A 41,430-nucleotide genomic window follows, 5' to 3' on the forward strand; every position below is an offset into this window, starting at 1 on the left:
GGCCGGTGTCCAGCTTCTGGGGCGAGCTGGGCTGGGAGCAGCTCACCGACGGCGTGATCGTGGCCAGCCAGCCGATCGGGGGCCCCTCGTGGTTCCCGTGCAACGACCGCCCCGACGACAAGGCCTCCTACCGGATCGCGGTGACCACGGCCTCGCCGTACACGGTGGTCGCCAACGGCGACCTGACCGCCAGGCGGCGGGAGGCGGCGGGGACCACGTGGGTGTACGAGCAGAGGGAGCCGATGGCCTCCTACCTGGCGAGCGTGCAGATCGGCCGCTACCAGCAGGCCGAGCTCGGCCCCCGGATGCGGCTGGCCTTTCCCCCCAAGATCGCCGCCAAGGCGCGGTACGACTTCGGGCGGCAGAACCAGATGATGGAGGTCTTCAGCGACCGGTTCGGGGCCTACCCGTTCGGGTCCTACACCGTGGTGGTGACGGACGACGAGCTGGAGATCCCGGTCGAGGCGCAAGGCATGTCCATCTTCGGCGCGAACCACGTGGACGGCCTGCGGGGCGAGGAGCGGCTGGTCGCCCACGAGCTGGCCCACCAGTGGTTCGGCAACAGCCTGACCCTCACCGGCTGGCGCGACATCTGGCTGCACGAGGGATTCGCCTGCTACGCGGAGTGGATCTGGTCGGAGGCCTCCGGCGGGGAGTCCGCGGACGCCCTCGCCGCCCGCTGCCACCAGCGGCTGTCGGCGCTCCCCCAGGACTTCGTGCTCGGCGACCCCGGTGCCCGGCGATTGTTCGACGACCGCGTCTACAAACGCGGCGCTCTCACGCTGCACGCGCTGCGGCGGGTCGTCGGCGACCTGGCGTTCTTCGCGATGCTGCGCGAGTGGACCTCCGCGAACCGCCACGGGAACGTCACCACGGACATGTTCCTCGACCTCGCGCTGCAGTACGCGACGCGCTCCTACGACGGTTTCTTCGCCTCCTGGCTCTACGGCACCCGCCTGCCGCCCCTCCCCTGAAGGGACTCGGCCGACACGCCCGAACTTACGGCTTGGCCTTTGCCGCAGATGAGGTGACCTCGGAGAAGTCGCAGAAAGCCGGGGCTACGACCTTGACTCACCCGCTGAGCCTTACCGATGGATTTAGCGGAACTAGGCAGCTACATTCACCTACACTGTAGCCATGCCGCCGACACCACGGTCCGTTCGGTTCGAGGATGCCGTCCTGGACAAACTCGCGAAGTTCGTCATGGAGCACCCGGGGCTTTCGGTCTCCGCCGCCGTCAACCTCCTCATCACCGAGGCCCTCAGGATGGAGGAACACCCGGGTGTACTGTTTCGAACCGGCCCCTCGGGCCGCAGAGCGGTGATCGTCGGCGGTCCCGACGTCTGGGAGATCGTCCGGGCGATCAAGGTGGCCCGTGCCGCCGAACCCGACGTGAGCGCCGATGAGATCGTCGCCATGACCGCCGAATACTCGGGACTACCCCAGCACCAGGTCAGAACCGCCATCCGGTACTGGTCGAGCTACCCCGATGAGATCGACGCGCAAATCGCCGCAGCCGATGCCGCCGCAGAGGAGGCGGAGGAGCGCTGGAGGCGGGAGCAGGGACTGCTCGCGTCGTGAGCGGCAGACTTCTGCTGGACGAGATGTTCCCGCCCCTGCTCGCCGAGACTCTTCGCGAACGGGGACACGATGTCGTCGCCATCGTCGAACGTCCCGAGGGCCGAGGGCTTCCCGATCCTCAAGTATTGGATCTGGCAGTGGCGGAACAGCGCTGCCTGTTCACCGAGAATGTTCGTGATTTCGAAATCCTCCGAGCGCAGCGACTCCACGGAGGCCACCCGTGCGCGGGTCTCCTCTACAGCGGTCCACACCGCTTTCCAAGGACCAAGATCGCGACCGGCCGGTTGATCACCGCCCTGGACGGGCTCCTCTCCGAAGAGCGGCTGCCCGTTCCCGGCCAGGTGGACTGGCCGGCTTGACGTGTTCAAGTCCCGATGGTCGCGACGACGGCGCCCCGGCCATCCCGGCCGGGGCGCTCGCCGTGCGGTTCACCTATCCGTACGTGGGGTGCTGCGGCCAGCCGGACGGGGAGTCCTCCCAGTCCTCCTGCCGGCCGTACGGGGTCAGGTCGAGGATGCTGTTGACGAAGACGAGCCGGTCCACGCCGCGGGAGGTGGTGCTGTACGTCCGGTAGACGTCCTCACCGTCGCGCAGGAACACGCTGAGCATGAAGCCGCTACCGGCGCCGCAGTCGTCCGCGAACGACGTGCCGTGCGACGACACGAACGGCATCGTCCATCCCATCCGCGCCTTGTACGCCTCGATCTGGGCGAGCGGCATGTTCGACACGGTCACCCAGGCGACCTCGCGCGCGGCCAGCCCGGCCAGCCCGGCCACGGGGACGCTGTTGGTGAAGTTGGTGCAGCCCGGGCAGTAGTCGTCGGGCCCCCTGTCCATGAACTGGTAGGCGACCAGCTGCCTCCGGCCCTCGAACAGGTCGAGCAGGGTCTTGGCGCCGGCCGGTGTGTCGAACTTGTACGCGTTGGCGAACTCGACCATCGGGAGCCGCCGCCGCTGCGCGGCGAGCGTGTCCTGAGCCCGAGTGACTTCCTTCTCGGCCTTGAGCAATTCGTCGCGGGCCTGTTGCCACTCCGCGGCTGAAACAATCTCTGGTTTCTCCATTGACCAATTGTGCCTCCCTAGGCCGACAAAACGCGGAATGACACCCGCGACCTGCCGTAAAGCCAGTGGGCGTGTCGGTGAGATAGCCATCCGTGAAGGTATAAATAACTATCAAATGCAATGAAGTACGGCTTCAGGACTAATCGGTGGTTTGTTAAGGCAGGGCGTAGAGGTGGAGGGATCGTCCCACGGTTATGGCTTTGACCAGGACCTACGCCGCGGGCGGCGAAATTGGATAACCTGCCGTTCAGATTCGCCCGTTATGCGCCATTAATCGTGACCATGGAACGTCCACGCCGCGATGTGTCCCGGCCGAAAGTCTCCGGTCACGCCCACGCTGACGTCGTGATGAGAGGGTCGCGAATCGCGGCAGAATGTGAGGAACGGCCGAACGGGACGTCACACCGATCGATCGTTTTGGAACAGGGCCTGCCGCACTTCCATGAGGGCGAAGCCGAGCAGGTTCAGGCCGTTCCACCGCGCCGGATCTTCGGCTCGCTCGTCGTCGGCCGCCAGGCCGATGCCCCAGATGCGGTCCACCGGGCTGGCCTCGACCAGCACCCGCTGCCCGGTGCCGAGCAGAAAATCGCGCAGGTCGTCGTTCTGGCCGAATTTGGCGAGATTGCCCCGGACCACGAGGTCGAAGCGGGCGGCGGTCCAGACGCCGTCGTCAAAGCCGCGGACCCGGCGCCCCAGATCCTTGGCCTGCTGGGGATGGCCGGCGGCGACGATCTCCGCAGCGGTCTCCTCATCGCCGAACAGCCGGGCCTTCCCGGCCATCATGAAATGCTCCGCCGTACGGTAGACGACCCCGTCCACGGTGAAGTCCGCCGGCCACCACTGCGACAGGCAGCCCGCCCCGACGCCTCCCGAACTCGGCGGCCGATGCCCCCAGAACATCAGATATTTGATCCGTTCGCCCGCCTTGGCCACCCTGACCAGATCGGCCACCGCCCGCACGTTCGCCACTTCCGACATACGCATACGATCCCAGACGGCAACCACGAGCGACCACCGAGATATCCGTGCCGCACGCGCCATTCGTGGTGCACTCGCCGTTCGTACCGCGCTCGCCGCGACACGCCTCGGACCCGCCCTCGCTCACCCGCTGAGCCCTGATCGACGAATCCACACGAGACCTCTGGCCCCATCGAGGGCTCCGGGGTGCGGTGTGAACGGCTGGGTCGGCCCCGGCGGATTTTTGAAGCGCCTGTGCGGCCGATGACGTGTCAGACCAGTTCGAGGCCGCCGTCGACGGTGAGGATCTGGCCGGTGAGCCACGTTGTGGCGGGGTCGGCGAGCCGGAGGATCCAGAGGGCCACCTCCTCGGGTCGGCCGCGCCGGCCGAGGGGGATGCGATCAGCTTCGTCCTGTTTGATCTTGTCGACCAGGGAGTGCGAGAGGCCGGCGGCGGTCAGGGCCTCGCTCTCCGTGGGGCCGGGAGCCAGGCCGTTGACCCTGATGTGGTCGGGAGCGAGTTCCAGCGCCCAGCTGCGGGTGAGCTGTTCCAGTGCGCTTTTGGAGGCGGCGTAGTGGGCCGCGCCGGGCAGCGGCCGGTGACCGTAGGTGCTGGAGATGTTGACGATCGAACCGCGGGTGCGACGCAGGTGGGGCAGGGCCGCGGCGGCGAGCAGGCTGGGGGCGGTGACATTGAGGTCGAACAGGTCGGTGATACGCGCGGCGGTCGCTTCGGCCAGCGGCATCACCGCGGTGGCTCCGGCGTTGTTCACCAGCACGTCCACCCGGCCCCATCGGTCGACGGCCGCGTCGACGACCGCTCGCGGGGCGTGTTCGGCCCGGATGTCGGCGGCGAGCGTGGCGATGCCGGGATGCTCTCGGGCGGTCTCCTCCAGTGCGTCCTGGCGGCGGCCGACGCCCAGGACGTGTGCCCCGGCCTGGGCGAACGCGATCGTGGTGGCGCGCCCGATTCCAGAACCCGCTCCGGTGACGATCACCACCCGGTCTGCGAGGTGGTGGGTGCCCTGTCGCTCGTTCATTGCACATCCCATTCGTTCGATGTTCGCGAAATATCGAACAACTTATCACCGTCGGCGGCGCGGCCGGAGCGTGCGGTCGTTATCGTGTGCGGGTGTCCTCCGCTCTCCGCACCCGCCTGCTCGCCGTACTCGCGGCGGTCGCGACCGTCGTGGCCGGATTGTCCGTCCGCGCGCTGACGGACGGCTGGTTCGGCAAGTACGCCGGTGACGCCCTCTACACCGTGCTCGTGTACGCGCTGATCGTGCTGGTATGGCCCCGCGTCTCGCCGGTCCGGGCCGCGGCCGGCGCGCTGGCGTTCAGCTGGGTGATCGAGTTCGCCCAGCTGACCTCCATACCGGCCGCCCTCTCAGAGGTCAGCGTGGCGGCCAGACTGGTGCTGGGCAGCACCTTCGGCGCCGCCGACCTCGTGGCGTACGCCGTCGGGGCCGTCCTCACGGCGGCGGCGCACACCCTCCTCCGACGTATCCGCTCCGCAGAGGAAGGCCGCGGTCAGCGAGGTTCGGCCGCTTGAAGGAGACGGGGTGGCAGGTAGGGGGAGACGACCCGGATGTTCCAGCCCCGGCGGCGAGCGTGGCAGGTCAGGGCCAGGATGTCGAGGTTGATCGCGGCGTCGGGATCGTCCGCGCGGTCGGCGACCGCGTAGTGGTCGCGGTGCGCTTCGAGGGCGTCGAGGAGAGCCAGATTGAAGCTCTCCTCATCGCCCTCGACCAGTTGGGAGAACAGAACGGCCGGCGGGGGGAAGAAGCCCCAGGTCCTGGCCTTTTCGCAGTCGCGGACGGCTCGGTCCGTGACGGATTCGGGGGCCGCGCCTCGCAGGTAATCGTGGAGGGCCTCGCGGTATGAGGCGAAGGCGGAGCCGTCTTTTTCGAGGGCGGTGGAGCCTGCGAGGACAAGCGGGGCCAGGTCCTCACGGGTGCCGGTGATCAGGGCGAGGTTCGTGGCGGTGTGCCAGTTGCCGGGCCCGGCGTCATCCCCCTGGTAGGCGGGGTAGGTGAGTGCGCGGCCGTCGATCGTCACGTCGGCGTCGGTGCCGGGCTCGGCGAGGACGGTACGGAAGAGCGCGGCACCCAGCTGGGAGGCGAGGCGCAGGTTCCCCACCTGCGGGTCCGTGACATCGGCGGACAGCGAGGCACGGGATTTGAAGAGGTTCTCCTGGTAGTTCACGGCGCTCGACAGTTTCCAGACCTTCAGCGGCTCTCCGGCCACCGGCGTGAAGGCCTCCCTGGTGTGCTGCTCGACCAGGGCCACGCCCTCCGGGTTCAGGGACCGGGGATTGCCGGGCCGCTCGAACACCACGGGCCCGGCGGCCAGTTCGGCGACCGCTTCCGGACGCCTGTTGCGTCCGTACTCCTGGACCCGCGGCCCCGCGGACTCGAATCCGGTCACCAACGCACGGGGGAGATAACCGGTGTCGACCGGCGTCCGCCAGCCCTCACGGCGGTAGGCGAGAGCGGCCAGGGCGAGCGCGGCGTCGAGCGCGGCGAGCTTCTGCTCCCCGGACGGCGGGTAGTCCGCGTCGTCCCCCGTGTCCCCGAGGACGTACGCCATCAGGCCGTTGATGAGCTCGACGGCGGGACGCCCGGCCCCGCCCTCCTGGGGCGTCTTGCGGGCGAAGTGGAAGGCCTCCCCGTGCCATTGGGCCTTGCCGGACAGAACCGCCAGGCAGAAGGCGTCGAGCCACTGGTCCGCGGTGACGGACTCCCGCCCGCCCTCGGCCCCGGACTCGTAGCCCATCCCGAAGTTCACGTAGTTGAGAAAGACGTTGAAGTCGTTGTGCGGGTAGTACGCGGCGTACGCCACGGCACCCGCGGCGGCCTCCGTGGCGTCCTCGAGGACCGCCTTGGCCTCGGGGATGTCGAGGTCGGGCGTCTCGACGGAGAGCGCACACAGATGGTCCAGGAACTCCTCCGAGAGCAGCCACCACTCGTAGGTGGTTATCGGGCCGGCCTTCGACATGGAGCGGACCTGCGAACCTATCCTGTTGGTGAAATCCTCGCGGGCCGCCGCGACCACTGCCTCGCCTACCCGATGACGCTCTATCCGCACTGTCCCGCTCCCCGTATCCGCGTTGTGGCCCCAGCCTAGGAGGATCATTCCGAATGCTGATGGTGTGCCGGGAAATGCGAATTATTCATGATCGATCTGTGACAAGTGACCCGGGCGCCCCTCTCGCCAGAAGGAGAGAAGATCAAGCCGTATGATTTTCAGACATGCCTGAAGGACACACGATTCACCGCCTGGCCGGGGAGCACCGAAAGGCGTTCGTCGGCACCGTGGTGCACGCCGAGAGCCCTCAGGGGAGGTTCGCCGCCGGGGCCCTGCAGATCGACGGGCGGGTGCTCACCGAGGCGGACGCCCATGGCAAGCACCTGCTGCTGGGCTTCGACGACGAGCGGTGGCTCCACGTACACCTGGGCATCTACGGCAAATACGCCTTCGGTTCGGTGCCGGCGCCCCCGCCGATAGGCATGGTGCGGCTGCGCCTCCGCAACACGCAGAAGTACGCCGACCTGCGCGGGCCCAACACCTGCGAGCTGCTGGACCCGTCCGAGAAGAAGACGCTGCACGCCAGGCTCGGGCCCGACCCGCTGCGCGCGGACGCCGACCCGGAGGTCGCCTGGCGGCGGATCAGCCGCAGCCGCACCTCCATCGGGGTCCTGCTGATGGACCAGACGGTCGTCGCGGGCGTGGGAAACATCTACCGGGCCGAGGCGCTGTTCCGGCAGGGTGTCGACCCGTCGCGTCCCGGCCGTGAGCTCACCCATGAGCGGTGGACGGCGATCTGGGCGGACCTGGTGTTCCTGATGGCCGAGGGCGTGCGGGTGGGCCACATCGACACGGTCAGGCCCGAGCACACACCGGAGGCGATGGGCCGCCCGCCCCGCGTCGACGGCCACGGCGGCGAGGTCTACGTCTACCGGCGCTCGAACCTGCCCTGTTTCCTCTGCGGCACCGAGGTCCGCACCGAGGTGCTCTCCGGCCGCAACCTCTTCTGGTGCCCCACCTGCCAGGGCACCTGATCACCACGACCGTACGGCACCGCCCTGACCGGCCGGGTCCGGCACCACTGTGACCGCCGCGACCGTACGGCCATCCGGCGCCGCCCTGGCCGGGTCCGGCACCGTCGTGACCGCCGCGACCGGCCCCTCCTCGTCGTGCGATCAGTCCTGGTCGCGGGACCGGACCCCGATCACAGCAGCCGCAGGACGGCCTCGATCGAGGCGCTGCCCGCGGGGACGAGCGGAAGTCTGACCGAGGCCGTGGGAATGCGGCCCTGGGAGTGCAGCACCCCCTTGAGCACGGTGGGATTGGGCTCGGCGAACACGCTCGCCGACAGGGCGGAGAGACGGTGGCCCAGAACACGGGCGCGTTCGGCGTCACCCGATCGCCAGGCCTGCTCCAGCTCGACGAATCGCGCGGTGTGCAGGTGGGCGGAGGCGAGGATGCCGCCCGAGGCGCCGAGGGCGAGCAGGGCGGAGAAGAAGGGGTCGTCCCCGGCCAGCACCTCGAAGTCCGAGGGAAGGTCGGCCAGCAGCATGACGGTGTCCAGGTCTACGCCACCGACCGCGTGCTTGACCCCGGTCACCATGGGCAGCTCCCCCAGCCGCCGCAGCGTGGCCACACCCACGGACTGCCCCGTCCGGTAGGGGATGTTGTAGATCACCAGCGGCACCGGGGTCCGCTCCACCAGGGCGGTGAAATGGGCGAACACCCCGGCCTCGGATGGGCGGACGAAGGACGGCACGGTGACCAGCGCGGCCGTCACCTCCGGCCATGCCTTCAGCGCGACCAGCGCCTCGGCCGTGCTCCGGGTGTCGGCGGATCCGGCGCCCACCATCAGCGGCGCGTGCCGCTCCCGGCACACCCGCGCGCACGTCTCCAGGACCGCCCGCCGCTCCTCCTCGGAGAGCATCGCCACCTCGGCGGTGGTGCCGAGCGCGACCAACCCGGCCGCGCCCTCGTCGAGCACGGCGTGCGCGAGGCCTTCGAGCGCCTCCACGGCGAGCTCGCCGTTCTCGGCGAACGGAGTGATCAGAGGAATGTGAACACCGCGAAGAGTCATGACACCAGCCTCGCCCCCTCAACCGTGCAGGTCCAGTTCGTGTTTCTTCCAAAAACGTTAAGCTGAAGTGATGCTCGACATACGGCGCCTCCGCCTGCTCCGCGAACTCTCCCTCCGGGGCACGATCACGGCGGTCGCCGAGGCCCTGGCCTTCACTCCCTCGGCCGTCTCCCAGCAGCTCTCGGTCCTGGAGCGGGAGGCCGGAGTGGCGCTGCTGGAGCGGACCGGGCGCCGGGTGGTGCTCACCGCGGCGGGGATCGCGCTGGTGGGGCACGCGGAGGCCGTGCTGGAGCGGCTGGAGCGGGCCTCGGCCGAGCTCGCCGCCGCGCGTACCGGCCTCACCGGAACGATCAGGATCGGGGCCTTTCCCACCGCCACCCGCGCGATCCTGCCCGCCGCCTTCGCCACCCTCGCCCGGGAGCACCCCGGGCTGGAGCCGATGGTGGACGAGATCGACCCCGCCGAGGTGGCCCCCCGCCTGCGCGCGGGTGATCTGGACGTCGCGCTCATCCACGAGTACGACTTCGTGCCCGCTCCCCCGGACCTCGCCCTGGACACCGAGGACCTGCTGGAAGAACCCATGTATCTGGCCTCGCTGGAAGAGCCCACGCAGCCTGGCCCGAAGGGCTCGCTGAATCCCGGGAAAGGGTCCACGCGTCCAGCCTCCGTAGGCTCGCTCGCGGAGCCCGCGGATCCGAGCTCCAAAAAAGAGCCCATGGGTCCGGGTTCGCAGAGCGCCGGCGACCCACTGGCACGGCGGCGCGACGACCCCTGGATCGCCTCCACCCCCGGCACGCTCTGCCACACGATGACCGTGCGAGCCTGCCAGGCCGCCGGGTTCGCCCCGAGGATCCGCCACCACATCGACGACTTCACCACCGTGCTGGCGATGGTCGCGGCGGGCCAGGGCGTCGCGCTCGTGCCGGAGCTCGGCGCGGCCGATCCGCCCGGCGGCGTACGGCTCACCGAGCTGCCCATGCGCCGCCGCACCCGGATCGCCTTCAGGCGGGGGGCCGGGACCCACCCCGCCATCGCCACCCTCATCGCCGCGCTGCGCTCCTCGATCCCCGTCGACCATCCCGAATCCCCGGCGGAAGCGCCGGGGACCGCCTCACATCAGGGCTGAGGGAGCCGTCTCACGTCGAGATGAGCGGAGAGTCTCACATCAAGGTGCGGGCGCTCCAGAGCTCGGGGAAGATCTCGCGCTGCATGCTCCGCTCCAGCCAGCTCAGGCCGCTCGACCCGCCGGAACCCGGCTTGGCGCCCATCGAGCGGCGTACGGCCATCAGGTGGCGGTAGCGCCAGTCGGAGAACTGCTCGGCCAGGTCGATCAGCGTCTCGGCCAGCGGCGCGAGCGGCCCGCCGTACACCTTGGCCCAGACCGCCTCGACCTCCGGGCTGGGCTTGTACTCGGCGGCGAGGTCGCGCTCCAGCACCGCGCGAGGGATCGCGTAGCCGGACCGGGCGAGCATGGCCAGCACCGAGTCGTAGAGGCTCGGCCGGTTCAGCGCCTCCACGAGCTCCTCGTACGCCTCGGGGTTGCGGCGATGCGGGCGGATGAGCGCCTCTGACTTGCTGCCGAGCAGGAACTCCACGTGACGGTAGAGCGCCGACTGGAAGCCCGACCCCTCACCCAGGGCGTCCCTGAAGGAGTTGAACTGCGCCGGGGTCAGCCAGCTCAGCGCCGCCCACGCGGCGTTGAGCGCCTCGAAGTGCCGGACCGTTCGTTTGATCGTGAGGGTCGCGGCGGCGATGTCGTCATCGTCGAGCTGCCGCTGGGCGAGCCGCCACTCCGTGCGGAGCAGGCCGAAGTAGAGCTCCATCACCTGGGTGGTGACCAGGAAGGCGAGCTCTTCCGGGGCGTCGGTGAGGGTGTGCTGCAGCCCGTGCAGGGCGGCGGTGCCGACATAGTCGTCGTACGGCGTGCCCTCTTCGAATCCGAGCGTGGGCAGTCCCTCGTTGGCCACGGCCCGCGTCTTCCGGTCCTGCTCGCTGAGCTGCCTGATGCTGGTCATTGATATTCCTCCGCTTGACTCCCTTCCATGGTGGTGCGTTTAGGTCGGTACGGAAATACCATAAGGAAGGTGGTTATCGGCTCTGTCCTTCAGAACGGAAAGCACTAATGCCAATCGAGTTATGACATAACGGAGTGTGACGGTGGACGCGATGGACTGGGCGCTGCTGGCCGAGCTGCAGGACGACGCGCGACTGTCCTACAGCGAGCTCTCGCGGCGGGTGCATCTGTCGGCTCCGGCGGTGGCGGAGCGGGTGCGGCGGCTGGAGGAGACCGGAGTGATCACCGGCTACCACGCGCGGGTGGATCCGGCGCTGGCCGGGCGCGGAGTGGCCGCCCTGATCAGGATGTCGTGTTACGGGCCGCGCTGCGTGCTCCGCGACGAGCAGGCGCTGGCCTGGCCGGAGATCCTGGAGGTGCACCGGGTGACCGGTGACACCTGCTGCCTGCTCCGGGTGGCCGCCTCCTCGATGACGGCCTTCGAGGAGATGATCGACCGGCTCGCCCCGTACGGCCACCCGTCGAGCATGATGGTGCTGTCCAGCCCCGTCCCCTGGCGGCCGCTCTCACCGGACATCTAGGACGGATGCCCCGCCCTTCCGCCAACGGTGTCCCCCGGGCGGGGGCCCGCTACCGGGGGGTGGGCGGACGGCTGGGATGTTCGCGGCCGGGCACCACCTCGCGCCAGAGTTCGCCGCCGGCGGCGTCGTAGCCGAGGTAGACGGCGCCGTCCAGATTGGGGTCGCCGCCCTTCGGGATCTTGCCGCCGAAGAACCGAACGCCCTGCCCCCAAGGGTCGGCAACGGTCTGCGCGGACGTCTGGCGACCGTCGTTGAGCCGCAGTTCGACCTTGTGGGTCTCCTTACCCGTGTAGCCGTACCAGAGACCGCCCGTCGCCGACTGGCCCGGACCACCCCAGATGACCGCGGGTTTCTTCTGCTTCGCCATCCGGACGCTCAACGGCTCGCCCCTGGCCGCCACACCTCCGAAGTCCGTTCCGGCCTGCTTCCCGCGATGCCAGAAGACCAGGCAGTTCTCCGCGTGCAGGTGGGCGCTCACCCCTCCGGGAAGCCGGATTCCCGTCCCGACCGGAGTCCGGTCGCCGTCGCAGTCCCACGGGATCGTCCGGGGGAGCCGCTGCAGAACCTGTCCCGCCTCGTCGGTGAAGACGATCGCGGTGACCGGAGCGTCCCCGGGAAACAGGACCGTCCATATGGGCCAGGGCCTACCGCCCTCCCGGTGGAGGGTACCGGGGAAGCTCTGCCCGTCGTCGGTGGTCGCGGTCACCGCGGCGACCTCCGGCCTGGCCGCGCCGTAGGCGAGCCTTTCCTGCGGGGCGGGCATGGCGGTGTCGGTGCCGCCCGCGTACCAGGCGAACTGCTTCTCCTTCCACGGATCCATGGGCTGGCAGAACGCGGTCCGGCCGCCGGTCGGCGTGTCCCGCAACTCGGTGCACAGCCGCTCGTGGTCCCGCGTTGATCCGCTGAACCAGATCCTGACCGTAGAACCGACACCGACGAAGTCCGGGCGCGAGATGGAGAGGATCTCCCCCACCGGGGGGTTCTCCGCGCTCAGTTCGGCGATCGGGTCGTCGGCCTTCGTCGTGGACGCGCTGATGTCGGGGCCCCCGCCACCGGGCATCACGACGACCAGGGCGACGACGCAGGCGGTTGCCAGGGCGGGCAGCAAGGTCAGGGCGGTCCACCGGCGCAGGCGGGCCCGGCGGGCGCGGGCCTGGACCCTCGGCCATGCCTGCGGGCTCGCCTCGAAGACCTGGGCGCGCTCGTCGAGCGCCTCGCGGAGCCGGCCTTCCAGATCGTGGTTCACAGTTCCTCCTTCAGGGACCTGCCGAGGGCGGCGAGGCCGCGGCTGGCGTGGGTCTTCACGGATCCGGCGCTGACGCCCATGGTGTCGGCGATCTCCTGCTCTGACAGATCGAGCCAGTAGCGCAGAACGAGAGCCTCGCGCTGACGGCGGGGAAGGCGGTTGAGGGCCGCGAGCAACTCGCCGTGCTTCTCGGCCGTGATGACGGCGTGCTCGCCACCGAAGACGACTCCGGAATGATCGAGTGGGCGCTGCCGTACCAGCTTGAGATGCCGCAGCCGGTTGCGGGTCAGGTTGCAGACGGTCGAACGCACGTAGCTGACGGCCGCGCCGTGCTCACGCAGCCGGCCGCGGCGGGCGTGCAGCCGGGCGAACGCTTCTTGAGCGATGTCCTCCGGGTCGTCGGCGCCGAGCAGTCCGGCCAGGCGCACCATCGGCTGGTAGTGCGCGGCGAACAGCTCGGTGAGCGACACAGCCTCTGAGGTCGTCGGGGAGAGGTCAATCACACTAAAGAGACACCTGGACGGCACTTCCGTTGACAGCCCTCGGGTTCTCGCCCGGGCGTGATCGACGGTATCGGGTCCTTGCCGCGCCTGAGCCGTCGATCACGCGGGGGTCAGGGCCGGTACGGCGAGCCGACCCAGCGCAGACCCTGTACGGCGATGTCCAGGGCCTGTCGCGCCGCGGCCCACACCTGGTCCGGCGGGTCACCACGGTCCAGGAGTGCCATCGCCGTGATCGTCGGGGCACCGAGGAGGGCGCCGACGAGGGCGAAGGCCTCGATGAGGTCGAGCTCCTCCGGGTGCGCCCGATGCAGCGCCTCGGCGAGCCGGCGCTGGCTGTTGACCAGCACGTGCAGCGTGCGCGCCTGAAGCGCGGGAACCGACATGATCAGATGCACGCGCGCCGCGGTCAGTCCCATGGCCTCGTCGTCCGGCGCGGCGGCCCAGTCCAGGGAGTTCTCGACCACGCGCAGCATGAGCTCGGCCACCGTCTCCCCCGGGCGCCGCTCGGCGAGCATGGCGAGTGCCCTGTCGAGGCGCGCCTGGGAGTCAAAGAAGATCACGTCTTCCTTGGTCGCGAAGTAACTGAAGAACGTCCGGGGCGAGATGTCCACGGCCGCGGCGATCTCCGCCAGGGTCGTCTCCTCGTAACCCTTCTCCACGAAGAGCCCCAGGGCCGCCTCGATCAGCGCGCGACGGGTACGTAACTTCTTGCGTTCCCGCAATCCCGGGCTTTCGGCCATGAAACTACGTTACTGCATCCAATGATTTTTTGCATCGGTTGCAATTTTCTGTCAGAAGTTGTTATGTGGAGTCAATAAGCTCGTCGACTCGCAAGGAGAGACGTTCATGACGGAATCCGCAGCCGGCTCGGTGACGTTCCCGACCGCGCGTGAGAGCCGCTTCGACCCGCCCGCGGTGCTGGTGCGATCGGCGCAGGAGAACCCGATCCGTCCGATGACCTACGCGGACGGCCACGAGGGATGGCTGGTCACCGGCTTCGCCCTGGCCCGCGCCGTGCTCGCCGACCTCCGGTTCAGCAACCTGCCGGACCTCGCGCACTCGCCGATCTCCACGCAGATGGGCGAGCGGCGGAGGAAGCGGCGGCCCGGGTTCTTCCTGGGGATGGATCCGCCGGAGCACACCCGGTACCGGCGGCTGCTGACCGGCCAGTTCACCGTGCGCCGGATGAAGCGGCTGGAGCCCTGGATCGAGACGATCACCGCCGAACGGCTGGACGCGATGGAGCTTGAGGGGCCGCCCACCGACCTGGTCCGGTCCTTCGCCCTGCCCATCCCCTCGCTTGTCATCTGCGAACTGCTCGGCGTGCCCTACTCCGACCGTGACCGGTTCCAGCGAGACTCCAGGACGCTGCTCCGCCTGGACTCCACGGTCGAGGAGGCGGAGGCGGCGATCAACGACCTGACGGACTACCTGCGCGACCTCGTACGGCACAAGCGCGCCAGGCCGGCGGACGACCTGATCAGCGGCATGCTGGAGGGCGGGGAGCTGAACGACGAGGAGATGGCCGGCATCTCGGTGCTGCTCCTGGTCGCCGGACACGAGACGACCGCGAACATGATCGCTCTCGGCACCTTCGCCCTGCTGTCCAATCCCTCGCAGCTGGCGGCGGTGCGCGATGACCCGTCGGTGACCGACAGCACCGTCGAGGAGCTCCTGCGCTACCTCACCATCGTCCACCTCGGCCCGATCCGCTGCGCGCTGGAGGACGTCGAGCTCGGCGGCCAGCTGATCAGGGCCGGCCAGTCGGTGACGATCTCGCTGTCCGCCGCCAACCGCGACGGCGAGCGCTTCGAGGACCCCGGGACGCTCGACGTGACCCGGCCGCCGTCGGGCCATCTCTCCTTCGGCCACGGCGTGCACCAGTGCCTGGGCCAGCAGCTCGCCCGGACCGAGATGAGCGTCGCCTACCCGGCACTGCTGAGGCGCTTCCCGAACCTGAGCCTCGCCATACCGCCCGAGGAGGTTCCGATGCGGACCAACATGGCCATCTACGGGGTCGACCGTTTGCCGGTTACCTGGTAAAACCGGTCACCTGGCAAAAGGGGGAGATTTCCATGAAGATCAAGGCAGACACCGAAATCTGCATCGGCGCCGGAATGTGCGTGCTCACCGCGCCGGAGGTGTTCGACCAGAGCGAGGACGACGGCACCGTGGTGCTGCTCGACCCCGACCCGCCCGCCGCGCAGGAGGCGGCGGTCCGTCGCGCCGTACAGCTGTGCCCGTCGGGCGCTCTGTCCAACTCCTGAGGCCGGGCCGGCACGGTGCGTCGCCTCTACTCCTGGACGACCGCCGCGGCTTGGAAGCGTGCCGCGTCCTGTCCCGGCGGTGATCCGAACATGCGCCGATACTCGCGGCTGAACTGCGACGGACTGTCGTAACCGACGGCGTAGCCGATCGCGGCCACATCGTGCGGCGCTGCGATGAGCTGGATGCGGGCCTTTTGGAGCCGGAGCTGTTTCTGGTACTGCAGCGGACTCATGGCGGTCACCGCGCGGAAGTGCCGGTTGAGCGAGGAGACGCTGACGCCGACATCGTCGGCCAGGTCGTCGATGCGAATCACCCGGTCGTAGCGGGTCTTGATCCACCCGATCGCGCGGGCGACGAGGGCCAGGCGGCTGTCGGTCAGGCCGATCTGCCTGACCAGGGCCGCCTGGGGTCCGTTCAGCAGCCGCCAGTGAATCTCGCGCCGCACACCGTGTGCCAGCACCGGGACGTCACGGGGTTCGTCGAGGAGACGCAGCAGCCGGACGACGGCGTCGAGCAGCCTGTCGTCGGCGTCGCTGGTCGCGATACCCGGTCCGTCGTGCGGACGGCCGACGGTGGGGCCGGCTTCCAGCAGCAGTTGCGCGATGAGCGCGGGCTGGAGCGGAAGCCCGAACGCGAGGAACGGCTCGGTGGGCGTGGCATGGGTGATCTGTGAGGTCAGGGGAAGGTCGACGGTCACGACGAGGTACTGGCCCGCGTGGTAGTCGAAGATGTGGTCACCGAGGGCCGAGCGCTTCGCTCCCTGGGCGACCAGGGCGAACACGGGCTCGGTGATCGCGCCCAGCGGTTCGGTCACGTGCCCGGTGGAGAACACGTGCATTCCCTCGATCCACAACGGACGCGGGCTGCCCGCGGCCAGTCGCGCGATCCTGCCGCGCAGTTCGTCCAGGTGACGCATCACGCCAGTGAACCATGGACGCGTGCGGTCCAACATGATCCGGCCAAAGTTGAGCGGATCGTGTAACGATCCGCACGCATCGGTCTAGGAGTTCACGGCGCATCGGGCGAGAGTGGAGGAGCCCGGGGAGACCTCCTCCGCGGCGTCTCCAACATCTACCAACGGGGAGTTCCACGATGGCGCTCGATTCCTACGTCACGCTCGGCCGCTCGGGACTGCGCGTCAGCCCGTTCACGCTGGGCGCGATGACCTTCGGCGAAGATCACGGTTGGGGCAGCAGCCCAGAGGAGTCCAGGAACATCCTCGGGGCCTATCTGGACCGGGGCGGCAACTCGATCGACACGGCCAACATCTACACCAACGGCCACTCCGAGAAGATCATCGGAGACTACTTCGCCGGCCGGCACGCGCTGCGTGATCGGGTCGTCATCGGCACGAAGTTCTTCGGCAACCTCTACGAGAACGACCCCAACGGCGGCGGACCCGGCCGTAAGGCGATCGTGCAACAGCTGGAGAACTCGCTGCGGCGTCTGCGGACCGACTACGTCGACATCTACTGGCTGCACAATTTCGACCCGGCGACGCCGGCCGAGGAGACCCTCCGCGCACTGGACGACCTGGTCAGCGGCGGCAAGGTCCGCTACGTCGGATTCTCCGACGTACCGGCATGGGCGACGGCCGAGGCGGCCACCGTCGCGCGCCTGCGCGGATGGACTCCGATCATCGCGCTTCAGCTGGAATACTCCCTGCTCGAGCGGACCTCGGAAGGAGAGCTGATCCCGATGGCCCAGGCCCTGGGCATGGGCGTGATGCCGTGGGGGCCGCTGAAGAGCGGATTCTTGTCGGGCAAATACTCCAGCGCCGCCACCGGCCCGGTCGACACCACCCGCACCCAGCTGGTCGGCGCCCCGAGCGAGGCCGACTACGTCGTGATCGACGCCCTCAACGGCGTCGCTCGCGAGGTGGGCGCCAGTCCCGCCGCGGTGGCCCTGTCCTGGGTCCAGGGCCGTCCCGGAATCACCTCCACCCTGATCGGCGCGCGCCGCATGGACCAGTTCGAGGCCAACCTGCACGCCCTGGACGTGGTGCTCACCGATGCCCAGCGCGCCGCACTGGACGAGGTGTCGGCTCCCGCGCTGAACTTCCCGGCCCACAACAACAGGACGATGGCACCCATGCTCCAGTTCGCCGGCGCCACCGTGGACGGGGTCCCGTCGATCGTGTCCCCGCTGCTGCGGGCCGGCGACGCCCGCTACTGAGCACCACACCCCGCATACGACACGGAACGAATGGAAGAGATCGAGATGACGCGGCGGTTCGCGGGCAGGACCGCGCTCGTCACCGGAGGCGGACCCGGCGTCGGGCGCGCGACGGCCCCGCTAGAACCTGTGATCGGCGATCACTCCGGCGGTCGCCCGCCAGATCGGCGAGGCCCGGTCGATGACATCGAAGTGATCACCTGACATTTCCAGATAAATCACTTCATCGCCTGAATCCTGGGCCGCCCGGGCGTAGCGTCGGCCCAGGTCGACCAGGTCGAGGTCGTCGCCCCCGCCCTGCACGATGAGCTGGGACACCCCGAGGGGAAGGCGCTCCAGCGGGCTGGAGCTCCGGTAGACCTCGGGCACCTCGGCCGCCGATCCGCCGAGGGCGGCGGCGACCGCGCCGGAGCTCAGGTGCCTGCGGTCGCCCTCCACCAGGTCGAGCACTCCGGCCAGCGAGACGACGAGGGTGACCCGGGGATCGTCGGCGGCGGCGCGGAGGACGAGCTGCCCGCCGGCCGAGTGACCGATCGCCACGACCGGGCCGGACGCGCCCCGCGCCGCCAGGGCGACCCCCTTGGCGACGTCCTCGGTGGTCGCGTCCCATCCGTGCAGGTCGGCGCGTCGGTATTCGAGATTCCAGGCGGCGAACCCCCGCTCGGCCAGGTCGATGCTGAGCGCGTCCATCAGGTCCGCGGCCCAGATCGAGCGCCAGAAACCGCCGTGCACCAGCACCGCGACGGGCATCGTCTCGGCGGCGTCGTGCGGCAGCCGTACCTCCGCCCACTGGTCGGGGTGATCACCGTAGGCGACCCGCTTCGCGGGCCGGCGCAGCCGGTGTACGGCATGCCTGATCGCCCAGGTCAGTCCCCAGATCCCTCGCCCGTGGATGTGGGTGGCCGACGTTGCGTCCCCGGTCTCCCCAGCGACCCCGAGCGGGGCGGGCGGGGCATCGGACTTGGTCAGGTCGAGCCAGACGGCGCGGGAGTGCCCGTGGAACAGGCTCCGGATCTCTGCCTCCGGACCGGGAACGACGACCACGGCACCGGGGAACTCCAGGGCGGCCTGCAGGCCGGACACGTCGGGGACCGCTGACACCTTCCCGCTGACGCCAAGAGCCTCGAACTCGCGGTCGGCCACCTCGGTGAGCAGTCGCAGATCAGCGACCAGACCGGGGCCGGTGACCACGAGCACATTTGGAATGGGGGAGATCATCCGCTTATTCTCCTCTATTCCACTCATGATTACGGCTCCGGTATGTATGCCTTTACCAGGAGTTCCTCGGCATCGTCTAGATAGGACTCCAGCTCCCGCTCGGCCTCGGCCGCGTGACCGGCCCGCATGAGCTCGAGCAGTCGCAGATTCCGGGCCACAAAAGGCTCATGGAACGCGCGCGGGTTCTTCATGACGTGGAAGACCAGACGGAGCTCGGCCAGGAGCTGGCGCATCGTCTCGTCCAGGCGGGCGCTGCCGTTCAGGGCCGCGAGCATCTGGTGGAAGCGGATGTTGGCGGTCCCCACGTCCTGCCACCGGCCTTCGGCCGCGGCCCTGGTCGCCTCCTCCACGGCCTCCCCGATGAGGGCCAGGGCCTGAGGCCCGGCGTTCCCGCTGTGCCGTACGGCGGCGCACTCGATCACCCGGCGCACCCTGTAGACGTCGGCGACGTCCTCGACCGACAGCACGCGCACGAACACGCCCCGATTGAGCCGATGCTCCAGCAGTCGCTCGTGCCCGAGCAGCCGGAAGGCCTCGCGCAGGGTGTTGCGGGAGACCCCCAGGGCCACCCCGATGGTCTCCTCCGACAGGCGCTGGCCCGGGACGAAGAGCCCTTCGGCGATCCGCTCCCGGAGTACGTCGGCGACCCGCTCGGCGGTGCTGCTGCGCCCGAGGCGGTCGCGATCGTGTTGCAGTGCGGCGATGGCGTTGTCCACACCTCACAAGAAATCATCGAACAAACCTATTGTCGAATTGTTGAACAATCCTTACGTTAAAGGGACCCCCTAGAAGCCTAAGGAGCACCTGCGATGGCAAGTACCCAAACCAGACGGGTCATCGCGGCCAGCCTGGTCGGCACCTCCCTGGAGTGGTACGACTTCTTCCTGTACGGCTCAGCCGCCGCCCTGGTCTTCAACAAGCTCTTCTTCCCCACCTTCGAACCGCTCACCGGAACGCTGCTGGCGTTCCTCACCTACGCGATCGGATTTGTCGCCCGACCGCTCGGCGGCATCGTGTTCGGCCACTTCGGCGACCGGGCCGGCCGCAAGAACGTGCTCGTGGTGACCCTGCTGCTGATGGGGATCGCGACCTTCCTCATCGGCCTGCTGCCCGGTTACACCACCATCGGCGTGGCGGCCCCGCTGCTGCTGGTCTCCCTCCGCTTCCTTCAGGGCTTCGGCCTGGGCGGCGAGTGGGGCGGGGCCGTACTCATGTCCATCGAGCACGGCGACCCGCGCAGGCGCGGCTTCAACGCGAGCTGGCCCCAGGTCGGCGTGCCCGCCGGAAACCTGCTGGCGGCCGGCGTGCTCGGGATCCTGTCCGCCACGCTGTCGGAGGACGCGTTCCTGTCCTGGGGCTGGCGGGTGCCCTTCCTCCTGTCGGGCCTGCTGGTGATCGTGGGGCTCTGGATCCGCCTGCGGATCGTGGAGTCGCCCCTGTTCGCCGAGGTCGAGCGTTCGGGCAGGAAGGCCCGGATGCCGCTGCTGGAGGTCCTGCGCACGCACCCGCGCGCCCTGATCTCCGCGATCCTCGCGCGCATCGGCGTGGACGTCGCCTTCTACACGTTTGTGACCTACATCCTCGCCTACGTCACCGGCCCGCTGAAGCTCGACCGCGGGGTCGCGCTGAACGCGGTGCTGATCGGCTCCGCCTGCCAGCTCTTCCTGATCCCCCTGTTCGGCGCGCTGTCGGACAGGGTCGGCCGCCGCCCGGTCTATCTCGCGGGCGTGGTCGGGGCCGCGGTCTGGGTGTTCGCGTTCTTCCCGCTGCTGGACACCAAGTCCTTCCCGGTGATCGCGCTGGCCTCCATCGTGGCCCTGGCCTGCCACGCCGCGATGTACGGCCCTCAGGCGGCGTTCATCGCCGAACTGTTCAGCACCCGCCTGCGCTACAGCGGCGCCTCCATGGGCTACCAGGTCGCCGGCGTCTTCGGCGGCGCGCTGGCCCCGATCATCGCCCTGTCGCTGTTCGACCGGTTCGGCAGCACCCTCGCCATATCCGTGTACGTGGTCATCGCGCTGGCCCTCACCGCCGTCGGGCTGGCGCTGGCTCCCGAGACGCGCGACCTCGACCTCGCCGACCGCCCGGGAACGCGCACGGGGGCCGTTTCCCTGGACACCTGAGACCCGCCGCGAAGGGGCGCCGGAAGGGCGGTGCGGGGGACGGCCATTCCCCGCACCGCCCGCCGGTGGTATGACCCTCGGTGAGAACGATCTCTAGCCTTGGGGCTTCCGAGGCGTTAGCGTCTGCCCCATGCGCCACGTTGAGATCTCCGGTACGAGACTCCGGCTGAGGGAAGTCACCACCGATGACGTGGACGCGTTGCACGCCGTCTACGGCGACCCCACAGCCACCGAGCACCTGCCGTTCGACCCGCGCACCCGCGAGGAGGTCGAGGAGATAGTCGCCGAAGCGCTCAGGGCCGCCGAGGCCGAGCCCCGGCGGCTCTACGTGTTCGCGGTGACCGATCTGGACAGTCCCGAGGCCGTCGGCGTCGCCCGGCTGCACATCGAGGCCGACCACCCGCACAGCGCGGAGATCGGCCTGGGCCTGCGCCCCGACCACTGGGGCCGGGGCATCGGCACCGACCTGGTCCGGCTGATCCTGATGTTCGGCTTCCGGCATCTGCGCCTGCACCGCATCTGGGGCGCCCGCTCCCCGGCCAACACCGCCGCCCAGCTCGCGATGCTGGTCGCCGGGATGGTCGAGGAGGGCCGGATCAGGCACCACGTGCGGGCCCGCGGAGTCTGGCGCGACTCCATCGTGCACTCGGCCCTGGAGGACGAGTGGGAGGGGCACAGGGAGACCTGATCCCCGTCACGACGAGCAACCCTCGCCGCGACGGATCCCGAACCGCCTCCCCGCCACGCTCGCCGTATCGGACCCGAGACCGGCTCCCCCGAGCCACGCTCGCCGTGACGGACCCGAGACCGCCTCCCGGTGCCCCGCTCACCGTGACGGATCCCGAGCCGCCGAGAGCCGCGGGTCAGCCCCCGCAGGCCGCGAACCCGTAGGCGCCGCGGATCGTGTAGTGGTCCCTGACCCTGGTCACGCCCGTCGCCATGTCCACCTCGAGAATGCGCACCCGCCGCTCCTTGGCCGTCACCTCCGTGGTGTGCACGGTGACCTGGTTCACGCCGGTCCAGTCGACCGCCTCGACCTGCGATCGGCCGATCCGCACCGGCACGCTCCCGGTGGTCTGGCCGGACTCCAGATCGTGCAGCGTGATCGCCGGTCGCTTTCCGTCGACGAAGACCGCGACGGTCCTGCCGTCGGCCGCCAGCCCGCGCGGCGAGTTCTCGGACACGATCTGGGGCGGGTCCACCCGGAGCAGTTCATTCCCCGCGGTGTCATAGACGTCGAACCGGGAGACGTTCTCGTCGGTCTGCCTGGAGAACAGCACCTCGCCCGCGTCCCCGCTGAAGCCCTCGAACGTCTCCTGCCCGGCGATCTCGGCGAGAAGCGCCCCGGAGGCGGTGTCGTAGATCCGCGCGGGACGGGCCGGCCCAGCGAACCAGACCGCCAGCCGCGAACCGTCCTGGGACAGGTGAAACGCCACATCGAGCATGCCCAGCCCCTTGGGGACCACCGAGGCCGGCAGCCTGCGGACCGCGCCGCCGACCTCCTCCACGGCCAGCCGACCGTCGCTCTGCCGGAAGTACGCCACGTGGCTGCCGTCGCCGCTCACCGCGACCTGCGCGGCAGCGCCGTCGTTGACCTTGCCCCGGCTGTCCAGCGGGAAGGTCCGCGCATTGCCGAGCGTCGCCTTCCCGCCGCCGTGCAGCGCCAGCTGCCACTTCCCGCACGGATAGGTGCTCTCGTCCTTCTTCGTGCACTCCTTCAGCCAGGCGTAGCGGGCATGGCCGCGGTGGTCATGACCTTCGGCGTGCACGGCCGGGGTCGCGAACGCGACCATCGCCAGAGCCGCCAGCGACACGATCGTGGTTCTCATCGTCCCTCACTCTCCCGGCGCGTACCACGTGCACGCGGATCCGCTGATCTTGTACGTGTCCTTCTGCCTGACGGTGCCGGAAGCCTGACGGTGCCGGAAGAGACGTCGACGACGAGCACCCGTACCGTCGTCGGCCCCTCCTCCTCGGATGGCTGGGTGGCGACCCGTACCGTCAGCGAGCTCGGCCAGTTCCATCCCGCGAGATACGGACGCTCTCCTCTGCCCGGATCCGGGGCGACCGCGTCGGACAGCCGTCCGGTCCCCAGGTCGAAGACCCGTGGCCCCGCTCCCCCGCCGGACCCGCCTTCGGATCTGCCGGCCTGGACCGCCACGGTGTGCCCGTCCGCGTCCAGGGATGTATGCCTCATGGGTAAGTCCTCTCACTCACCTCTTTGGACATCTCCCGACCGCGATTGGTTGGTCACATATTGGATACGGCGACGCGCCGGCGTCCGGGCGCCGGATGACCGTCCGGAGCGGAGGGAGGGTCCGGGGCGCGGCGGATCTCGGCGGGTGAGGAATCTTCCACCGGCAGTGCGGACGCGGCGGTTGCCGACCGGTTCCGAGATCTCCCAGGCATTGTTCGTCGTCGCAGAGCTTGGAGTGGCCACGGAACTCCTCGATGACCCACGGAAGGTGGAGCACCGGCGGGGCCGCGTACGAGGCCCGGACTCCTTCCCCGTGAATGTCGTGACAGAATTGCTGCCGTTTCTAGCTACGGAGGCAGTCAAATGGGCCTAGAGTCCGCGCATGTGAGTGAGAGTTCCATCCTCCCCGTGCGAGGACGCGCCGTCCGACCCTCCGGCAGGCACCGCAGGCCCGTGCCCTCCCAGCTTCCGCCGGAGGCGCCCGCACTGGTGCTGACCACACTCGGCGACGGCTCGGGCGCCATCGCCGAGCTCGCGGCCCTCATACGGGCGGACAACCCGCAGATCCAGGTCCGCCTGGCCGGTCTCGGCGAGGACGCCAAGGAGCTGACCTCCGAGCTGGAGGCCGCCGCCCGGGAGCGTCCCGAGGACGGCGTCGCCGCCATCGTGGTGCCGCTGCTGGCCGGCCCGCATCCGGTCGCGGACCGGCTGATCGCCACGGCGGTGGCGGCGAGCGGGGTCTCGGTGACGGTCACCGACTCGCTGGGGCCGCACCCGCTTCTCGCCGAGGCCCTGCACATCCGTCTCGCCGAGAAGGGTCTGGCGCGAGAGGACCGGATGCGGCTGCTCAACGTCTCCAGCCCGGTCGACGGCATCATCCTCGCCACCGTCGGCGGCGAGAACGCCGTGGCCGAGGCACAGCCGACGGCCGTGCTGCTGGCCTCGCGGCTGACGCTCCCCGTGCTGGTCGCCTCACTGGACAGCGCGCCCGGCGTCGCCGAAGCCGCCGAGCGGCTGCGCGGCATCGGCGCCGAGCGCATCGCCCTGTCCCCGTGCGTCCTCGGTCCCGAGGCCGCCCCCGAGCTCGCGAGCGACGCCGCCGCCGCGATCGGGGCCGACTGCGCCGAGGTGCTCGGCGCGCACGGGCTGATCGCGGCCCTGGCCGCCCGCGCCTACGGGAGCATCCTGTCGGCGGACTGATGCGTTCGCCGATCAACGCGGTCTATATCCTCTGAGGAATACGGATAATCCGCATTCCTCAGAGGGGATCGACCATGCTGTTCGGCGAAGAGCATGTCAAGCGTTACCGGGAGACCGATGGTGCGGAGGGTCACGAGTGGCAGGGCACCGTCGTCCTGCTTCTGACCACCACGGGTCGTAAGAGCGGTGAGCAGCGGGAGACGCCGCTCATCTACCAGCGTCACGGCGACGACTACCTCGTGGTGGCCTCCAAGGGCGGGGCCGACGCCCCGCCGGCCTGGTATCTCAACCTTCAGGCGAACCCCGAGGTCGAGGTCCAGGTGCTGGGAGACCGGTTCACGGCGAGGGCGCGCACCGCCACCGCCGAGGAGAAGCCCGAGCTCTGGAAGATCATGACCGCGACCTGGCCGGCCTATGACGAATACCAGACGAAGACCGACCGGGAAATTCCCGTGGTCGTGCTGGAGCGCGTTTCTTCATGATTCGAGCATGAGGCGCGAATGCCGGTACCGAGCACAGGTTCCGGCTCGCGCCTCACGCCGGGCACAACCCTCGCGCCTCAGGTCTCCAGCCAGACGTAACCAGCGAAACGACCGGTCCTGCTCTCCCTGCGATGGGAGAACAGATCGGGCGTCTCGATGGTGCAGCGGGTGTCATGGGTGATCTCCGAAACTCCCGCCTTGGCCAGCTGCGAGGTGATCGCGGCGCGCAGGTCGAGTGCGGGGGTCTCCTGGCGAGTGACCGACCAGGCCTCGGGAAGCACCATCGTGACCTCGTCCCGGAGCTCGGCCGGAACCTCGTAGCAGCTGCCGCACGCCATCGGGCCGATCAGGGCGGTCATTCTCGCCGGGTCCGCGCCCCGCTCGGCCATCTCCGCGACCAGGGCCGGGACCACCCCGGAAACCGTGCCGACCCGCCCGGAGTGCGCGGCCCCGACCAGGCCGGCCTGCGGGTCGGCCAGCAGGACGGGAGCGCAGTCGGCGCAGAGCGCGGCCAGGCCGAGGCCCGGAACGTCGGTGCAGATCCCGTCCAGTGGGGGTGGGTCTTCGCCGAACGGCTCGCTCACGTAGCGGACGTCGGCGCTGTGGACCTGCCGCATGAACACGACCCGGTCCAGGCCGAACTCGGCGGCGGTCCTGGCCCTGTTGGCGGCGACCGCCTCCGGATCGTCCCCGCACGCGCCCCCGAGGTTGCGGCTGCCGTACGGCTCCGCGCTGGTGCCGCCGTGACGGTCGGTGATCCTCATCTGAAAGCTCACGACACGACCCTACTCGTCCCAGGAACCCCGCTCATGGGACGTTCGTTGCACAGGCACGCAGATCACCTGAGAGATTGCGAGTGTCATGGCACAGGTTGTGTACGACCGGAAGGAACAGTTCCAGCAGATCGAGAGCGGCCTCATGCCGGGTGAGCAGATCATCGCCGTCTACGACGCGATCGGCACGGGCACCGGCTTCCTGGGTCTCACCGACAAGCGCGTGATCGTGCAGGACAAGTCCTTCGTGGGCAAGAGGGTCGCCATCACGAGCATCCCCTATGGCAAGGTCTCGGCGGTCAGCGTGGTGAGCAACAAGTCTCTGGCCGGCGCGTTCTTCTCCTCCGGGGCCATCGCGATCCACGTGGGGACCCACACCTACGAGGTGGAGTTCCGGGGCGGCGACAAGGCCCACCACGTCCACAACGTGATCCTGCACTTCATCACCGGCTGAGCCTCCCCGGGCCCGGAGCCCGGGGAGAGCTCCAGGTCAGCCGGTCAGGACCGATCGGTACAGGTCCATCGTCCGCTCGGCGATCCGCTCCCAGGAGAAGTGCTCCACGGCGCGGACCCTCCCGGCCTCCCCCATCCGCCCGGCGAGCCCGGGATCGGCCAGGAGCCGGTTGACCCGCTCGGCGAGGTCGGCGGCGAACCGCCCGGGATCGCGCGGGTTGCCGTCGGCGCCCTGGTCGATCGGGACCAGCAGGCCCGTCGAGCCGTCGGCCACGACCTCGGGGATGCCGCCGGTGGCGGTGGCCACGACGGCGGTCTCGCAGGCCATCGCCTCCAGGTTCACGATGCCCATCGGCTCGTAGACCGAGGGACAGACGAACACGGTCGCGTGGGTGAGGATCTGGATCACCTCGGGGCGGGGAAGCATCTCCGAGATCCAGATGACGCCGTCCCGCTCGAGACCCCGGACGAGCTCGGCGACCTCGGAGGCGATCTCCGGGGTGTCGGGCGCGCCCGCGCAGAGCACCAGCTGGGCGTCGGGGTGGAAGTCCCTGGCGGCGTGGAGCAGGTGGATCAGGCCCTTCTGCCGGGTGATCCGGCCGACGAAGACGACGTACGGCCTCCCGGCGTCGATGCCGTGTCTCTCCAGAACGTCCGTGCCCCGGTCGGGGGCGTACTCGCCGGTGTCGATCCCGTTGTGGATCACCGAAACTTTTTCTGGTGAAATTTCGGGATAATTCGCGAGCACGTCGCGCCGCATTCCCTCCGAGACCGCGATGATCGCGTCGGCGCTCGCCAGGGCACCGCGCTCGGCCCATGATGACAGCGTGTAACCGCCGCCCAGTTGCTCGGCCTTCCACGGCCGCAGCGGCTCCAGGCTGTGCGTGGTCACCACGTGCGGCGTGCCGTACAGCATCTTGGCGACGTGACCTGCGAAGTTGGCGTACCAGGTGTGGCTGTGCACCAGATCCGCGCCCTCGCACCCGGCCGCCATCTCCAGGTCGACGCCGAGAACCTGGAGCGCGGCGTTGGCCGTTTCCAGCCCGCCGGGCACCCGGTAGGCCTCGACGCCATGCTCGGGTCGTGACGCTCCGAAGCAGCGGACCCGCGCGTCGGCGAGCCGGCGCAACTCGCGGGAGAGATATTCGACATGAACTCCCGCCCCTCCGTAGACGTCCGGGGGGTACTCACGGGTCAGCAGATCCACTCGCATACGATCAGCTTAGTGTTTCAGCCCTGTTCATCAGGTTAAGGTCCAGACATGAGAGTCCTCGCGATCGTGCTCGCCGGCGGTGAAGGCAAAAGACTGATGCCTCTGACGGCTGATCGAGCCAAGCCCGCAGTGCCGTTCGGGGGAATCTACCGGCTGGTCGACTTCGTGCTGTCGAACCTGGCCAACGGTCACTACCTGCAGATCGTCGTGCTGACGCAGTACAAGAACCACAGCCTCGACCGGCACATCTCCCGCACCTGGCGGCTGTCGTCGATGCTGGGCAACTACGTCACGCCGGTCCCCGCCCAGCAGCGGCTCGGACCGCACTGGTTCTCCGGGTCGGCCGACGCGCTGTTCCAGAACCTGAACCTGATCTACGACGAGATGCCGGATCACGTCATCGTGTTCGGCGCCGACCACATCTACCGGATGGACCCCCGGCAGATGGTGCGCCAGCACATCGATTCCGGCGCCGAGGTGACGGTGGCCGCGATCCGGCAGCCGATATCGCTGGCCGACCAGTTCGGCGTGATCGAGACCGATCCCGCGGGGCGCAAGATCGTGGCCTTCCGCGAGAAGCCCAAGGACGCGGTCGGCCTGCCGGACGCGCCCGACCAGGTCTACGCGTCGATGGGCAACTACGTCTTCAGGACCCAGGCGATGCTCGACGCGCTCAGGGAAGACGCGCTCGACCCCACCAGCAAGCACGACCTCGGCGGCAACATCATCCCGATGATGGTGAAGTCGGGCAGCGCGGAGGTGTACGACTTCGCCGACAACATCGTGCCCGGCTCCACCGAGCGGGACCGGGGCTACTGGCGGGACGTCGGGACCCTCGACGCCTACTACGAGGCCCACATGGACCTCATCTCGGCGCACCCGGTCTTCAACCTCTACAACAACCAGTGGCCGATCTACACCGGCCACGACCCGCTCCCGCCGGCGAAGTTCGTGCACAACGACGGCGACCGGGTCGGCAGGGCGATCGACTCACTGGTCTCCGCGGGCGTGATCGTCTCCGGTGGGCTGGCGGAGCGCTCCATCCTCTCCCCCGGCGTGGTGCTGCACTCCCACTCCCAGGTCGAGGACTCGGTGCTGATGGGCAACGTGAAGGTGGGCCGCGGCGCCATCGTCCGCAAGGCCATCATCGACAAGAACGTGATCATCCCGGACGGCGCCCGGATCGGCTTCGACCTCGAGTACGACCGCAGCCGCTTCGCGGTGACCCAGAACGGCATCGTGGTCATCGGCAAGAACGAGATCGTCGAACGGTAGACCCGACGGGACCCGGTCGACCGGGTCCCGTCCCCGACGGGCCCGCCGTCTCACCGGGGCCGGGATCCCGGCCCCGGACACCGGTCGAATTCCGCCGCGAGGTCGTCACCTCTCGGGAATGATCCCGCTCCAGGGGAAGCGCGGGGTCCGTCGTTCCATGAAGGCGGCGACGCCTTCGGCGACCTCCTCGCGTGACTCCTCCTGCCATCGGCGGAAGCGCGCCCCGTCGGCCCGGCCGTCCACGATCTCCTTGGTGGCGACCAGGGTGAGCTGGGAACGTGTCGCCAGCGTGCGGGCGAAGCCGTACACGCGCTGAGGCAGCGCCTCGGGCGCCAGGACCTCGTCCACCAGGCCGGCGCGGAGGGCCCGGCCGGCGTCGACGAGCTCGGCGGAGAAGAGGAGGAACTTGGCGGTGGACGGGCCGACGAGGTCGACGAGGCGGCGAGTGGAGCTCAGCGGGTAGACGACGCCGAGCTTGGCCGGGGTGATGCCGAAACGAGCACCCTCGGCGGCGAAGCGCAGGTCGCAGGCGAGGGCGAGCTGGCAGCCGCCGCCCACGCAGAAGCCCTCGATCATCGCGATCACCGGCTTGGGGAACGCGGTCAGCGCCCGTTCGGCGGTGACGATCAGTCCCGTGTCGTCACCGCCATCGGAGAGCCCGGCGATCTCCGAGATGTCGGCCCCCGAGCAGAAGGTGCCCTCCGCCCCCGTGAGCACAAGAACGCGCACGTCGGGATCGATCCCCAGCGGTGCGAGCAGTCCGGGCAGGGCACGCCACATGGCCACGCTCATCGCGTTGCGCTTCTCGGGACGGTTGATTCGCAACGTGGCGACGTGGTCGTCGATGGACAGCTCGAAACCTGCGGGAATCTGCACAAGACAGATTCTCCCGGGACGTTCTACGATCATGCGGGCAACCCCCCGAGCCTGAGAGGCCGAATGTTCGGAATCATCCGACCCTGCGGTGACCACTCGTGCCCGTCACTGCACCGGGCATGGATGGCGCACCTGTGCGGACTGTGCCTGACCCTCCGCGACGGGCAGGGGCATGGGGCACGGCTGGCCACCAACTACGACGGATTGATCATCTCGGTGCTGGCCGAGGCGCAGCGCCCGTCCGGCTCCCCGCACAGGACCGCCGGACCCTGCGCGTTACGCGGATTCAGATCGGCGGACGTCGTGGACGCGCGAGCGGAGGGGGTACGGCTGGCCGCCACGGTCTCGCTGGTCCTCGCCGCGGGCAAGCTGCGCGACCACGTGGCCGACGGCGACTCCGCCCCGGGCACCGGCCTGGTCCGCAGAAGGCTGGCGTCGCGATGGGAGACGGCCGGAGCCCGGATGGGTGCGGCGATCGGGTTCGACACCACCGTGCTGACCTCTGCCGTCGAGCGCCAGCTGGAGCTGGAGGGCAGGCGAGAGGTCACGTTGCTGGAGCTGACCGGCCCCACCGAGGAGGCGGTCGCCGCCGCGTTCGCGCACACGGCGGTACTCGCCGGCACGCCCGGCAACGCCGGAGCTCTGGCCGAGGCGGGCCGGTTCTTCGGCCGGATCGCCCACCTGCTGGACGCCGTGGAGGATCAGGCGGGGGACGCCGGGCGCGAGGCCTTCAATCCGCTGACCGCCACCGGCACCACCCGGCAGGAGGCGCGCCGGCTGTGTGACGACGCCGCGCACGGCCTGGACCTCGCGCTGCGCGAGCTCGACTTGGCCGACCGGCACCTGGTGGACGTGCTGCTCGGCACCGAGGTGCGCCGGGCGGTGGGCAGGACGTTCGGGCACTCCTACGAGCGGCCGGGGTTCGTCCGCAAGTCGGGGGCCGGGGTGGCGACCCTTCTCACCTGTGGCATGTGGCGGCCCCGGTGGAGCGGCAAGAACGGGCGGCCCTGCGGTGAGCGCTGCTACCTGCGCAACTGTGACTGCAGCGGTTGCGATGGCTGTGACGGATGCTGCGAGTGCTGCAAGTGCTGCGACAAGTGCGACGGTTGCTGCTGCGACTGCAGTCCCTGAGGTGGGTTCGGGTGGCCGGCCCGGAGCGCGGTCGCCTCAGGCCGGCCTGCCGTCACCGCTCTCGTCGCCGGCGCGACCCGGCTGCCGCGTCTCGCGGACCCCTCCCGCGAACAGCCCGGACAGCGTGCCCGCCGTGTCCTCCGGGCCGTCGATCCTGAGCCGGGGCAGCGCCTCGGGGTAATTGTCCCGGATGAACTTCACCATGTGCTCGCGCATGTCGCACTTGAGGTCCCAGGCGCTGGGAGAGTCGGCGGCGCTCATCAGGGCGCGCAGTTCCAGCAACCCGTTGGAGAGGGTGTCGGTGACCTGGAGGGTCCAGTCCTTCTGGTCCCACAGCGGGTGCTCGCGCAGGGCCCTGTAGAGCTCGGCGCGCAGTTCGTCCACCGGCACCGACCATTCGAGCCGGAGGAACACCGCGCCGATCACCCGGCTGCCGTGCCGGGTCCAGTTCTCGAACGAGTTGGACGTGAAGTAGGAGACCGGCAGCACCAGGCGGCGCTCGTCCCAGAGCCGCACCACCACGTAGGTGAGGCTGAGCTCCTCGATCCGGCCCCACTGCTCCTGGATCACGACCACGTCGTCCAGGCGGAGCGCGTCGCTGAAGGCCAGCTGCAACCCGGCGAGCAGGTTGCCGAGGGTGGACTGGGCGGCGATACCGACGACCACTCCGGCGATGCCGGCGGAGGCCAGCAGCCCGGCGCCGAGCGCGCGCACCTGGGGGAAGGTGAAGAGCATCGCGCCCAGCGCCACCACGATGATCACTGCCGAGGCCACCCGGCGGACCAGGGTGATCTGGGTGCGGATCCGGCGGGCCCGCCGGTTGCCCTCGCCCTCGATGACGACCAGGCGGGCCAGCACCACGTCGGTGACCGCGAAGGCGGCCTGGATCACCAGCCAGGCGACGGCTCCGATCATGGCCAGGCTGAGCAGCCGCTGGATCAGCGGGCTGATCGACTCATCGGCCATGCCCGGTTCGTAGACCGCGTAGGCGGTCACCACGGCCGCCGTCGTGAAGCCCGGCCAGGTGCAGCGGCGCACGAGCGGGGCGGCGAGAACCCACTTCTCGCCGATCAGCCTCCACCGCAGCGCCCGCCGTACCAGCTCCACGACCACCACCGCGGCCAGCACGGAGGTGAGCAAGATGATCCAGCTAGACACTGACGGCGTCCCCCTCCATCGTCATCACCCCTGTCAGGGTGCCCCCGGCCTCACCAGGTAATCAGTCTCACCAGGAAATCAGAAGGACTCGTCGAAGGAAACGCTCCCCTCGACCGCCACCTGGTAGGCCGAGACCCGCCGCTCGAAGAAGTTGGCCAGCTCCTGCACGTCCTGCAGCTCCATGAACGCGAACGGGTTGGCCGTACCGTACCGGATGGGCATCCGGAGCCGGACGAGCCGCTGGTCGGCGACGTACTCCAGATACTGCCGCATCTGGTCCACGCTCATCCCGAACAGGCCGTCGCCGCAGAGGTCGGCCGCGAAGGCGAGCTCGGCCGCCACCGCCTCCTCGATCATCTGGGTGACCTGCTCGCCGAGCGTGTCGTCGAACAGCTCCGGCTCCTCCGCCCGCACGGTCTCCACCACGCTGAAGGCGAACTCCATGTGCATGGACTCGTCGCGGAAGACCCAGTTGGTCCCGGTGGCCAGGCCGCTGAGCAGGCCCCTGGACCGGAACCAGTAGACGTAGGCGAAGGCGCCGTAGAAGAACAGGCCCTCGATGCACGCGGCGAAGCAGATCAGGTTGAGCAGGAACGCCCGCCGGTCCTCCCGCGTCTCCAGCCGGGTCAGGCCGCCGAGCGAGTCGATCCACCGGAAGCAGAACTCGGCCTTGTCCCGGATCGAGGGGATGTGCTCGACCGCGGAGAAGGCCTGGACCCGCTCGGTGTGGTCGGGCAGATAGGTGTCCAGGAGGGTCAGGTAGAACTGGACGTGCACGGCCTCCTCGAACAGCTGCCTGCTGAGATACAGGCGTGCCTCGGGGGCGTTGACATGCTGGTAGAGGTTGAGCACGAGGTTGTTGGCCACGATCGAGTCGCCGGTCGCGAAGAACGCGACGAGGCGGTTGATCAGGTGACGTTCCTCAGGCGCCATCCTGGCCAGGTCGGCCAGGTCGGAGTTGAGGTCCACCTCCTCCACGGTCCAGGTGTTGCGGATCGCGGCCCGGTAGCGCTCGTAGAACTCCGGGTAGCGCATGGGCCGCAGCGTGAGGTCCATTCCAGGGTCGAGCAACATCAGGGAAGAGCCTTTCGAAAAATGCCTACTGGCAGGCGTCGCAGTACTCGGGGTTCTCCAGGGAGCAGGCGACGGCCTCGGGGTCGAGCACCGTCTGCGTCCCCGTCGGTGTCGCGGCCTGCGTCGCTGCCTGCGTCGCCACGGTGGCCTGCGCGATCCGGGTGGCCGGGCGCGAGCGCAGGTAGTAGGTGGTCTTGAGGCCGGCCTTCCACGCGTAGGCGTACATCGAGGAGAGCTTGCCGATGGTCGGCGTGGCCATGAAGAGGTTCAGCGACTGCGACTGGTCGATGTACGGCGTGCGCGCGGCGGCCAGGTCGATCAGCGCCTTCTGCGGCAGCTCCCAGGCGGTCCGGTAGAGCGCCTTGAGGTCGTCGGGGATCTCGGGGATGTCCTGGACGGAGCCGTCGGCGCGCTTGATCGCGTCGCGGATCTGCGGGGTCCACAGGCCGCGGGCCTGCAGGTCGCGGACCAGGTAGCGGTTGACCTGGAGGAACTCTCCCGACAGGGTCTCGCGCTTGAAGATGTTGGAGACCTGGGGCTCGATGCACTCGTAGCAGCCCGCGATGGAGGCGATGGTGGCGGTGGGCGCGATCGCGATCATCAGCGAGTTGCGCAGGCCGGTCTTCGCGATCCGATCCCTGATCGCCGTCCACTCCGCCGAGCGCGCGGCGTCGTAGTGGTCGGGGTGGAGCACGCCGCCGGCGGTCCTGGTCTCGTCGTAGGAGGGGTGACGGCCCCGCTCGACGGCCAGGTCGGAGGACGTGCCGTAGGCGGCGAGCGCGATCTCCTCGGAGATCCGGGTGGACAGCTCCAGGGCCTGCGGCGAGTCGAACGGCAGCCGCAGCGCGAACAGCACGTCGGCCAGGCCCATCACGCCCAGCCCGATCGGGCGCCACTTCTCGTTGGCGGTCCTCGCCTCGGGGGTCGGGTAGAAGCCCAGGTCGATGGTCCGGTCCAGGAACCGTACGGCGGTGCGGACGGTCGCGCGCAGCCGTACCCAGTCGACCCCCTCGTCGAGGAGATGGGCGGCGAGGTTGATCGAGCCGAGGTTGCAGACGGCGGTCTCGGCGTCGTTGGTGACCTCGAGGATCTCGGTGCAGAGGTTGGAGAGGTGGATGACGTTCTCGGGGCGGGCCGTCTGGTTGGAGGTCCGGTTGGCCGCGTCCTTGAAGGTCATCCAGCCGTTGCCCGTCTGGGCGAGGGTGCGCATCATCCGGCCGTACAGGGAGCGGGCCGGGATCTGCTTGACGAACCGGCCCTCGGCCTCGGCGGCCCGGTAGGCCTCCTCGAACGCGGCGCCGTACAGGTCGGTGAGGTGCGGGACCTCCTTGGGGTCGAACAGCGACCAGACGCCGTCGGCCTCGACCCGGCGCATGAACTCGTCGGGGACCCAGTTCGCCAGGTTCAGGTTGTGCGTACGGCGGGACTCCTCGCCGGTGCTGTCCCGCAGTTCGAGGAACTCCTCGACGTCGGCGTGCCAGGACTCCAGGTAGACGCAGGCCGCGCCCTTGCGGCGACCGCCCTGGTTGACCGCGGCGACGCTGGAGTCCAGCGTGCGCAGCCACGGCACGATGCCGTTGGAGTGGCCGTTGGTGCCCCGGATCAGCGAGCCGCGCGAGCGGACCCGGGTCCAGGCGATCCCGATCCCCCCGGCGTACTTGGACAGGCGCGCGACCTGCCCGTAGCGCTCGTAGATGGCCTCCAGGTCGTCTCGGGGAGAGTCGAGCAGGAAGCAGGAGGAGAGCTGGGGCCTGCGCGAGCCGGAGTTGAACAGCGTGGGCGAGCTCGGCAGGTAGGACAGGGTCGCCATGAGCGCGTACAGCTCGGCGGCCTCCTCGACGGTCTCCGACAGGCCGCAGGCGACCCGGAGGAAGAAGTGCTGGGGGCGCTCCAGGACCTTGCGGGTCTCCGGGTGGCGCAGCAGGTAACGGTCGTAGACCGTGCGCAGTCCGAAGTACTCGAACCGCTCGTCGGCGTCCGGCGCGATCAGCGCGTCCAGCGCCACGGCGTGGGCGGCCACGAACCGGGCCAGCCCGTCCTGGATGAGCCCGGCCGCGTGGGTCGCGGCGATGGACTCGGAGAAGGTCCGGACTCCGTGCCCGGCGGCCTCGTCGGCGATCAGCTCGGCCAGCATCCCGGCGGCGATCCTGGAATTGGCCGGATCAGTGATCACCCGGGCGGCGGCCTCATCGATCGCCAACCGGCGGTCGACCGGGTCGTTCCCGATCTCCTTGGCGACGTCGACCAAGGTCTGTGTCACGTGTTACCCCTCGCGTGCTCGTAAATCCCCCTGTTGGCTCTCGCCGGAAGGGCGCACGCGTCTGAGAACGGTTCCGGGCATGCCGGACCGCCTCATTCCGCGAGCCCTCCCTCGAGGCCCTGGACAGTTTTCATGGTCGAGTCGCACCTCACCGCGCACACTCCAGGCCGCTTCACGCGTCCCTCGGTGCCCGATTCGGCTCCCTCGCTCATGACACGGTCGAGTCCCGCCTCACCTTGCACACTTCGGACCGCTTCACGCGTCCCTCGGTGCCCGGTTCGGCTCCCTCGCTCATGACATGGTCGAGTCCCGCCTCACCTTGCACACTTCGGACCGCTTCACGCGTCCCTCGGTGCCCGGTTCGGCTCCCTCTTCCATGCGTCACTGGCAGGTCTTCGGACTCACGGGCGCCGTGCCGATGCCTACTGGCCGTCGCTTCCCAGGCAAGGTGCGCCCAGTGCTCTCATGACGGTTTTCGTTCCCGTTCACCGCTGCGGGGCAGCCCCGGATTCTCACCGGGTTCCCTCTTACCTCGCCCCTCTCGGAGCGAACCAGCAACGAGGAAGGATCCTACATCTAGGGGCGCTTGACGCAACCACCCCTACACCTTGTGCTCGAAGACTTTAAGAGTCCTAGATCGTAGAGCACCCCGCGGGTGCGTCCGGTCTCGGTGACGAGCCACTGGCGGAAGTCCTCGCCGCTCAGGTACACCCGGTTCCAGTCGTTGGCCGCGCACACCTCCTGCCAGCGCGGCGTGGCGTCCAGGCGGTCACACAGGGCGACGGCCGCGTCCCGGTCCTCGGGGCGCATGTCGCGAGGGCCGAGCAGGCCGCACCAGTCGCTGTACTCCAGCCGGACTTCCAGCTCCATGAGCGTCGGTGCGTCGATTCCGTCGATGCGCTGGCCCGAGGAGACCACCAGTGGCCTCATGCGGTGCGCGGCGATCTCCTTCTTGAAGGAGCGGGCCGATCCCAGGATCGCGGCCACCCGGCCGTCGTAAAGCGCCTCGACCGTCTCGGACCATCCGGGGTAGCCGCTGTATTCCAGCAGCCGGGCATCCACCCCGAGGCACTTGCCGATCATTCCGTAGAGCACGTGGTCGGAACCGCCCGTGGACCGACCTCCCACCACCAGCCCGGCCGGATCGCGGCGGAGCACCGCCACGAAGTCGTCGAAGGTACGCAGGTTGGAGTTCGCGGGGACGACCAGGGCCGCCCAGTCGCCGATCAGGCGGGCGAGGGGGGTCGTGGAGTCCACCACGGCGGCGGCGTTCGTGATCTCCGCCCCGGCCACCATCGGCATTCCCGTGAGAAGCAGCTGGCCGTCGCTCATGAACGGGCCGTGGGCGGCGGAGAACGTGTTCATCGTGGCGGCGTCCAGACCGCCCGGATGGTTGCTCACCCCGACGGTCCTCGCCAGTTTCGCCTCGACCAGAACGGTGGCCAGCGTGCGTACGGCCAGATCCCAGCTCTGCCCGTGGGCCATGGGCGCGATGATGGACAGCCTGTTGGCCGTGGACGCGCCGGAGGTCCTCGTCGAACCGCAGCCTGCGACGACCATGATTCCCGCGGCGAACGCGAAAAACCCCCTACGACGCATAAGGGCCCCTTCCCCCCAAGATCCCCCTATACCCCAGGTTACCCTCATGTCACTTTCTGTCACATGTTGGGGGTCATCGCCCGAGACGGGGTTCCCCGACGCGGCGAACGCGCGGCGGGGAACCCCGGGAGCCGAGGGTGCGGAAACGGGCCCCGGGGCCGCCGTCGGGGCCGGGACGGATGCCGGACGACGGGGAGACCTCGGAGGCCGGAGGACCCCGGGGAAACCGACGCCCGGATCACTCCACCGTGACGCTCTTAGCCAGGTTGCGAGGCTTGTCCACGTCCCGCTCCAGCGCGACGGCGGCGTGGTAGGCGAAGAGCTGGAGCGGGATCGACAACAGGATCGGGTCCAGCTCGGTCTCGTTCTTGGGCACCACGATGCAGTCGTTGGCCAGCTTGGGGTCGGCCGTACGGTGCCCGACCATGAGCACCCGCCCGCCGCGGGCGCGGATCTCGCCCAGCGTGGTGAGGTTCTTGTCCAGCAGTTCGTCGTCGGGGACGATCGCCACGGTCGGCATGTCCGGGCCGATCAGCGCCAGCGGCCCGTGCTTGAGCTCGCTGGCCGGGTAGGCCTCGGCGTGCACGTAGGAGATCTCCTTGAGCTTCTGCGCGCCCTCACGGGCCACCGGATAACCCCGGACCCGGCCCACGAACATCATGCTCGGCGAGGTGGCGTACTCCTGCGCCAGCTCCCTGATCTGCGGCTCCAGCGTGAGAATCTCCTTGATCTGGTCGGGCAGCCTGCGCAGGCCCTCGCAGACGCGCCGGCCGTCGGCCGGGGACAGGTCGCGGACCCGGCCCAGATGCAGCGCGAGCAGCGCGAAGGCCACGGCGGTCGAGGTGAACGCCTTGGTGCTCGCCACCGAGACCTCGGGGCCCGCGTGCAGGTAGACGCCTCCGTCGCACTCGCGGGCGATCGCGCTGCCGACGGTGTTGACGATGCCGAGCACCCGCCCGCCCTTGCGCTTGAGCTCCTGGACGGCGGCGAGGGTGTCGTAGGTCTCCCCCGACTGGCTGATCGCCACGTAGAGGGTGTCGGCCTCCACGACGGGGCTGCGGTAGCGGAACTCGCTGGCCGGTTCCGCGTCGGCCGGGATCCGCGCCAGCTCCTCGATGAGCTGCGCACCGATCTGGCCCGAGTAGTAGGCGGAGCCACAACCGATGATCTTCACGCGGCGGAACGAACGGGTCTCCCGCGCGTCCATGTTGAGGCCGCCGAGGTGGGCGATGTGGAAGCGGTCGTCGAGACGCCCGCGCAGCGTTCTGGCGACGGTGTCGGGCTGCTCGGAGATCTCCTTGAGCAGGTAGTGCTCGTAGCCGCCGGTGTCGTAGTGGCCGTCCTCCCAGTCGACGGTCAGCGGCTGCTTGGCCGTCTCCCGCGCGTCGCTGGCGAAGGTGTGGAACCCGTCGGCCCTGAGCACGGCGATCTCGCCGTCCTCCAGGTGGACCACCTGACGGGTGTAACGGACCAGCGCGGCCACGTCGGAGGCGGCGAACATCTCCTTCTCGCCGATGCCCAGCACGATCGGGCTGCCGTTGCGGGCGACGACCACCTCTCCGGGACGCTGCGCGTCGATCACCGCGATGCCGTAGGTGCCGACCACCCGCTTGAGCGCCGTACGGACCGCCTCCTCCAGCGAGTCGACGTCCTGGACGGTGCGGGCGATCAGGTGCGACAGCACCTCGGTGTCGGTCTCCGACAGGAAGATCGCGCCGTCGGCCTCAAGCTTGGCACGCAGCTCGTCGGCGTTCTCGATGATGCCGTTGTGCACGACCCCGATGCGCTCGTCGGTGGACAGATGCGGGTGGGCGTTGACGTCGCTGGGCGCGCCGTGGGTGGCCCAGCGGGTGTGGCCGATGCCCAGCCCGCCCTTGAACCGCGCGGGCACGACGGCCGCCAGGTCGGCCACCCTGCCCTTGACCTTGCGCATCTTCAGGCCCTTGTTGGAGATCACCACGCCGGCCGAGTCGTAGCCGCGGTACTCAAGGCGCTGCAGGCCCTCCAGCAGGATCGGCGCCGCATCCTTCGCCCCTACATAAGCCACGATTCCGCACATCTAGCCACTCCTTACCCGTAGACGATCCGGCGCAGTTGGCGCAGGGAGAGTTCGGGTGCCGCGACACGGCGAGTCGCCAGCTCGACTGCCACCCGAGGGAAGATCTCTTCGTTGACCAGTCCCTTTGTCCTGAGCTCCGCGTGACGCCTCCGGACGAACTCCTCCACAGGTTCGGAGAAGTAGGCCAGCACGTCCGCGACGACCCGCGCCGCCTCTCCGGGACCGAGCGCGCTCGTCCGGGCCAGGTGGGCGATCAGATCCTCATGCGGATGCCATGTCGTGGACACAGAGCAGGACCCTACGCATCAACGCGGGTATCCACCAAGTTTCCTGCCCGATTTCGGGCAGGAAACCTCCCTATTGGCTCCAGCCCCCTCCCATGTTGACATTCGGTAGTGTTATTTAACTCTGGGTAGTCATTTGGTCGGGAGGAACCACCATGAGCCGTCTGCCGGGGATAGCTGTCCTTGTCGCCCTCGCCGCGTTGATCCCGGCCGCCCCCGGGGCGACCGCGCCGGTCGGCGGGAAGGCCGCCTTCGCCGTTCCGGGAGAGGCGGCGCCGGGCGGCAGGCAGGCGGCCTTCGCCCAGGCGGCCCGGACGTACGGCGTGCCGGAAAGCGTGCTCCTCGCGGTCTCCTACCTGGAATCCCGATGGGACACCAACGGCGGGCTACCCAGCGTCTCCGCGGGCTACGGCCCCATGCACCTGGTCGACGCCGGCATCGAACCCGCGCGCCACCACCACTACGAGGGCGGGGAGGACCCGCGCGGCGACGAGACCCGGCCGTATCCCCTCAAGATCCCGGACACCACCGCGGTTCCGCCGGAGGACACCCTGCACCGCGCGGCGGAGCTGACCGGGCTCGCTCCCGACCTGCTGCGGGAGGACCCGGCCGCCAACATCCGCGGCGGCGCCGCGCTGCTCGCCGACTACCAGCGGCGGGTCGGCGGGAAGCCGAGCACCGACCCGGCGGACTGGTACGGCGCGGCGGCCCGCTACTCCGGCTCGTACCCCGGCGCGGCGGGCACGGGCACGGACGGTGACAGCGGCCCCGGCGCCGTCGCGGGCCCCGACGCCGACGCGGCCGGGCCGGGCGAGAGCCCGTCGGACGCGGAGGCGGCGGACACGGAGGCGGCGGACACGGAGGCGGCGAGGTCCTTCGCCGACGAGGTCTACGCGACGATCCGTTCCGGTGCGGCGCGCGTGACCGACGACGGCGAGCGGGTGGTCCTGCCCGCGATGCCGGCCCTGTCCCCGCGGCGACCGCCGTCCGGCCGGACCGCCCAGCGCCGCGGCGCGCCGGCTCCCGTATCCGCCCCCGCCCCCGACTGCCCGCCGACCGTCTCCTGCGAGTGGATCCCGGCCGCCTACAAGCAGCTCCCGGGAGGCGGATACGGCAACCACGACCGCTACGACAAGCCTCGAAAGATCGACTACATCGTCATCCACGACGGTGAGACCAGCTACAACGTCATGACCCGTCTCGCCAAGAACCCCAGCTACCTGAGCTGGCATTTCACCCTGCGCTCCAGCGACGGCCACATCGCCCAGCACCTGCGGGCCAACGACATCGGGTGGCACGCGGGAAACTGGTACGTCAACTCCCGCTCCATCGGCCTGGAGCACGAGGGCTACCTCGCCAAGGGCGGCGCCTGGTACACCGAGGCGATGTATCTCGCCTCGGCCAAACTGGTCAGCTATCTCGCGAAAAAATACGATGTGCCCCTGAACCGCGCGCACATCATCGGGCATGACAACGTGCCGGGCACCACCCCGGAGACCGTGAGCGGCATGCACGAGGACCCGGGCCCGTACTGGAACTGGAGCCACTACTTCGATCTTCTCGGCAAACCGTTGAAGGTCGCGGACAGCTTCAAGCTGCTCGGCACCCCGCAGAAGGACCCGGAGGACCAGGGCGACCAGCAAACTCAGGAAGCCCAGGAAACTCAAGGAACCCAGAAATCCCAAGAGACCCAAGAAGCCCGCGGATCTCAAAAAGACCAAGAAGCTCAGGGCGGCCAAGGAGCGCGGAGCGGCCACGCCGACCGGGAGGGCGCCGCCGCGCGTTCGGTGCTGATCAAGCCGGACTACGCCCTCAACCGCCCCGGCTTCACCGGCTGCACCGGCGGGTGCCGCCGCCTGGGCGCGACCTCGGTCTGGCTGCACACCCGCCCCTCCCTGGAGGCCCCGCTGGTCAAGGACATCGGCAAGCACCCGACGGGCGGTTCGTCCTACAGCGTCTACGACCATGCCGCCCGTGCCTCCACCGGCCAGCGCTACGCGTTGGCCGGGCGCAGGGGTGACTGGACGGCGATCTGGTACCTCGGGCAGAAGGCGTGGTTCAACGACCCGGTGGCCGCCCCGACCTCCGTGCCCGTGTCCGGCCCGCTGGTGACGCCCAAACCGGGCCTCCGCTCCGTCAAGCTGTACGGCAGGGCCTACCCCGAGGCGTCGGCCTATCCCCGTGGCGTCCCCGCCCAGGCGCTGACCCCGCTGCAGTACTCGCTACCGGCCGGGCAGCTCTACAGTCTCGGCCTGACGACCCGCGGCGCCTACCTGAGGACCGCCACCTTCGATCCGTCGAGCCACCGCGTCATCCGGGGCGACATCCGCTACCACCAGATCCAGTTCGGACACCGGTTCATGTTCGTCCGAGCCTCCGACGTCCAAGTACTCCCCAAATGAAGATCCTCGGCAAGCCGCTCGGTTGCGCACATCCGCCCGGCGAAGGCGCTAGAGTTTCCATGTGCCCCGGACACGTCTCCGGGAGTTACGCGGAAGTGGCTCAGTGGTAGAGCATCACCTTGCCAAGGTGAGGGTCGCGGGTTCGAATCCCGTCTTCCGCTC

Annotated in this window: 40 protein-coding genes, 1 tRNA gene and 1 riboswitch (1 of these 42 only partly in view); of the genes, 19 read left to right on the forward strand and 22 right to left on the reverse strand. The window is 69.4% G+C overall.

What is annotated here, in order from left to right:
• The 3 genes from CHC08_RS10225 to CHC08_RS10235 all read left to right on the forward strand — a co-directional run.
• Nucleotides 1–974 carry the 3' portion of a M1 family metallopeptidase gene (locus tag CHC08_RS10225; RefSeq protein ID WP_089206956.1) on the forward strand. It extends 313 nt beyond the left edge of the window, so 974 of the gene's 1,287 nt are visible here — the last part of the coding sequence; its start codon lies off the left edge, out of view; it ends in the stop codon at nt 972–974.
• 163 nt (nt 975–1,137) lie between these two features.
• Complete coding sequence (locus CHC08_RS10230; protein WP_089206957.1) at nt 1,138–1,581, forward strand: hypothetical protein; 444 nt, start codon at nt 1,138–1,140, stop codon at nt 1,579–1,581.
• Nucleotides 1,578–1,940: a DUF5615 family PIN-like protein gene (locus CHC08_RS10235; RefSeq protein ID WP_089206958.1), complete on the forward strand. Its 363-nt coding sequence runs from the start codon at nt 1,578–1,580 to the stop codon at nt 1,938–1,940. Before CHC08_RS10230 ends, CHC08_RS10235 begins: the two co-directional genes overlap by 4 nt.
• Before the next feature lie 73 nt (nt 1,941–2,013).
• Here CHC08_RS10235 and CHC08_RS10240 read toward each other — a convergent pair whose 3' ends face one another.
• The 3 genes from CHC08_RS10240 to CHC08_RS10250 form a co-directional block, all read right to left on the reverse strand.
• Nucleotides 2,014–2,643 carry a DUF899 domain-containing protein gene (locus CHC08_RS10240; RefSeq protein WP_089206959.1) on the reverse strand — a complete coding sequence of 210 codons (630 nt, stop codon included), beginning with the start codon at nt 2,641–2,643 and terminating at the stop codon, nt 2,014–2,016.
• Nucleotides 2,644–3,042: 399 nt separating this feature from the next.
• Nucleotides 3,043–3,621, reverse strand: a complete 579-nt coding sequence (locus CHC08_RS10245; RefSeq protein ID WP_218825224.1) for an NADAR family protein — start codon at nt 3,619–3,621, stop codon at nt 3,043–3,045.
• Nucleotides 3,622–3,872: 251 nt separating this feature from the next.
• The gene (locus CHC08_RS10250) at nt 3,873–4,640 is read right to left on the reverse strand and encodes an SDR family NAD(P)-dependent oxidoreductase (protein WP_089206961.1); all 768 of its coding nucleotides are present in this window, start codon (nt 4,638–4,640) and stop codon (nt 3,873–3,875) included.
• Between the two features lie 92 nt (nt 4,641–4,732).
• Between CHC08_RS10250 and CHC08_RS10255 the strand changes: the two genes are divergently transcribed.
• Nucleotides 4,733–5,152 (forward strand): ribosomal maturation YjgA family protein, encoded by a 420-nt coding sequence (locus CHC08_RS10255; RefSeq protein WP_218825225.1) that lies wholly within the window; start codon nt 4,733–4,735, stop codon nt 5,150–5,152.
• Here CHC08_RS10255 and CHC08_RS10260 read toward each other — a convergent pair.
• The gene (locus tag CHC08_RS10260) at nt 5,131–6,687 is read right to left on the reverse strand and encodes an immunity 49 family protein (RefSeq protein WP_218825226.1); all 1,557 of its coding nucleotides are present in this window, start codon (nt 6,685–6,687) and stop codon (nt 5,131–5,133) included. The two genes, CHC08_RS10255 and CHC08_RS10260, sit on opposite strands and share 22 nt — an antisense overlap.
• A 164-nt stretch (nt 6,688–6,851) precedes the next feature.
• Between CHC08_RS10260 and CHC08_RS10265 the strand changes: the two genes are divergently transcribed.
• Nucleotides 6,852–7,661 (forward strand): Fpg/Nei family DNA glycosylase, encoded by an 810-nt coding sequence (locus CHC08_RS10265; RefSeq protein WP_089206964.1) that lies wholly within the window; start codon nt 6,852–6,854, stop codon nt 7,659–7,661.
• A gap of 170 nt (nt 7,662–7,831) precedes the next feature.
• On the opposite strand, the gene CHC08_RS10270 is transcribed toward CHC08_RS10265, so the two are convergent.
• Nucleotides 7,832–8,704: a 4-hydroxy-tetrahydrodipicolinate synthase family protein gene (locus CHC08_RS10270; protein WP_089206965.1), complete on the reverse strand. Its 873-nt coding sequence runs from the start codon at nt 8,702–8,704 to the stop codon at nt 7,832–7,834.
• A gap of 70 nt (nt 8,705–8,774) precedes the next feature.
• Between CHC08_RS10270 and CHC08_RS10275 the strand changes: the two genes are divergently transcribed.
• A complete protein-coding gene (locus CHC08_RS10275; RefSeq protein WP_089206966.1) occupies nt 8,775–9,830 on the forward strand; it encodes a LysR family transcriptional regulator in 1,056 nt (351 codons plus the stop codon).
• 34 nt (nt 9,831–9,864) lie between these two features.
• Here CHC08_RS10275 and CHC08_RS10280 read toward each other — a convergent pair whose 3' ends face one another.
• Nucleotides 9,865–10,719: a tryptophan 2,3-dioxygenase gene (locus CHC08_RS10280; RefSeq protein ID WP_089206967.1), complete on the reverse strand. Its 855-nt coding sequence runs from the start codon at nt 10,717–10,719 to the stop codon at nt 9,865–9,867.
• Between the two features lie 151 nt (nt 10,720–10,870).
• Between CHC08_RS10280 and CHC08_RS10285 the strand changes: the two genes are divergently transcribed.
• A complete protein-coding gene (locus tag CHC08_RS10285; protein WP_218825236.1) occupies nt 10,871–11,299 on the forward strand; it encodes an Lrp/AsnC family transcriptional regulator in 429 nt (142 codons plus the stop codon).
• Nucleotides 11,300–11,348: 49 nt separating this feature from the next.
• On the opposite strand, the gene CHC08_RS10290 is transcribed toward CHC08_RS10285, so the two are convergent.
• From CHC08_RS10290 to CHC08_RS10300, 3 genes are all read right to left on the reverse strand, one after another.
• A complete protein-coding gene (locus CHC08_RS10290) occupies nt 11,349–12,545 on the reverse strand; it encodes a hypothetical protein (protein ID WP_089206969.1) in 1,197 nt (398 codons plus the stop codon).
• Nucleotides 12,542–13,048 carry a SigE family RNA polymerase sigma factor gene (locus CHC08_RS10295; RefSeq protein WP_089206970.1) on the reverse strand — a complete coding sequence of 169 codons (507 nt, stop codon included), beginning with the start codon at nt 13,046–13,048 and terminating at the stop codon, nt 12,542–12,544. Before CHC08_RS10295 ends, CHC08_RS10290 begins: the two co-directional genes overlap by 4 nt.
• 110 nt (nt 13,049–13,158) lie before the next feature.
• Complete coding sequence (locus CHC08_RS10300; RefSeq protein ID WP_089206971.1) at nt 13,159–13,788, reverse strand: TetR/AcrR family transcriptional regulator; 630 nt, start codon at nt 13,786–13,788, stop codon at nt 13,159–13,161.
• A gap of 106 nt (nt 13,789–13,894) precedes the next feature.
• Between CHC08_RS10300 and CHC08_RS10305 the strand changes: the two genes are divergently transcribed.
• Both CHC08_RS10305 and CHC08_RS10310 read left to right on the forward strand, forming a co-directional pair.
• A complete protein-coding gene (locus CHC08_RS10305) occupies nt 13,895–15,091 on the forward strand; it encodes a cytochrome P450 (protein WP_089206972.1) in 1,197 nt (398 codons plus the stop codon).
• Nucleotides 15,092–15,123: 32 nt separating this feature from the next.
• Complete coding sequence (locus CHC08_RS10310; RefSeq protein ID WP_089206973.1) at nt 15,124–15,315, forward strand: ferredoxin; 192 nt, start codon at nt 15,124–15,126, stop codon at nt 15,313–15,315.
• Between the two features lie 26 nt (nt 15,316–15,341).
• On the opposite strand, the gene CHC08_RS10315 is transcribed toward CHC08_RS10310, so the two are convergent.
• Nucleotides 15,342–16,232: an AraC family transcriptional regulator gene (locus CHC08_RS10315; protein ID WP_218825227.1), complete on the reverse strand. Its 891-nt coding sequence runs from the start codon at nt 16,230–16,232 to the stop codon at nt 15,342–15,344.
• Nucleotides 16,233–16,408: 176 nt separating this feature from the next.
• Here CHC08_RS10315 and CHC08_RS10320 point away from each other — a divergent pair, with 176 nt between their 5' ends.
• Nucleotides 16,409–17,491 carry an aldo/keto reductase gene (locus tag CHC08_RS10320; protein WP_089206974.1) on the forward strand — a complete coding sequence of 361 codons (1,083 nt, stop codon included), beginning with the start codon at nt 16,409–16,411 and terminating at the stop codon, nt 17,489–17,491.
• 120 nt (nt 17,492–17,611) lie between these two features.
• On the opposite strand, the gene CHC08_RS51420 is transcribed toward CHC08_RS10320, so the two are convergent.
• Both CHC08_RS51420 and CHC08_RS10330 read right to left on the reverse strand, forming a co-directional pair.
• The gene (locus CHC08_RS51420) at nt 17,612–18,709 is read right to left on the reverse strand and encodes an alpha/beta hydrolase (RefSeq protein WP_245878239.1); all 1,098 of its coding nucleotides are present in this window, start codon (nt 18,707–18,709) and stop codon (nt 17,612–17,614) included.
• Nucleotides 18,710–18,738: 29 nt separating this feature from the next.
• Nucleotides 18,739–19,425: a GntR family transcriptional regulator gene (locus CHC08_RS10330; RefSeq protein ID WP_089206975.1), complete on the reverse strand. Its 687-nt coding sequence runs from the start codon at nt 19,423–19,425 to the stop codon at nt 18,739–18,741.
• Between the two features lie 93 nt (nt 19,426–19,518).
• Between CHC08_RS10330 and CHC08_RS10335 the strand changes: the two genes are divergently transcribed.
• On the forward strand, nt 19,519–20,832 hold the full coding sequence (locus tag CHC08_RS10335) for an MFS transporter (protein WP_089206976.1): 1,314 nt from the start codon (nt 19,519–19,521) through the stop codon (nt 20,830–20,832).
• Between the two features lie 130 nt (nt 20,833–20,962).
• Nucleotides 20,963–21,520, forward strand: a complete 558-nt coding sequence (locus CHC08_RS10340) for a GNAT family N-acetyltransferase (protein ID WP_089206977.1) — start codon at nt 20,963–20,965, stop codon at nt 21,518–21,520.
• A gap of 175 nt (nt 21,521–21,695) precedes the next feature.
• On the opposite strand, the gene CHC08_RS10345 is transcribed toward CHC08_RS10340, so the two are convergent.
• Entirely contained in the window at nt 21,696–22,661 is a 966-nt protein-coding gene (locus tag CHC08_RS10345) for a WD40 repeat domain-containing protein (protein WP_089206978.1), read from the reverse strand.
• A gap of 752 nt (nt 22,662–23,413) precedes the next feature.
• On the opposite strand from CHC08_RS10345, the gene CHC08_RS10350 reads away from it, so the two are divergent.
• Together CHC08_RS10350 and CHC08_RS10355 are read left to right on the forward strand one after the other, a co-directional pair.
• Nucleotides 23,414–24,229 carry a sirohydrochlorin chelatase gene (locus tag CHC08_RS10350; protein WP_245878240.1) on the forward strand — a complete coding sequence of 272 codons (816 nt, stop codon included), beginning with the start codon at nt 23,414–23,416 and terminating at the stop codon, nt 24,227–24,229.
• A 74-nt stretch (nt 24,230–24,303) separates the two neighbouring features.
• Nucleotides 24,304–24,711: a nitroreductase family deazaflavin-dependent oxidoreductase gene (locus CHC08_RS10355; RefSeq protein WP_089206980.1), complete on the forward strand. Its 408-nt coding sequence runs from the start codon at nt 24,304–24,306 to the stop codon at nt 24,709–24,711.
• A gap of 77 nt (nt 24,712–24,788) precedes the next feature.
• Here CHC08_RS10355 and pgeF read toward each other — a convergent pair whose 3' ends face one another.
• The gene (gene pgeF / locus CHC08_RS10360) at nt 24,789–25,475 is read right to left on the reverse strand and encodes a peptidoglycan editing factor PgeF (RefSeq protein WP_089207020.1); all 687 of its coding nucleotides are present in this window, start codon (nt 25,473–25,475) and stop codon (nt 24,789–24,791) included.
• A 97-nt stretch (nt 25,476–25,572) separates the two neighbouring features.
• Between pgeF and CHC08_RS10365 the strand changes: the two genes are divergently transcribed.
• Entirely contained in the window at nt 25,573–25,938 is a 366-nt protein-coding gene (locus CHC08_RS10365; protein ID WP_089206981.1) for a PH domain-containing protein, read from the forward strand.
• Nucleotides 25,939–25,974: 36 nt separating this feature from the next.
• Here the strand turns inward: CHC08_RS10365 and glgA are convergent, their stop codons facing one another.
• Entirely contained in the window at nt 25,975–27,150 is a 1,176-nt protein-coding gene (gene glgA / locus CHC08_RS10370) for a glycogen synthase (RefSeq protein WP_089206982.1), read from the reverse strand.
• A gap of 48 nt (nt 27,151–27,198) precedes the next feature.
• Here glgA and glgC point away from each other — a divergent pair, with 48 nt between their 5' ends.
• Nucleotides 27,199–28,425, forward strand: a complete 1,227-nt coding sequence (gene glgC, locus CHC08_RS10375; protein ID WP_089206983.1) for a glucose-1-phosphate adenylyltransferase — start codon at nt 27,199–27,201, stop codon at nt 28,423–28,425.
• Nucleotides 28,426–28,530: 105 nt separating this feature from the next.
• Here the strand turns inward: glgC and CHC08_RS10380 are convergent, their stop codons facing one another.
• Complete coding sequence (locus CHC08_RS10380) at nt 28,531–29,301, reverse strand: enoyl-CoA hydratase/isomerase family protein (protein ID WP_245878241.1); 771 nt, start codon at nt 29,299–29,301, stop codon at nt 28,531–28,533.
• 63 nt (nt 29,302–29,364) lie between these two features.
• Between CHC08_RS10380 and CHC08_RS10385 the strand changes: the two genes are divergently transcribed.
• Nucleotides 29,365–30,432, forward strand: a complete 1,068-nt coding sequence (locus CHC08_RS10385; protein ID WP_089206985.1) for a DUF5685 family protein — start codon at nt 29,365–29,367, stop codon at nt 30,430–30,432.
• A 36-nt stretch (nt 30,433–30,468) separates the two neighbouring features.
• On the opposite strand, the gene CHC08_RS10390 is transcribed toward CHC08_RS10385, so the two are convergent.
• The 6 genes from CHC08_RS10390 to CHC08_RS10415 form a co-directional block, all read right to left on the reverse strand.
• Complete coding sequence (locus CHC08_RS10390) at nt 30,469–31,590, reverse strand: mechanosensitive ion channel family protein (RefSeq protein WP_089206986.1); 1,122 nt, start codon at nt 31,588–31,590, stop codon at nt 30,469–30,471.
• Nucleotides 31,591–31,668: 78 nt separating this feature from the next.
• Nucleotides 31,669–32,664: a ribonucleotide-diphosphate reductase subunit beta gene (locus CHC08_RS10395; protein ID WP_089206987.1), complete on the reverse strand. Its 996-nt coding sequence runs from the start codon at nt 32,662–32,664 to the stop codon at nt 31,669–31,671.
• 25 nt (nt 32,665–32,689) lie between these two features.
• On the reverse strand, nt 32,690–34,924 hold the full coding sequence (locus CHC08_RS10400) for a ribonucleoside-diphosphate reductase subunit alpha (RefSeq protein ID WP_089206988.1): 2,235 nt from the start codon (nt 34,922–34,924) through the stop codon (nt 32,690–32,692).
• A gap of 369 nt (nt 34,925–35,293) precedes the next feature.
• A riboswitch (cobalamin riboswitch) is annotated at nt 35,294–35,495 on the reverse strand.
• Nucleotides 35,496–35,500: 5 nt separating this feature from the next.
• Nucleotides 35,501–36,523, reverse strand: a complete 1,023-nt coding sequence (locus tag CHC08_RS10405) for a Bug family tripartite tricarboxylate transporter substrate binding protein (protein ID WP_179281971.1) — start codon at nt 36,521–36,523, stop codon at nt 35,501–35,503.
• Between the two features lie 238 nt (nt 36,524–36,761).
• Nucleotides 36,762–38,582 (reverse strand): glutamine--fructose-6-phosphate transaminase (isomerizing), encoded by a 1,821-nt coding sequence (gene glmS / locus CHC08_RS10410; protein WP_089206990.1) that lies wholly within the window; start codon nt 38,580–38,582, stop codon nt 36,762–36,764.
• An 11-nt stretch (nt 38,583–38,593) separates the two neighbouring features.
• Nucleotides 38,594–38,869: a hypothetical protein gene (locus tag CHC08_RS10415; protein ID WP_089206991.1), complete on the reverse strand. Its 276-nt coding sequence runs from the start codon at nt 38,867–38,869 to the stop codon at nt 38,594–38,596.
• A 152-nt stretch (nt 38,870–39,021) separates the two neighbouring features.
• Between CHC08_RS10415 and CHC08_RS51425 the strand changes: the two genes are divergently transcribed.
• Nucleotides 39,022–41,268, forward strand: coding sequence for an N-acetylmuramoyl-L-alanine amidase (locus CHC08_RS51425; RefSeq protein ID WP_245878243.1), 2,247 nt, complete (start codon nt 39,022–39,024; stop codon nt 41,266–41,268).
• Nucleotides 41,269–41,357: 89 nt separating this feature from the next.
• Nucleotides 41,358–41,429: transfer RNA gene (locus tag CHC08_RS10425), tRNA-Gly, on the forward strand.
• Nucleotide 41,430: the final 1 nt, after the last annotated feature.

This window comes from Streptosporangium subroseum (genome assembly GCF_900188345.1).
Classification (GTDB): Bacteria; Actinomycetota; Actinomycetes; order Streptosporangiales; family Streptosporangiaceae; genus Streptosporangium; species Streptosporangium subroseum.

Bases quoted from the DNA above. Each gene is read 5' to 3' on its own strand.
- CHC08_RS10230 (WP_089206957.1), top strand. From the start codon at position 1,138: ATGCCGCCGACACCACGGTCCGTTCGGTTCGAGGATGCCGTCCTGGAC.
- CHC08_RS10240 (WP_089206959.1), bottom strand. From the start codon at position 2,643: ATGGAGAAACCAGAGATTGTTTCAGCCGCGGAGTGGCAACAGGCCCGC.
- CHC08_RS10245 (WP_218825224.1), bottom strand. From the start codon at position 3,621: ATGTCGGAAGTGGCGAACGTGCGGGCGGTGGCCGATCTGGTCAGGGTG.
- CHC08_RS10250 (WP_089206961.1), bottom strand. From the start codon at position 4,640: ATGAACGAGCGACAGGGCACCCACCACCTCGCAGACCGGGTGGTGATC.
- CHC08_RS10265 (WP_089206964.1), top strand. From the start codon at position 6,852: ATGCCTGAAGGACACACGATTCACCGCCTGGCCGGGGAGCACCGAAAG.
- CHC08_RS10270 (WP_089206965.1), bottom strand. From the start codon at position 8,704: ATGACTCTTCGCGGTGTTCACATTCCTCTGATCACTCCGTTCGCCGAG.
- CHC08_RS10275 (WP_089206966.1), top strand. From the start codon at position 8,775: ATGCTCGACATACGGCGCCTCCGCCTGCTCCGCGAACTCTCCCTCCGG.
- CHC08_RS10280 (WP_089206967.1), bottom strand. From the start codon at position 10,719: ATGACCAGCATCAGGCAGCTCAGCGAGCAGGACCGGAAGACGCGGGCC.
- CHC08_RS10285 (WP_218825236.1), top strand. From the start codon at position 10,871: ATGGACTGGGCGCTGCTGGCCGAGCTGCAGGACGACGCGCGACTGTCC.
- CHC08_RS10300 (WP_089206971.1), bottom strand. From the start codon at position 13,788: ATGGCCGAAAGCCCGGGATTGCGGGAACGCAAGAAGTTACGTACCCGT.
- CHC08_RS10305 (WP_089206972.1), top strand. From the start codon at position 13,895: ATGACGGAATCCGCAGCCGGCTCGGTGACGTTCCCGACCGCGCGTGAG.
- CHC08_RS10310 (WP_089206973.1), top strand. From the start codon at position 15,124: ATGAAGATCAAGGCAGACACCGAAATCTGCATCGGCGCCGGAATGTGC.
- CHC08_RS10315 (WP_218825227.1), bottom strand. From the start codon at position 16,232: ATGCGTCACCTGGACGAACTGCGCGGCAGGATCGCGCGACTGGCCGCG.
- CHC08_RS10320 (WP_089206974.1), top strand. From the start codon at position 16,409: ATGGCGCTCGATTCCTACGTCACGCTCGGCCGCTCGGGACTGCGCGTC.
- CHC08_RS51420 (WP_245878239.1), bottom strand. From the start codon at position 18,709: ATGATCTCCCCCATTCCAAATGTGCTCGTGGTCACCGGCCCCGGTCTG.
- CHC08_RS10335 (WP_089206976.1), top strand. From the start codon at position 19,519: ATGGCAAGTACCCAAACCAGACGGGTCATCGCGGCCAGCCTGGTCGGC.
- CHC08_RS10340 (WP_089206977.1), top strand. From the start codon at position 20,963: ATGCGCCACGTTGAGATCTCCGGTACGAGACTCCGGCTGAGGGAAGTC.
- CHC08_RS10345 (WP_089206978.1), bottom strand. From the start codon at position 22,661: ATGAGAACCACGATCGTGTCGCTGGCGGCTCTGGCGATGGTCGCGTTC.
- CHC08_RS10355 (WP_089206980.1), top strand. From the start codon at position 24,304: ATGCTGTTCGGCGAAGAGCATGTCAAGCGTTACCGGGAGACCGATGGT.
- pgeF (WP_089207020.1), bottom strand. From the start codon at position 25,475: ATGAGGATCACCGACCGTCACGGCGGCACCAGCGCGGAGCCGTACGGC.
- CHC08_RS10365 (WP_089206981.1), top strand. From the start codon at position 25,573: ATGGCACAGGTTGTGTACGACCGGAAGGAACAGTTCCAGCAGATCGAG.
- glgA (WP_089206982.1), bottom strand. From the start codon at position 27,150: ATGCGAGTGGATCTGCTGACCCGTGAGTACCCCCCGGACGTCTACGGA.
- glgC (WP_089206983.1), top strand. From the start codon at position 27,199: ATGAGAGTCCTCGCGATCGTGCTCGCCGGCGGTGAAGGCAAAAGACTG.
- CHC08_RS10385 (WP_089206985.1), top strand. From the start codon at position 29,365: ATGTTCGGAATCATCCGACCCTGCGGTGACCACTCGTGCCCGTCACTG.
- CHC08_RS10395 (WP_089206987.1), bottom strand. From the start codon at position 32,664: ATGTTGCTCGACCCTGGAATGGACCTCACGCTGCGGCCCATGCGCTAC.
- CHC08_RS10405 (WP_179281971.1), bottom strand. From the start codon at position 36,523: ATGCGTCGTAGGGGGTTTTTCGCGTTCGCCGCGGGAATCATGGTCGTC.
- glmS (WP_089206990.1), bottom strand. From the start codon at position 38,582: ATGTGCGGAATCGTGGCTTATGTAGGGGCGAAGGATGCGGCGCCGATC.
- CHC08_RS51425 (WP_245878243.1), top strand. From the start codon at position 39,022: ATGAGCCGTCTGCCGGGGATAGCTGTCCTTGTCGCCCTCGCCGCGTTG.